Source organism: Variovorax sp. GW458-11-26-14-LB1 (assembly GCF_059423965.1).
The window spans coordinates 1-51,595 of the sequence record NZ_JBWKYW010000049.1; the positions used below are offsets into that span (position 1 = coordinate 1).

The 51,595-nt window shown below is 69.0% G+C and carries 44 protein-coding genes and 1 pseudogene; 11 read left to right on the top strand and 34 right to left on the bottom strand.

Annotated elements, in window-relative coordinates; genetic code table 11:
• The coding region (locus tag AC07YS_RS25335; protein WP_495275737.1) for an ESPR domain-containing protein at positions 1-652 on the bottom strand (652 nt) is incomplete at its 3' end.
• A 90-nt stretch (positions 653-742) separates the two neighbouring features.
• On the opposite strand from AC07YS_RS25335, the gene AC07YS_RS25340 reads away from it, so the two are divergent.
• Positions 743-1,333, top strand: coding sequence for a GbsR/MarR family transcriptional regulator (locus tag AC07YS_RS25340; RefSeq protein WP_307694085.1), 591 nt, complete (start codon positions 743-745; stop codon positions 1,331-1,333).
• 51 nt (positions 1,334-1,384) lie between these two features.
• Here AC07YS_RS25340 and cydX read toward each other — a convergent pair whose 3' ends face one another.
• The 12 genes from cydX to AC07YS_RS25400 form a co-directional block, all read right to left on the bottom strand.
• The gene (gene cydX, locus AC07YS_RS25345; protein WP_492685272.1) at positions 1,385-1,534 is read right to left on the bottom strand and encodes a cytochrome bd-I oxidase subunit CydX; all 150 of its coding nucleotides are present in this window, start codon (positions 1,532-1,534) and stop codon (positions 1,385-1,387) included.
• An 18-nt stretch (positions 1,535-1,552) separates the two neighbouring features.
• Positions 1,553-2,707 (bottom strand): cytochrome d ubiquinol oxidase subunit II, encoded by a 1,155-nt coding sequence (cydB, locus tag AC07YS_RS25350; RefSeq protein ID WP_492685271.1) that lies wholly within the window; start codon positions 2,705-2,707, stop codon positions 1,553-1,555.
• Positions 2,704-4,323, bottom strand: coding sequence for a cytochrome ubiquinol oxidase subunit I (locus AC07YS_RS25355; protein ID WP_095744809.1), 1,620 nt, complete (start codon positions 4,321-4,323; stop codon positions 2,704-2,706). The genes cydB and AC07YS_RS25355 overlap by 4 nt, the downstream gene beginning before the upstream one ends.
• A gap of 52 nt (positions 4,324-4,375) precedes the next feature.
• Entirely contained in the window at positions 4,376-6,088 is a 1,713-nt protein-coding gene (cydC, locus tag AC07YS_RS25360) for a thiol reductant ABC exporter subunit CydC (protein WP_495269441.1), read from the bottom strand.
• A complete protein-coding gene (gene cydD, locus AC07YS_RS25365) occupies positions 6,085-7,782 on the bottom strand; it encodes a thiol reductant ABC exporter subunit CydD (protein WP_495269442.1) in 1,698 nt (565 codons plus the stop codon). Before cydD ends, cydC begins: the two co-directional genes overlap by 4 nt.
• A gap of 156 nt (positions 7,783-7,938) precedes the next feature.
• Positions 7,939-9,033 carry an acyltransferase family protein gene (locus AC07YS_RS25370; protein ID WP_062482677.1) on the bottom strand — a complete coding sequence of 365 codons (1,095 nt, stop codon included), beginning with the start codon at positions 9,031-9,033 and terminating at the stop codon, positions 7,939-7,941.
• Between the two features lie 74 nt (positions 9,034-9,107).
• On the bottom strand, positions 9,108-10,070 hold the full coding sequence (locus AC07YS_RS25375; protein WP_062482679.1) for an NAD(P)H-dependent flavin oxidoreductase: 963 nt from the start codon (positions 10,068-10,070) through the stop codon (positions 9,108-9,110).
• An 80-nt stretch (positions 10,071-10,150) separates the two neighbouring features.
• Positions 10,151-11,941 carry an acyl-CoA dehydrogenase gene (locus AC07YS_RS25380; RefSeq protein ID WP_495269443.1) on the bottom strand — a complete coding sequence of 597 codons (1,791 nt, stop codon included), beginning with the start codon at positions 11,939-11,941 and terminating at the stop codon, positions 10,151-10,153.
• A gap of 86 nt (positions 11,942-12,027) precedes the next feature.
• Positions 12,028-12,960 (bottom strand): electron transfer flavoprotein subunit alpha/FixB family protein, encoded by a 933-nt coding sequence (locus AC07YS_RS25385; protein WP_495269444.1) that lies wholly within the window; start codon positions 12,958-12,960, stop codon positions 12,028-12,030.
• Between the two features lie 13 nt (positions 12,961-12,973).
• Positions 12,974-13,723, bottom strand: coding sequence for an electron transfer flavoprotein subunit beta/FixA family protein (locus AC07YS_RS25390; RefSeq protein WP_369631195.1), 750 nt, complete (start codon positions 13,721-13,723; stop codon positions 12,974-12,976).
• A gap of 137 nt (positions 13,724-13,860) precedes the next feature.
• Complete coding sequence (locus AC07YS_RS25395; RefSeq protein WP_487849147.1) at positions 13,861-15,150, bottom strand: mechanosensitive ion channel family protein; 1,290 nt, start codon at positions 15,148-15,150, stop codon at positions 13,861-13,863.
• A gap of 39 nt (positions 15,151-15,189) precedes the next feature.
• Entirely contained in the window at positions 15,190-16,143 is a 954-nt protein-coding gene (locus AC07YS_RS25400; protein WP_495269445.1) for a histone deacetylase family protein, read from the bottom strand.
• Between the two features lie 89 nt (positions 16,144-16,232).
• On the opposite strand from AC07YS_RS25400, the gene AC07YS_RS25405 reads away from it, so the two are divergent.
• The 5 genes from AC07YS_RS25405 to AC07YS_RS25425 all read left to right on the top strand — a co-directional run bounded on the left by AC07YS_RS25405 (position 16,233) and on the right by AC07YS_RS25425 (position 21,969).
• The gene (locus AC07YS_RS25405; protein WP_062482262.1) at positions 16,233-17,153 is read left to right on the top strand and encodes an AAA family ATPase; all 921 of its coding nucleotides are present in this window, start codon (positions 16,233-16,235) and stop codon (positions 17,151-17,153) included.
• Complete coding sequence (locus AC07YS_RS25410; RefSeq protein WP_495264522.1) at positions 17,150-18,130, top strand: DUF58 domain-containing protein; 981 nt, start codon at positions 17,150-17,152, stop codon at positions 18,128-18,130. Before AC07YS_RS25405 ends, AC07YS_RS25410 begins: the two co-directional genes overlap by 4 nt.
• Before the next feature lie 13 nt (positions 18,131-18,143).
• Positions 18,144-20,174: a transglutaminase TgpA family protein gene (locus tag AC07YS_RS25415; RefSeq protein WP_495269446.1), complete on the top strand. Its 2,031-nt coding sequence runs from the start codon at positions 18,144-18,146 to the stop codon at positions 20,172-20,174.
• A 65-nt stretch (positions 20,175-20,239) separates the two neighbouring features.
• Positions 20,240-21,343, top strand: a complete 1,104-nt coding sequence (gene mltB, locus AC07YS_RS25420; protein ID WP_492685263.1) for a lytic murein transglycosylase B — start codon at positions 20,240-20,242, stop codon at positions 21,341-21,343.
• 5 nt (positions 21,344-21,348) lie between these two features.
• Complete coding sequence (locus AC07YS_RS25425) at positions 21,349-21,969, top strand: HD domain-containing protein (RefSeq protein WP_495269447.1); 621 nt, start codon at positions 21,349-21,351, stop codon at positions 21,967-21,969.
• On the opposite strand, the gene AC07YS_RS25430 is transcribed toward AC07YS_RS25425, so the two are convergent.
• The 16 genes from AC07YS_RS25430 to glpD form a co-directional block, all read right to left on the bottom strand.
• A complete protein-coding gene (locus AC07YS_RS25430) occupies positions 21,948-22,469 on the bottom strand; it encodes a hypothetical protein (RefSeq protein ID WP_495269448.1) in 522 nt (173 codons plus the stop codon). The two genes, AC07YS_RS25425 and AC07YS_RS25430, sit on opposite strands and share 22 nt — an antisense overlap.
• Positions 22,466-23,539: a beta-ketoacyl synthase N-terminal-like domain-containing protein gene (locus AC07YS_RS25435; protein WP_495269449.1), complete on the bottom strand. Its 1,074-nt coding sequence runs from the start codon at positions 23,537-23,539 to the stop codon at positions 22,466-22,468. Before AC07YS_RS25435 ends, AC07YS_RS25430 begins: the two co-directional genes overlap by 4 nt.
• Entirely contained in the window at positions 23,536-23,814 is a 279-nt protein-coding gene (locus AC07YS_RS25440; RefSeq protein ID WP_495269450.1) for an acyl carrier protein, read from the bottom strand. Before AC07YS_RS25440 ends, AC07YS_RS25435 begins: the two co-directional genes overlap by 4 nt.
• Positions 23,811-24,968 (bottom strand): ABC transporter permease, encoded by a 1,158-nt coding sequence (locus AC07YS_RS25445; protein WP_495269451.1) that lies wholly within the window; start codon positions 24,966-24,968, stop codon positions 23,811-23,813. Before AC07YS_RS25445 ends, AC07YS_RS25440 begins: the two co-directional genes overlap by 4 nt.
• A gap of 9 nt (positions 24,969-24,977) precedes the next feature.
• The gene (locus AC07YS_RS25450; RefSeq protein ID WP_495269452.1) at positions 24,978-25,886 is read right to left on the bottom strand and encodes an ABC transporter ATP-binding protein; all 909 of its coding nucleotides are present in this window, start codon (positions 25,884-25,886) and stop codon (positions 24,978-24,980) included.
• On the bottom strand, positions 25,886-26,866 hold the full coding sequence (gene darH / locus AC07YS_RS25455) for a BtrH-related acyltransferase DarH (RefSeq protein ID WP_070059462.1): 981 nt from the start codon (positions 26,864-26,866) through the stop codon (positions 25,886-25,888). The genes AC07YS_RS25450 and darH overlap by 1 nt, the downstream gene beginning before the upstream one ends.
• Complete coding sequence (locus tag AC07YS_RS25460) at positions 26,863-27,258, bottom strand: DarG family dialkylresorcinol biosynthesis protein (protein ID WP_095947356.1); 396 nt, start codon at positions 27,256-27,258, stop codon at positions 26,863-26,865. Before AC07YS_RS25460 ends, darH begins: the two co-directional genes overlap by 4 nt.
• Positions 27,259-27,260: 2 nt before the next feature.
• On the bottom strand, positions 27,261-28,397 hold the full coding sequence (locus AC07YS_RS25465; RefSeq protein WP_062476726.1) for a beta-ketoacyl-ACP synthase III: 1,137 nt from the start codon (positions 28,395-28,397) through the stop codon (positions 27,261-27,263).
• Positions 28,387-29,391, bottom strand: coding sequence for a dialkylresorcinol condensing enzyme (locus AC07YS_RS25470; RefSeq protein ID WP_495269453.1), 1,005 nt, complete (start codon positions 29,389-29,391; stop codon positions 28,387-28,389). Before AC07YS_RS25470 ends, AC07YS_RS25465 begins: the two co-directional genes overlap by 11 nt.
• A gap of 168 nt (positions 29,392-29,559) precedes the next feature.
• Positions 29,560-31,290, bottom strand: a complete 1,731-nt coding sequence (locus tag AC07YS_RS25475) for an ABC transporter substrate-binding protein (RefSeq protein ID WP_495269455.1) — start codon at positions 31,288-31,290, stop codon at positions 29,560-29,562.
• Positions 31,291-31,378: 88 nt separating this feature from the next.
• On the bottom strand, positions 31,379-31,687 hold the full coding sequence (locus tag AC07YS_RS25480) for a DUF2160 domain-containing protein (protein WP_062476731.1): 309 nt from the start codon (positions 31,685-31,687) through the stop codon (positions 31,379-31,381).
• Between the two features lie 12 nt (positions 31,688-31,699).
• Positions 31,700-32,512 (bottom strand): carbohydrate ABC transporter permease, encoded by an 813-nt coding sequence (locus AC07YS_RS25485; protein ID WP_062476734.1) that lies wholly within the window; start codon positions 32,510-32,512, stop codon positions 31,700-31,702.
• Positions 32,509-33,399 carry a carbohydrate ABC transporter permease gene (locus AC07YS_RS25490; protein WP_062476737.1) on the bottom strand — a complete coding sequence of 297 codons (891 nt, stop codon included), beginning with the start codon at positions 33,397-33,399 and terminating at the stop codon, positions 32,509-32,511. The genes AC07YS_RS25485 and AC07YS_RS25490 overlap by 4 nt, the downstream gene beginning before the upstream one ends.
• Entirely contained in the window at positions 33,396-34,466 is a 1,071-nt protein-coding gene (locus AC07YS_RS25495) for an ABC transporter ATP-binding protein (protein ID WP_062476739.1), read from the bottom strand. Before AC07YS_RS25495 ends, AC07YS_RS25490 begins: the two co-directional genes overlap by 4 nt.
• A gap of 2 nt (positions 34,467-34,468) precedes the next feature.
• Positions 34,469-35,542, bottom strand: a complete 1,074-nt coding sequence (locus AC07YS_RS25500; protein ID WP_495269456.1) for an ABC transporter ATP-binding protein — start codon at positions 35,540-35,542, stop codon at positions 34,469-34,471.
• Positions 35,542-37,218: a glycerol-3-phosphate dehydrogenase gene (gene glpD, locus AC07YS_RS25505; RefSeq protein ID WP_495269457.1), complete on the bottom strand. Its 1,677-nt coding sequence runs from the start codon at positions 37,216-37,218 to the stop codon at positions 35,542-35,544. Before glpD ends, AC07YS_RS25500 begins: the two co-directional genes overlap by 1 nt.
• Before the next feature lie 122 nt (positions 37,219-37,340).
• Here glpD and AC07YS_RS25510 point away from each other — a divergent pair, with 122 nt between their 5' ends.
• Together AC07YS_RS25510 and glpK are read left to right on the top strand one after the other, a co-directional pair.
• Complete coding sequence (locus tag AC07YS_RS25510; RefSeq protein WP_062476748.1) at positions 37,341-38,111, top strand: DeoR/GlpR family DNA-binding transcription regulator; 771 nt, start codon at positions 37,341-37,343, stop codon at positions 38,109-38,111.
• A 19-nt stretch (positions 38,112-38,130) separates the two neighbouring features.
• Positions 38,131-39,627 carry a glycerol kinase GlpK gene (gene glpK, locus AC07YS_RS25515; RefSeq protein WP_495269458.1) on the top strand — a complete coding sequence of 499 codons (1,497 nt, stop codon included), beginning with the start codon at positions 38,131-38,133 and terminating at the stop codon, positions 39,625-39,627.
• A gap of 12 nt (positions 39,628-39,639) precedes the next feature.
• Here the strand turns inward: glpK and AC07YS_RS25520 are convergent, their stop codons facing one another.
• On the bottom strand, positions 39,640-40,104 hold the full coding sequence (locus AC07YS_RS25520; RefSeq protein WP_062476754.1) for an SH3 domain-containing protein: 465 nt from the start codon (positions 40,102-40,104) through the stop codon (positions 39,640-39,642).
• Positions 40,105-40,304: 200 nt separating this feature from the next.
• Here AC07YS_RS25520 and AC07YS_RS25525 point away from each other — a divergent pair, with 200 nt between their 5' ends.
• Positions 40,305-41,966 carry a phosphoethanolamine transferase gene (locus tag AC07YS_RS25525; RefSeq protein ID WP_495269459.1) on the top strand — a complete coding sequence of 554 codons (1,662 nt, stop codon included), beginning with the start codon at positions 40,305-40,307 and terminating at the stop codon, positions 41,964-41,966.
• 37 nt (positions 41,967-42,003) lie between these two features.
• Here the strand turns inward: AC07YS_RS25525 and AC07YS_RS25530 are convergent, their stop codons facing one another.
• The 4 genes from AC07YS_RS25530 to AC07YS_RS25545 form a co-directional block, all read right to left on the bottom strand.
• A complete protein-coding gene (locus AC07YS_RS25530; protein ID WP_495269460.1) occupies positions 42,004-42,549 on the bottom strand; it encodes a prolyl hydroxylase family protein in 546 nt (181 codons plus the stop codon).
• Between the two features lie 26 nt (positions 42,550-42,575).
• Positions 42,576-43,532 carry an alpha-E domain-containing protein gene (locus AC07YS_RS25535; protein ID WP_062476763.1) on the bottom strand — a complete coding sequence of 319 codons (957 nt, stop codon included), beginning with the start codon at positions 43,530-43,532 and terminating at the stop codon, positions 42,576-42,578.
• An 11-nt stretch (positions 43,533-43,543) separates the two neighbouring features.
• Positions 43,544-45,040 carry a circularly permuted type 2 ATP-grasp protein gene (locus tag AC07YS_RS25540; protein ID WP_062476766.1) on the bottom strand — a complete coding sequence of 499 codons (1,497 nt, stop codon included), beginning with the start codon at positions 45,038-45,040 and terminating at the stop codon, positions 43,544-43,546.
• Between the two features lie 98 nt (positions 45,041-45,138).
• Positions 45,139-47,604 carry a DNA internalization-related competence protein ComEC/Rec2 gene (locus tag AC07YS_RS25545; RefSeq protein ID WP_495273756.1) on the bottom strand — a complete coding sequence of 822 codons (2,466 nt, stop codon included), beginning with the start codon at positions 47,602-47,604 and terminating at the stop codon, positions 45,139-45,141.
• A 121-nt stretch (positions 47,605-47,725) separates the two neighbouring features.
• Here AC07YS_RS25545 and AC07YS_RS25550 point away from each other — a divergent pair, with 121 nt between their 5' ends.
• The gene (locus AC07YS_RS25550) at positions 47,726-51,226 is read left to right on the top strand and encodes a transglutaminase family protein (RefSeq protein ID WP_495269392.1); all 3,501 of its coding nucleotides are present in this window, start codon (positions 47,726-47,728) and stop codon (positions 51,224-51,226) included.
• Positions 51,227-51,304: 78 nt separating this feature from the next.
• Positions 51,305-51,595 (top strand): annotated as a pseudogene (locus tag AC07YS_RS25555) (circularly permuted type 2 ATP-grasp protein); the annotation flags it as partial.

The window sequence follows — 51,595 nt, forward strand, 5'->3', positions numbered from 1 at the left end:
CTCCCGCCCCGCCAACGCTATAGCCACGGAACCCGGCGCTGCCATTGCCGCCATTCCCGCCTCGAACGGCCACTGCGTTGACAACATCGGTGGATGCCACAGACCCATGGCCACCCGCGCCGCCACCGCCGCCGCCATAGCTCGCGTTCCCGCCGGCTCTTGTTCCGCCGCCACTGCCGCCATTGCCACCGATCGGTGACTGCAAGGTACCGGACGCGCCGCCGCCCCCTCCGCTGCCCGCGGTTGGTTGAGAGTTGGGCACACCGTCGGCTCCGTTGGCGCCCGGCGACGCACCGGCCGCCCCGCCTGCGACATGGTCCGTAGAAACACCGGCCTGTCCCACATCGCCGCCCGCGCCACCGCTGTCAAAGTCTCCCGCCCCACCAGCGCCCCCGGCAGCCAGTGCGGCAGCGCCGGCCACGGTCAGACCCGCGGCCAGGACAGCCGCACGCACCTTCGAGCCCGCGCCCGACTTGCCCGAGGCACGCGCGGTTTCAGGTGCGGCCACCCAGGCCCCCAACGACGAGTTCCAGAGGCTGCGATGTGCTTTGTTCATGGGGAGAAAAACCTTGAAATGAGAGGCCGGATGCACCAGAAATGGGCAAACCGTCAGTAAGTGTTTATTTTTGTAAATAATTTGTTTCTCACCCATCACCGAAACTAGTTATTCATGCACCCCGCCGCCTTGCTGGGTTTTCGGAAACTTCCGTACGTCCAGCAATCCGGCGCGACAATCCGCCGCATGGCTTCCGCACCCGACCTCCCTCCCCTCAACCGCCAGTTCGTCGCCCACTTCGGCGAGATGGGCAGCAAGTGGGGCATCAACCGCACCGTCGGCCAGATCTACGCGCTGATCTTCTTGTCGGAGCGCGCGCTCAATGCCGACGAGATCGCCGAGATGCTGGAGTTCTCGCGCTCCAACGTGAGCATGGGTTTGAAGGAGTTGCAGGCCTGGCGCCTCGTGCACCTGCGCCACCACGCGGGCGACCGGCGCGAGTACTTCGAGGCGCCGAAGGACGTGTGGGAAATCTTCCGCGTGCTGGCCGAGGAACGCCGGCGCCGCGAGATCGAGCCCACGCTCTCGATGCTGCGCAACGCGCTGCTCGAATCGCCCACGAGCGACGCCGAGCGCCACGCGCAGGCCCGCATGCGCGAGATGCACGACCTGATCGACCGGCTGATGAAGTGGTTCGACGACGTGCAGCGGCTGGCGCCCGAGACTGCGATGCAGCTCATGGGCATGGGCGCGACGGTGACGAAGGTGCTGACGCTCAAGGACCGCCTCACGGGCGGTGCGTCGAAGAAGAGCAAAGGCCCCGCGGGCGACAGCTGAGTCGCGCCGCGAGGCGAAGGAAACGGGCGAAGGGCTACGCCTTCGCAGCCCTCACAGCCGTTCCTGCCCCTGCGGGGTTTCCGGCATGCCGAGCTTTTCCTTTCGGATGGCCTCGTCGTCCATCAGCTCGTACCACATGGCGTTGAGCACGGCGAAGGCGGCGGCCAGCGGCAGGCCGAGGATCCAGGCGAAGTACCACATGTCTTTTTCCTTCCCGTTTCAGTAGGCGTGTCCGCTCTCGTCGCGGATGGCTTGTTCGTCGACCTTGCCCCACAGCACGTGGTAGACCCAGGTGGTGTAGGCCACGATGATCGGGATGAAGATCGCGGTGACCACCAGCATGATGAACAGCGTCAGGTGGCTCGACGACGAATCCCACACCGTGAGGCTGGCGCGCGGGTCGATCGACGACGGCAGGATGAACGGGAACATCGACGCGCCCACGCTCAGGATGATGCCGGCGATGCCCAGTGCCGCCGTGAGCAGCGCGAGCCCCGGCCGGCGCAGCACCAGCCCGAGCAATGCGCCCAGCGTGCCGACGAAGCCCGCCGCCGGCGCGGCGATGGTCCAGGGGTGCGCCGCGTAGTTGCCCATCCAGGCACCGGCATGCAGTTCGACGGTCTTGAGCATCGGGTTCGACGGGCCCACCGCGTCGACCACGCTGCTGATGCGAAAGCCCCCGATGCCCATGGCCAGCCACACGCCGGCCAGCGCGTAGAACACGAGCGTGAGCACGGCCGCGACCATGCCGTAGCTGCGCGCCCGCTCGGCCACCGGGCCGGCGGTCTTGAGCAGCAGCCAGGCCGCGCCGTGCATCACCAGCATCGCCACCGACACCAGCCCGCAGAGGATGGCGAAGGGGTTCAGCAGGCCGAAGAAGCTGCCGTCGTAGAAGATGTGCATGTCGGCGCCGAAGCGGAACGGCACGCCCTGCAGCACGTTGCCCACAGCCACGCCGCAGATCAGCGCGGGCACGAAGCCGCTGAAGAACAGCACGCCGTCCCAGCGCGCGCGCCACTGCGGCGACTCGCGCTTGCTGCGGAACTTGAAGGCCACCGGCCGCAAGATCAGCGCCGACAAAATCACGAACATCGCCAGGTAGAAGCCCGAGAACGACACGGCGTACAGCTGCGGCCAGGCCGCAAAGACGGCGCCGCCGCCCAGGATGAGCCACACCTGGTTGCCCTCCCACACCGGGCCCACGCTGTTGATGACCACGCGCCGTTCGATGTCGTTGCGCGCCGCAAAGGGCAGCAGCATGCCGGCGCCCAGGTCGAACCCGTCGGTCACCGCGAAGCCGACCAGCAGCACGCCGATCAGCAGCCACCAGATGAAGCGCAGGGTGTCGTAGTCGAGGAGTGTGTGGAGGATCATGCGGCGCTCCCGGTCGAGGCAGAAGAGGAAGACGTGGCGGCACGCGCCGGCGGAATGTGCGAGCGGGCATCGCCCTCGGTGGGCGCATGCTCGACCTCGGGCCCCTTGCGGATGGCCTTGAGCATCAGCTTCATCTCGATGATGAGCAGCGTGGTGTAGATCGCGATGAAGCCCGCGAGCGTGATCAGCAGCGTTGTCACGCCCAGGTTCGACACGGCCACCGCGGTCGGCAGCACGCCTTCGATCACCCAGGGCTGGCGGCCGAACTCCGCCACCAGCCAGCCGGATTCAATGGCGATCCACGGCAGCGGAATCGCCCACACCGCCACCTTCAGCAGCCAGCGGTGGCGGTCGAGCGCGCGGCGCGCCGACAGCACGAAGAAGGTGCCGGTCAGCAGGATCAGCAGCATGCCGATGCCCACCATCACGCGGAACAGCCAGAACAGCGGCGCCACCTGCGGCACGGTGTCCCACGCAGCCTTGGCGATCTGCTCGTCAGTGGCCTGGCGCGGGTCGTCCACGTAGCGCTTGAGCAGCAGCGCGTAGCCCATGTTGATGCCGTTGTCCTCGAAGTCGCCGCGCACGCCCTGCGTGACCTTGTCGGTGCCGCCGGCCTCGCGGATCTTCTGCAGCGCGTCGTAGGCCTTCAGGCCCTCGCGGATGCGGGCCTCAGCGCGCTTCACGAGCTCGTCGATGCCGGGCATCACGGTGTTGAGCGAGCGCGTGCCGATGAGGCCCATCACCGCCGGGATGTGGATCGCGTAGTGCGTCTCGCGCGCCTTCTGGTCGGGGAAGCCGATCACGGTGAAGGCGGCGGGCGCGGGCTGCGTCTCCCACATGCCTTCGATGGCGGCCAGCTTCATCTTCTGGTGTTCGCCCGAGAGGTAGCCGCTCTCGTCGCCGAGCACCGCCACCGACAGCGCGGCGGCCAGGCCGAAGGACGCGGCCACGGTCATCGAGCGCTTGGCCAGTTCGATGTGGCGGCCCTTGAGCAGGTACCACGCCGACACGCCGAGCACGAACACCGCGGCGCACACATAGCCGGCCGACACGGTGTGCACGAACTTGGCCTGCGCCACGGGGTTGGTCAGCACGGCGGCGAAGTCGGTCACCTCCATGCGCATGGTCGCGGGGTTGAAGGCCGCGCCCACGGGGTTCTGCATCCAGCCGTTGGCAATGAGGATCCACAGCGCCGAGAAGTTGGAGCCGATGGCCACGGCCCAGGTGGCCGTGAGGTGGCCCACCTTCGAGAGCTTGTCCCAGCCGAAGAAGAACAGGCCCACGAAGGTCGCTTCCATGAAGAAGGCCATGAGCCCTTCGATGGCCAGCGGCGCGCCGAAGATGTCGCCGACGTAGTGGCTGTAGTAGCTCCAGTTCATGCCGAACTGGAACTCCATCACGATGCCGGTGGCCACGCCCATCGCGAAGTTGATGCCGAACAGCACGCCCCAGAACTTGGTCATGTCGCGCCAGATGACGCGCCCGGTCATCACGTAGACCGTCTCCATGATGGCCAGGATGATCGACAGTCCGAGCGTGAGCGGCACGAACAGGAAGTGGTACAGCGCCGTCACGGCGAACTGCAGGCGCGAGAGCGCGACGATGTCAAGGTCCATGGGGCTTCCTTTATGTGTTCTCTGTTCGTTCGTTGCTCGGTCGGTCAACTCATCAATCGGGGCGCAGGCCGCGCAGTGCGGCCTCGAAGGCATCGGTGCCACGGCGCAGGTCTGCGACGATGCGGCCCTGCGCCATGCACACGAGGCGGTCGGCCAGCGCGGCTTCGCGGCGCAGGTGCGTGGCGATCAGCAGCGTGCGCGCGCCGGCCTCTTGCGCCAGGCGCTGCAGCACGTCGTGCGCGGTGGCGGCGTCGAGCGCCTCGGTCGGTTCGTCGAGCAGCCACAGAGGCACCGGGCGCAGCAGCAGCCGCGCGAGCGCGAGCCGGCGCGACTGCCCGCCCGAGAGGCCGAGGCCGCCTTCGCCCAGGCGCGTGTCGAGGCCGGTGGCCAGCGCGCGCACATCGGCATCGAGGCCGGCGGCGTGCAGCACGGACCAGAGGCGCTCGTCGCTCGCTTGCGGATCGGCCAGGCGCAGGTTGTCGCGCAGGCTGTCCTGGAAAAGTTCGGTGCGCTGGGTCAGCAGGCAGGCCGGCTGCGCCTGCACCTGGCCGGCGCGCGGCGTGAGGTCGCCGGCGATCACGGAAAGCAGCGTGGACTTGCCCGCGCCGCTGGCGCCGACCAGCGCGACGCGTTCGCCGGCGTTCAGGTGCAGCGACACGCCGCCGAGCACTTCGACGAGGCTGCCGGGGTGCATGACGGTGAGTTGGTCGACCTGCACGGCCGCCGTCTGCGCAGTGCGAGCGGGGCGCGCGCCCTCTTCCACCGACGGGTCCAGACGTGGAGCCAACCGGCGCACGGCCAGCCACGTTCGTCCCGCATCGAGCGCGCCACGTCGCAGCGCCGCGAAGGGCTCGGTGGCGGTGAGCACGATCAGCAACGCGAGCGCCGCGCCGGGGGCGCCGATGACACCTTCGCTCACCAGCGCGCCCACGGCCAGCAGCACGCCGACCAACGTCAAGGTGCCCGCGCTGCCGTAGGCGAAACCAGCAGCGGCTTCGAGCTTGTTCAGCGCGAGGTCGGCCTGCGCGAGGTGCGCGTCGGCATTCATCAGCGCGGCGCGCTGGGCGTCGAGCCGGCCCGCCATCGCGAGGTCGGCCTGGCCCGCGACCAGGTCGACAGCCCGCGCGCGCAGCGCTTCCACGGCATGGGCGCGCTGGCGCGCCGGTTGCCGCGCACGCCGCGCGATGAGGAGCGCCAGCCCCCAGCCGACGGCGCAGAGCCAGAGCGCGATCGCCACGCCCATCCCGACGTGCATGAAGCCGAGCACGATGCCCGCCAGCAGCGCCGCGCCCAGCGCCGCGGCGGCGGGCACGAACAGGCGCAGGTAGAGCGACTCGAGCGCATCGATGTCGGCCGTGAGGCGGAACAAGAGCCGCGCCGGCCGCATCAGCAGGTCACGTGCGGCCTCGGGGCGGGCCCAGCCGCGGAACAGCCGCACGCGCAGTTCGGCAAGCACGGCGAAAGTGGCGTCGTGCGTGACCAGCCGCTCGCCGTAGCGCGACCCCGTGCGCCCGAGCGCCAGCAACCGGATGCCGGCCGAGGGCATGAAGACATCGAAGGTGAAGGCCGTGGCCGCATGCAGGCCGGCGAGCGCGGTCGCGGTGATGAACCAGCCCGACAGGCCCAGAAGCGCCATGCCCGCGAGCACGGTGACAGCGGCCAGCAGGCAGCCCAGCAGCAAGGCGCGCGGCTGGGTCGCGAGGAAGGGACGCAGCACGAGGCGCAGGTCGCGCCAGCGCGGGGAATGGGTCGCGTGGCGGCTCATGCGGCCTTCTCCACCGGCGGCTCGGGGCCGAGGCTCACCGTGCGGTCCATGCGCGCGGCCAGCACCGGGTCGTGGGTCGAGACGATCAAGGTCCGGCCACGGGCGAGCGCCACCAGTGCGTCGGCCACGCGCGCGGCGGTGGCGGTGTCCAGGTGGGCCGTGGGCTCGTCGGCCAGGATCAGGTCGGCATGCGGATGCACCGCGACGCGTGCCAGCGCCAGCCGCACGGCCTCGCCGCCCGACAGGCCGCTGCCGCCCTCGCCCAGCGCGGTGCCGGGATGGGCCTGCGCCACGTCGTCGAGCGCCGCGAAACGCATCGCCTCGGCCACTTCGGGCGCGCCGATGTCGGCACGGCCCAGCGCCACGTTGGCTTCGACCGATCCGGCGAAGACGTGGGGCTTCTGTCCCATCCACGCCGTGCGCTGGCGCAATGCGGCGGCCGTGTGTTCGGTGAGCGGCACGCCGCCAATGGCGATCTCGCCGCGTGTGGCCGGCATCAGCCCGGCCAGCAGCGAGAGCAGCGCGGTCTTGCCCGATCCGCTGGGGCCGGCCAGCGCGATGTGTTCGCCGGCGCCGATGCGCAGCTCGTACCCGTCGAAGAGCGGCGTCGACTCGCCGGGCCAGGAGAAATGCAGCCCGTGGACCGTCACCGCCGGCGCGGCCCCTGCCCCAGCGACGCCGGTCGCTGCGCGCGTGACCGCGACGCCCGCGCCGGGCAACGGCAGCGCGCCGCCTTGCAGGTCGTCGAGCGCCTGCAGCGCCGCTTCGCCGGCCGCGCGGTCGTGCCAGACCGCCGACAGCTCGCGCAGCGGCTCGAAGAAGGCCGGCGCCAGCAACAGCACGAACAGGCCTTCGCCCAGGCTGAGCTGCTGGCCCCAGGCGCCGAAGCCGAGCGAGCCCAGCAGATGGAAACCGATGTAGACCGCGACCAGCGCCACGCCCAGCGCGGAGAACAGCTCCAGCACGGCCGACGACAGGAATGCGATGCGCAGCACCGCCATCGTGCGCTGGCGCAACGACTGCGCGGAGGCGCCGAGCCGGTCGGCCGTGGCGTCGACCGCGTCGAGCGCGCGCAACGTGGCCAGGCCGCGCAGGCGGTCGAGCAGGAAGGCGTTCATGCCGCCCATCTCCACCATCTGCGCCTCGCTGGCCGCCTTGGCGCGCCAACCGACGATGGCCATGAAGATCGGGATCAGCGGCGCCGCCACCAGCAGCACCAGCGCCGCGGCCCACGAGAACCAGGCCACTGCGGCGAGCAGGAAGAGCGGCACCACCGTCGCGCGCCAGCGCGCGGGCTGGTAGCGCACGAGGTACGGCACCAGCGCCTCGGCCTGTTCGGCGAGCACGCTGGCCGCGAGACCGGAGGGCGCGCGTTCGCGGTCGAGCGGCGAACCGGCCGCCAATGCGGACGCGGTCTGTGCACGCAAAGTCGTCAGCTGCGCCCGCGCGCGCCCGAAAGTGCGGCGCACGCCCCAGGCTTCGCAGCCCGCGCGCAGCAGGCCGAGCAAGAGGATGCCCACCGCCGGCCACAGCACGGCGGCCATGCCCTCGCCGCTGGCCAGGCCCTGCACCGCCATCGCCAGCAGCGCCGCCTGCGGCAGCCACGCGAGCGCCGCGACGCCTTGCACCACGCTGCCGATGTCGGGCGACGTGAAAGCCTTCAACGGCGATCGTGGCGGCGATGGTTCTGTCATTCCTTGAGTTTGTGTATTTTCAGTATTTACTGAAAGATTCACAATCATACACAACAGGGGCAGTTCGCGCAGACTGCCCGCTCTGAAGCCCGAAGGCAACAGATTTGCAAAGGAATGGGAAGAAAAAGGGCCGCACCGCAGCGGGTGCGGCGCGCTTCAGTACGACACGATGAGGCCGCTGACGAGCAATGCGGCAAAAAGTGTGCAGACGCTGCGCAGCGAGGCCGGCCGGGCTTCGACCCCGCGGTACAGCAGCACCGCCGCGCCCACCGACAGGCCGAAGGTCGCGACCATGCCCAGCAGGTCGACCCACGGCCCGTGCGGCCCCAGGCCCGCCACCAGCGCGTTCACGGCGAGCAGCACCGGGAAATGGATCAGGAACAGCGAATACGAAATGCGCCCCAGCTGCTGCAGCGGCACGGCCGCCGCGGGCCAGTGGGCGGGCGATAGCCACTGCCGGCGCTGCGCCACCGCGATCAACAGCGCAGTCACCAGCGCGATGGCGATGCGGCTGCGCCAGTCGATGGCAAGCGCGCCCGCCCCCACCAGCGCCAGCAGCGCGACGGCGCTGCACCAGGTGCTGGTGCGCGTGGCGCGGCCGACCCAGAAGGCCAGCATGCCGAGCCCGTAGGCGCCGAAGAAATAGAACGCCGTTTCGTCCAGCCGCGCCTGCCGGTTGAACAGTGCGAGCGACGCCACGGCCACGATGAACACCAGCGCCACGGGTGCCCAGCGCGCGGCCGAAGTGGGTTGTCGCAGCACGGCGGGCAGCCCGACCAGTGCGAGCGCCAGTGCGAACAGCTGGAAGTCGATGGCCACATACCAGACACCGGTCGACAACGACTCGTAGTTCAGCAGGTCCTGCAGCAGCAGCCCGTGCGCCAGCAGCTGACCGAGGCTCGGCTCGGCCGGCACCACCTCTTCACCCAGCCATGGCCTCGCCACCTCGGCCACCAGTACGCAGACCGTGAGTGCCGCAAGGTACGGCATGACCAGCCGGCCATAGCGCTGGAAGATCCGCGAGAGCGGCCGGTCCACGCGCAGCACGCCGTCGGGCGCCAGGCTCGCCGTGGCCAGAAAGCCGGCAATCACGAGAAAGACCTGCACCGCGAGCCGGCCGTCGTTCGCCAGCCAGCCGAAGAAATCGGGCGCCAGCACCTGCGCGCCAGCCGGCATCGGGCCGTAGCGCGCCAGGTGATGTCCGACGATCAGCGCACAGGCCAGGCCCTTGACCACGTCGAGCAGCGGCATGCGCCCCTGCCGCGCAGGCACGGCCCCGCCGCCACCGCTCGCAGCGGAGGTCGATGCCGGTGCGTGCGAACCGTTCAAAGTGCCAATCGCTGTCGTGCTTCCTGGTATTCGCGCTTGAGCTTCTCGATGAAGGCGCCTGCGCTCGCCACTTCGGTGATGGCGCCGATGCCCTGGCCCGAGCCCCAGATGTCTTTCCAGGCCTTGGCCTTGCTGCCTTCGCCGCCGCCGAAGTTCATGGTCGTCACGTCGCCTTCGGGCAGGTTGGCCGGGTCCATGCCGGCCTTGACGATGCTGGGTGCCAGGTAGTTGCCGTGCACGCCGGTGAACAGGCTCGAATAGACGATGTCGTCCGAGTTGCCGTCCACGATGGCCTGCTTGTACTCCTCGCTCGCGCGCGCCTCTTCGGTCGCGATGAAGGCGGTGCCGATGTAGGCGAAGTCGGCGCCCATGGCCTGCGCCGCGAGCACCGCGCCGCCCGAGGCGATGGAGCCCGACAGCGCGATCGGGCCGTCGAACCACTGGCGGATTTCCTGCACCAGCGCGAACGGGCTCTTCACGCCCGCATGGCCGCCGGCACCGGCCGCCACGGCGATGATGCCGTCGGCGCCCTTCTCGATCGCCTTCTGCGCGAACTTGTTGTTGATGATGTCATGCAAGGTCACGCCGCCGTAGCTGTGCACCGCGTCGTTCACGTCGGTGCGCGCGCCCAGCGAGGTGATCACGATCGGCACCTTGTACTTCACGACCATCTCCATGTCGTGCTCCAGGCGGTCGTTGCTCTTGTGCACGATCTGGTTGATGGCGAAGGGCGCGGCCGGCTTGTCCGGGTTGGCCTTGTTGTAGGCCGCCAGCTCCTCGGTGATCTCGATCAGCCACTCTTCGAGCTGGGCGGCCGGGCGGGCGTTGAGCGCCGGCATCGAGCCGACCACGCCGGCCTTGCATTGCGCGATCACGAGCTTGGGGTTGCTGATGATGAACAGCGGCGAGCCGATGATCGGCAGCGGGAGGTTCGCGAGAACAGAAGGCAGCTTGGACATGTCGTCTCCGGGAAGGGGTTCGGTTTTATAAGAGCAAGGGGCCGCTGCCGCCCGTCAGATCGGCGACAGCGGCGGGTGCGTCAGAACGCCTCGAGCGCCAGCGCCGTGACGCTCTCGGCGCCTTCGACGATGCTGTCGCGGATGCCCGGCACCTTGTTCAGAATGTGCTCGGCGTAGAAGCGCGCGGTGGCGATCTTGGCCTGCATGAAGGCGACGTCGACGTTGTGCGAGGCCTGGTCCTGCGCCACGATCAGCGAACGCGCCAGCTGCCAGCCGGCCACGAGGTTGCCCGCCAGCATGAGGTACGGCACGCTGCCCGAGAACACGGCGTTGGGCGAAGCCTTGGTCTGGCCGGCGACGAAGTCGACCACGTCGATGAACGCGAGGCGCGCGGCGGTCAGGCGCTTGAGGACGGCTGCTGCCGCAGCGCTGTCGCTCTTGGCAAGTTCGGCCTCGGTCTTCTCGATCTGCGCGGCAATCGCCTTGGCGGTCTGGCCGCCGTCGCGTACGGTCTTGCGGCCCACGAGGTCGTTCGCCTGGATCGCGGTGGTGCCTTCGTAGATCGTGAGGATCTTCGCGTCGCGGTAGTACTGCGCCGCACCGGTCTCCTCGATGAAGCCCATGCCGCCGTGCACCTGCACGCCCAGCGAGGTCACTTCGAGGCTCATCTCGGTGCTGTAGCCCTTCACGAGCGGCACCATGAATTCGTAGAAGGCCTGGTTCTGCTTGCGCGCATCCGCATCGGGATGGTGGTGCGCGGCGTCGTAGGCGGCGGCGGCCACCGAGGCCATCGCGCGGCAGCCTTCGGTATACGCGCGCATCGTCATCAGCATGCGCTTCACGTCCGGGTGGTGAATGATGGGCGCGCTGGCGTTGATGGAGCCATCGACCGGGCGGCTCTGCACGCGGTCCTTGGCGTAGGCCACGGCGTGCTGGTAGGCGCGCTCGGCGATCGCGATGCCCTGCATGCCCACGGCGTAGCGGGCCGAGTTCATCATGATGAACATGTACTCGAGGCCGCGGTTTTCCTGGCCCACGAGGTAGCCGACGGCGCCGCCGTGGTCGCCGTACTGCAGCACGGCGGTGGGCGAAGCCTTGATGCCCATCTTGTGCTCGATGCTCACGCAGTGCACGTCGTTGCGTGCGCCCAGCGAACCGTCGGCGTTGACCATGAACTTCGGCACCACGAACAGGCTGATGCCCTTCACGCCTTCGGGCGCGCCGCTCACGCGGGCCAGCACGAGGTGCACGATGTTCTCGGCCATGTCGTGCTCACCGTAGGTGATGAAGATCTTGGTGCCGAACACCTTGTAGGTGCCGTCGGGCTGCGGCTCGGCGCGGCTGCGCACCATGGCCAGGTCGCTGCCGGCCTGCGGCTCGGTGAGGTTCATCGTGCCGGTCCACTGGCCGCTCACGAGCTTCTCGAGGTACACGGCCTTGAGCTCGTCGGAGCCGGCAGTGAGCAGCGCCTCGATGGCGCCGTCGCTCAGCAGCGGGCACAGCGCGAAGCTCATGTTGGCCGAGTTGAGCATTTCGCCGCAGGCCGCGCCGATGGTCTTGGGCAGGCCCTGGCCGCCGAAGTCCGCCGGATGCTGCAGGCCCTGCCAGCCGCCCGACACGTACTGCGCGAAGGCATCCTTGAAGCCCTTGCTGGTGGTGACTTCGCCGTCCTTGAACGACGAGGGGTTGCGGTCGCCTTCGACGTTCAGCGGCGCCACCACGTCCTGGTTGAAGCGCGCGCACTCTTCGAGCACGGCCTGTGCGGTTTCGAGGCCGGCGTCTTCGAAGCCGGGCAGCTTGGCGATCTCGCCGATGTTGGCCAGGTGTTCGATGTCGAACAGCATGTCCTTGAGGGGGGCGGTGTAGCTCATGTCTTCTCTCCAGGGGCCGCAGTGGGGGCGGCAGATGTAAAAAAGGCATCGCGAACGATGCCTTCTGGCTCAATGCGTTGAAGCGATCAGAGCGCCTTCACGAGTTCCGGCACGGCCGTGAACAGGTCGGCCACGAGGCCGTAGTCGGCCACCGAGAAGATCGGCGCCTCTTCGTCCTTGTTGATCGCGACGATGACCTTCGAGTCCTTCATGCCGGCCAGATGCTGGATCGCGCCCGAGATGCCCGCGGCGATGTACAGCTGCGGCGCGACGATCTTGCCGGTCTGGCCCACTTGCCAGTCGTTCGGGGCGTAGCCTGCATCCACGGCGGCGCGGCTGGCGCCCAGGCCGGCGTTGAGCTTGTCGGCCAGCGGCGTCATCACTTCGTTGAACTTCTCGGCGCTGCCCAGGGCTCGGCCACCGGAGACGATGATCTTGGCGGCGGTCAGTTCGGGGCGGTCGCTCTTCGTGACTTCACGGCCGACGAAGCTGCTCTTGCCGCTGTCGGCCACGCCTTCAGCGGTTTCAACGGTGGCGCTGCCACCGGTGGCGGCTGCGGCGTCGAAGCCGGTCGTGCGCACGGTGATCACCTTGGTGGCGTCGGTGCTCTGCACGGTGGCGATGGCGTTGCCGGCGTAGATCGGGCGCTCGAAGGTGTCGGGGCTTTCGACCTTGGTGATGTCGGAGATCTGCGCCACGTCCAGCTTGGCAGCCACGCGCGGTGCAACGTTCTTGCCGTTGGCGGTCGAGGGGAAGAGGATGTGGCTGTAGTTGCCGGCGATCGCCAGCACCTGGGCTGCGACGTTCTCGGCGAGGTTCTCGGCCAGCGATGCGCTGTCGGCAGCGATCACCTTGGACACGCCGGCGATCTGCGCGGCGGCCTTGGCGGCTTCTGCGGCGTTGGCACCGGCCACGAGGATGTGGACGTCGCCACCGCAAGCCAGGGCTGCAGTCACGGTGTTGAGGGTGGCCGGCTTGATGCTGGCGTGGTCGTGTTCGGCAATGACGAGTGCGGTCATGTTCGTTTCTTCCTCAGATCACTTTGGCTTCGTTCTTGAGCTTGTCCACCAGGGTGGCAACGTCGGGCACCTTGATGCCTGCACCGCGCTTGGGCGGCTCGCTGACCTTGAGGGTCTTCAGGCGGGGCTTGACGTCCACGCCCAGGTCTTCGGGCTTGAAGGTGTCCAGCTGCTTCTTCTTGGCCTTCATGATGTTGGGCAGCGTCACGTAGCGCGGCTCGTTCAGGCGCAGGTCGGTCGTGATGACCGCGGGCAGCGTGAGCGTCAGCGTTTCCATGCCGCCGTCGACTTCGCGTGCGACGGTGACCTTATCGGCTGCGAGGTCGACCTTCGAGGCGAAGGTGGCTTGGGGCAGGTCGGCCAGTGCAGCCAGCATCTGGCCCGTTTGATTCGCGTCGTCATCGATGGCTTGCTTGCCCAGGATGATCAGCTGGGGCTGTTCCTTGTCGACCAGTGCCTTGAGCAGCTTGGCCACAGCCAAGGGTTGCAGCTCTTCGGTGGTCTCGACCAGGATGCCGCGATCCGCGCCGATGGCCATCGCGGTGCGCAGGGTTTCCTGGCACTTGGCATCGCCGCACGAGACGGCGATGACTTCGGTCACGATGCCCTTTTCCTTCAGCCGCACCGCTTCTTCGACAGCGATTTCGTCGAAGGGGTTCATGCTCATCTTGACGTTGGCAATGTCCACCCCGGTGCCGTCGCTCTTGACGCGCACCTTCACGTTGTAATCGACGACCCGTTTGACAGGCACAAGAACCTTCATTGACTTGACTCCATTGGATTGCAAAAAGGGGGGCTTCGAGAGCAGCCTGCCATTTTAGGACGCCGGCCTTGGCTGCCTCTCCATTCTTCTTGTCGGCCTCGAGGACCATAAAAAAGAACGATCGTGCTTTTCCGTGATTATAAAACAGCGGGAGGCGCTGCGGCCACTCCCGCCGGCAAAGATTCCACTCGCAGCACCCGCTGCGGATAGGGAATGTCAATGCGGGCGGCGCGCAGCCCTTCGAGGATCGCGATGTTGATGGCCGAGCGCACGTTGTCCTTGCCCTTGTCAGGGTCGGCGACCCAGAAGTTCAGGCTGAACTCCAGGCCGTCGGGCGCGAAGGTGACGAGGTAGGCGATGGGCGCCGGGTCGGTCATGACGCGCGGCTGGGCCTTGGCGGCGTCGCACAGGATGCCCTGCACCTGCGCCACGTCGCTCTCGTAGCCGACCACGATGTTGGTCGTGATGTTGAACTTGCGGTCGGCCAGCGACAGGTTTTCCACCCGGCCGGTGATGAGCGATTCGTTCGGCACGATGGCCTCGCGCCCGTTGCCCGCGCGGATGAGCGTGTAGCGGGTCTTGATGTCGGTGATGCGGCCTTCGAAGGTGTCGACCTTCACGTTGTCGCCGATGCGGATCGAGCGCTCCAGCAGGATCACGAAACCGCTCACGTAGTTGGCCGCCAGCTTCTGCAGGCCGAAGCCCAGGCCCACGCCGAGCGCGCCGCCCAACACCGACAGCGCCGTGAGGTCGACCCCCACCGCCGACAGCGCGAACAAGAGGCCGATCAGCAGCAAAAAGGCGCGCACCGCGTTCGACGCCACCTTGCGCATCGACAGGTCGCTCACGGCCTCGCGCAGGATGCGCTTCTCGATGGTGCTGGAGATCCACAGCGCGATCATCAGCACCAGCCCGGCCGACAACGCGCCCTGGATGATGGTCTGCAGGCTCACGCGGGTCTTGCCGAAGGCCAGCGTGATGTCGTCCAGCTCGGCCAGCACCGGCGGCAGCAGCCCGACGATCCACAGCACGGCGGCGATCCAGGCCAGCCAGGAAATGGTGCGCTCGATCAGCCGCACCAGGCTGGAGGTCGGGAACACGGCCCGCAGCACCCGCGCGAACAGCCGGATGACCGCCAGCGACAGGAACACCGGCACGGCGATGCGCAGCACCAGCACCACGGGCAGCACATCGAGCGCCACGCGGCGCGCGATGCCGGTGAGCACCAGCGCGAGCAGCGGGAACAGCAGGCCGTCGAAGGTGCGCTCGCCGAACCAGATCGAATCCTTGGGCTGGTCGCGCCCGAACCATTTGCACACCGCCCATGCCACGCCCACGCAGGCCACGAGCACGGCGAGTTCGATGCCCAGGCCGTGCGCGTCGACCTGTCGCAGGCGCTGGAGGAAGTCGTCGAAATTGAAATTCATCGGTGAAAGAAACAGGGCGCCCCGCGGGCGCCAACCGGGTTACAGGTCCGCCAGCACGCGGATGTGCGCTTCCACGCTGCGCGCCAGGGCGTCCAGGTGATAGCCGCCCTCGAGCAGCGAGACGATGCGCCCGCGCGCATGGCGCTTGGCGACATCGCGCACGCAGCCGGTGATCCAGGCGAAGTCGTTTTCGTTGAGGCCGAGCTGACCCAGCTCGTCCTCGCGGTGGGCGTCGAAACCGGCGCTGATGAACACCATCTGCGGCTTGAAGGCCTCGAGCCGGGGCATCCAGATCGCCTCGACCAGCTCGCGCACGTCCATGCCCTTGGTGTAGGCCGGGATCGGCAGGTTCAGCATGTTCGAGGCCGGGTGCTCGGTGCCGCTGTACGGATAGAACGGGTGCTGGAAGAACCCGACCATCAGCACGCGCGGGTCGTTCGACAGGATGTTCTCGGTGCCGTTGCCGTGGTGCACGTCGAAATCGACGATGGCCACGCGGTCCAGGCCGTGCACCTCGAGCGCGTGCCGCGCGGCGATGGCCACGTTGTTGAAGAAGCAGAAGCCCATGGCCTGCTCCCGGCAGGCATGGTGGCCCGGCGGGCGCACGGGGCAGAAGGCGTTCTCGATCTCGCCGGCCATCACGGCGTCGGTGGCCGCCACGGCAGCGCCCGCGGCGCGGCGCGCGGCCAGCAGGGTGAAGCGGGTGAGCACGGTGTCGGGGTCGACCTGCGCATGGTCGGGGCCGCCGGCGGGCGCGTCGGCCACGAGGCGCTGCTGCAGTTCCTCGAGGTGTTCGACATGCGCGTGGCTGTGGGCCCGGGTGATCTGTTCCAGCGTGGCCAGGGGCACCTCGCCCCGCGCCAGCGCGTCGCCGACGCCGGTCAACAGCAGCCGGTCTTCGATGGCATCCAGCCGCTCGGGGCATTCGGGATGCCCGTTGCCCATGTCGTGCTTCCAGAAGTCGCGATGCGTGAAGTAGCCTGTCTTGCCCATCTCTCGCCGTGTCTCGTGTCGTCGCGTCTAGACCTCACGCAGCATGGGGCCGCAAGGTCTTACGGTATCGTTTGCATATGGATACAAATATGGACGTTGCTGCGAAGCTAGCCACTTTGCTGAGTCAGCTTAACACGGTGATTGTTGGCAAAGAGGCCCAGGTGCGCGACTGCGTGGCCTGTCTGCTGGCGGGCGGGCACCTGCTGATCGAGGACGTGCCGGGGGTCGGCAAGACCACCCTGGCCCATGCGCTGTCGCACACCTTCGGCCTGCAGTTCTCGCGCGTGCAGTTCACGGCCGACCTGATGCCGGGCGACCTGTCGGGCGTGGCGATCTACGACCGGGGCCAGCAGGCCTTCGTGTTCCACCCCGGGCCGATCTTTGCGCAGGTGTTGCTGGCCGACGAGATCAACCGCGCCAGCCCCAAGACCCAGAGCGCGCTGCTCGAGGCGATGGAAGAAAAGCAGGTCACCGTCGAAGGCGAGACCCGCCCCCTGCCCTCGCCCTTCTTCGTGATCGCCACGCAGAACCCGCAGGACCAGCTCGGCACCTTCGCGCTGCCCGAGTCGCAGCTCGACCGCTTCCTGATGCGCATCTCGCTGGGCTACCCCGACCGCGCGGCCGAGCGCCAGCTGCTGGCCGGCGCCGACCGCCGCGAGATGCTCGCCGGCCTGCCCGCGATGCTGACCGCCGGCGAACTCACCGCCCTGCAGCAGCGCGTGCAGCAGGTGCATGCGGCCGAGCCGCTGCTGAACTACCTGCAGGACCTGATCGCCGCGACCCGTTCGGGCCGCTGGTTTTTGCAGGGCCTGTCGCCGCGCGCGGGCATCGCCGTGCTGCGCGCCGCCAAGGCGCAGGCGCTCCTGGCCAACCGGAACTACGTGGCGCCCGACGACGTGCAGGCCGTGCTGCCGCAGACCATCGCGCACCGCCTCACGCCCGTGGGCGATGCTGGTCGCGGCGCCGTCGAACAGGTGCGCGCCATGATCGCCGAGGTGCCGCTGCCGTGAGCCCTGTCGGCGTCCTGCGCTCGCGCATCGACGGCTGGTTCCTCTCGCGCCGGCCCCCGTCGGACACGCTCGAACTCACCCAGCGCAACGTCTACATCGTGCCCACGCGCGCCGGCTGGACGCTGGCGGCCACGCTGCTGGTGCTGCTGGTGGCGTCGATCAACTACCAGCTCAACCTGGGCTACCTGCTGACCTTCCTGCTGGCCGGCAGCGTCGCCGTGGGCATGCATGTGTGCCACGCCACGCTGCGCGGGCTGGCGCTGCGCATGGTGCCCCCCGAGGCGCAGTTCGCGGGCGCCGCGGCGGTGCTGCGCGTGGTGCTGCACAACGAACGACGCAGCGTGCGCTACGGCATCGGCATGGCCGTGCGCGGCAGCGGCCAGTGGGCCTGGACCGACGTGCCCGCCGAAGGCACGGCCACGGTGGAGATCGCCTTCCAGCCCGAGCGGCGCGGCCTGCACCCGGTGCCGCCGCTGACCGCCGAGACGCGCTTTCCGCTCGGCACCTTCCGCGTCTGGACGGTCTGGCGCCCGGCCGCGCAGCTGCTCGTGTACCCGACGCCCGAGGCCCATCCGCCGCCGCTGCCGGCGGGCGAGCCGCTCTCCGGGCCCGCCGCCGCGTCGGCCGCGGTGCGGGCGCAAAACGCCGGCGAGTACGACGGCGTGCGCGCCTACCGCCGCGGCGATCCGCTCAAGCTCGTGGTCTGGAAGAAAGCGGCCCGCGCGCAGGCCAACGGCTCCGAAGACCTGGTGAGCCGCGACACGCAACACACGCAGCGCGAAGAGCTCTGGCTCGACGCGCACGCCGCCGCGCTGCCCGACATCGAGGCCCGCCTCTCGCGCCTGTGCGCCTGGGTGCTGATGGCCGACCGGCTCGGCGTCGACTACGGCGTGCGCGTCGCCGGCCGCACGGTGAAACCGTCGCAGGGCGAGGCGCACCGCCGCGCCTGCCTCGAGGCGCTGGCGCTGTGCGCATGAACGGGGCTGCCGCATGAACCGGGTCGTACGCGAACTCACCGCGCTGCCGAGGGACGCACGGGACACGCTGTTCCTGCTCTGCGTCATCGGCCTCATCCTGCTGCCGCAGGTGGACGAGCTGCCCTGGTGGTGCTCGGCCATCACCGCCATGGTGCTGCTGTGGCGCGCCTCGCTGGCGGTGCAGGCGCGCCCGCTGCCCAGCAAGTGGTGGCGCATCGCGCTGCTGGCGCTGGCGCTGGCCGCCACCTACGCCACCCACCGCACGCTGCTGGGCCGCGACGCGGGCGTCACGCTGGTCGTATGCCTGCTGGCGCTCAAGACGCTGGAGCTGCGCGCGCGGCGCGACGCCTTCGTGGTCTTCTTCCTGGGCTTCTTCGCGATGCTCACGAACTTCTTCTATTCGCAGTCGCTGCTCACCGCCTTCACCATGCTGCTGGCGCTGCTGGGCCTGCTGACGGCGCTGGTCAACGCCCACATGCCCGTGGGCCGGCCGCCGCTGACGCAGGCCGCGCGCATGGCCGGCTGGATGGCGCTGGCGGGCGCGCCCGTGATGCTCGCCCTGTTCCTGCTGTTCCCGCGCTTCGCGCCGCTGTGGGGCACGCCCGGCGACGCCATGGCCGGGCGCAGCGGCCTGTCGAACACGATGCGGGTCGGCACCATCGCCGAGCTGGCGCTCGACGGGAGCATCGCCGCACGCATCAAGTTCGACGGCAATCGCGCGCCGCCCCAAAGCCAGCTGTACTTCCGCGGCCCCGTGCTGGCGCAGTTCGACGGCCGCGAATGGACCGCGCTGCCGACCTGGGCGCGCAGCGGGCAGGCGATGCCGAACCTGCGCACGCACGGCGAGCCGGTGCGCTACGAGGTCACGCTCGAGGCCAGCCAGCGCCCGTGGCTGCTCACGCTCGACGCCGCGCCGCGCGCGCCCGTGGTGCCCGGCTACGAGGTCACCGGCACGCCCGACCTGCAGTGGTTCGTGAACCGCCCGATCACCGACCTCGTGCGCTACCGCGCCGAGAGCCACCCGCAGTTCCAGAGCGGCCCGATCGTGCGCACGGGTGGCCGGCTCCAGCCCTACCTGGTGCTGCCGCCCGGCAGCAACCCACGCACCGCCGCACTCGCCGCCCAGATGCGCGCCGACCCCACGCTGGCCGGCGCCGATGCACAGGCCTTCGTGCAGGCCGCGCTGCAACGTCTGCGCACCGGCGGCTACACCTACACGCTGCAGCCCGGCGTGTACGGCAACGAGACTGCCGACGAGTTCTGGTTCGACCGCAAGGAAGGCTTCTGCGAGCACATCGCCTCGGCCTTCGTGGTGCTGATGCGCCACCTGCAAATCCCTGCACGCATCGTCACCGGCTACCAGGGCGGCGAGCTCAACAACGTCGACAACTACTGGGTGGTGCGCCAGAGCGACGCGCACGCCTGGGCCGAGGTGTGGCAAGAGGGCGCGGGCTGGGTGCGCGTCGACCCGACCGGCTCGGTCGCGCCGGGGCGCATCGGGCAGTTCCAGCGCCTCACGCCGCAGCCCGGACTGTTCGCAGGCGCCATCGGCGTCATGAGCCCGACGCTGGTGCAGAACCTGCGCGCCGCCTGGGAGGCCGTGAACAACGGCTGGAACCAGTGGGTGCTCAACTACACGCAAAGCCGCCAGCTCGACCTGCTCAAGACCCTCGGCTTCAACGCCCCGAGCCTGGAAGACCTGGGCTACGTGCTGCTGTACCTGCTGGTGGCCGCGAGCCTGGCCGGCGCCGGCTGGACGCTGTGGGAGCGCAGCCGGCACGACCCGTGGCTGCGCCTGCTCGGGCGAGCCCGCGCGCGCCTGGCCAAGGCCGGCCTGCCGCTGCCCGAGACCGCGCCGCCGCGTCAGATGGCCCAGGCCGCCGACGCCCGCTTCGGGCCCGCCGCGCAGGCCGTGCGCGACTGGCTGCTGAAGCTCGAAGCCCAGCGCTACGCGCCCGCCGCGTCCGGCCCATCGGCCTCGCTCGCCGCGCTGCGCGCCGAGTTCCGCCGGCTGCCCTGGCCGCCCACGCCGCCGCGCGCCTGACGCGCGGCTGCAACCACATGTGTCCCCCGAAAGTGCGCATGCGCACGGGCGGCACAATCGTGCCCATGTCACACGCCTTTCCCACGCCCTTGCGCGCCGCAGTGGCCGCCACCGCCCTCCTCGCCGCCTGCGTCGCCTGGCCCACGGGCGCCCTGGCCCAGAAGCCCCAGGCCAATGGCCGCCCCGCCGTCACGCCGGTGCGTGGCAGCACCCCCTACGCCACGCGCGACGACGCCATGGCGTTCGCCGACGACGTCGCCCAGCGCCGCAACCTCGACCGCGACTGGGTGCGCGCCACCATCGGTGCCGCGCGCTTCCTGCCCAACGTGCCACGCCTGATGCTGCCGGGCCCGGTCGGCACGGTGAAGAACTGGCAGACCTACCGCAGCCGCTTCATCGACCCGGTGCGCATCGCGGCCGGCGTGCGCTTCTGGCGCGCCAATGCCGACACGCTCGCGCGCGCCGAGGCCACCTACGGCGTGCCGCCGGAAATCATCGTCGGCATCGTCGGCGTCGAGACCATCTACGGCCGCAACATGGGCAACTTCCGCGTGATCGATGCGCTGGCCACGCTATCCTTCGACTTCCCGCAGGGCCACCCGCGCGCGGCCGAGCGCATCGCCTTCTTCCGCGGCGAGCTCGAAAGCTTCCTGAGCACCGAAAGCCGCACCGCCGACGACCCGCTCACGCCCGTGGGCAGCTACGCCGGCGCCATGGGCATGCCGCAGTTCATGCCCAGCAGCATCGCCAAGTACGCGGTCGACTTCGACGGCGACGGCCGCATCGACCTCGTGAACAACCCGGTCGACGTGATCGGCTCGGTGGCGAGCTACTTCAAGGGCTTCGGCTGGACGCCGGGCATGCCGTCGATCTATCCGGTGCATTTCGAGGAAGCGCGCCTGAAGAAGGCGCTGCTGCTGGCGCCCGACATCCTGCCGACCTTCAGCGCCGACAGCTTCGTCGCCGCGGGCGCCGTGCCCGAGGGCGAAGGCCTGAAGCACAAGGGCCTGCTGGCGCTCATCGAGCTGCAGAACGGCCTCGACGCACCGCCGACCTACGTTGCCGGCACGCGCAACTTCTACGTGATCACGCGCTACAACTGGAGCAGCTACTACGCGATGTCGGTGCTCGACCTGGGCCAGGAGGTCAAGGCCGCGATGGAGCAATAGCCGCGATGACACCGCAGGCGCTGCACGCGAACTGGACCGCCGCCTGGCACGCGCTGGGCGTGGCCGCGCCCGACGACGCATTGCGGCTCGAACTGCAACGCCGCTACGGCGAGCCGCAGCGCCACTACCACACGATGCAGCACCTGGGCGAATGCCTCGCGTGGTTCGACCAGGAACAGGCGCTGGCCGAACGCCCCGGCGAGGTGGCGCTGGCACTGTGGTTCCACGACGCGATCTACGACGTGCATGCGCATGACAACGAAGCGCGCAGCGCCGACTGGGCGCGGCAGGCGTTGCAGGTCGCCGGTGTGGACACAGCGTCGGCCGAACGCGTCCACGCACTCGTCATGGCCACGCGCCACGACGCCGTGCCCGAGGGCCGCGACGCCGAGCTGCTGATCGACATCGACCTGTCGATCCTCGGCGCCGAGCGCGCGCGCTTCGACGAGTACGAGCGCCAGGTGCATGCGGAATACGGTTTCGTTCCCGAGGAGATTCGCCTGCCGCGCCGGCGCGCGATCCTCCAGCGCTTTCTCGACCGCCCGGCGATCTACGCCACGCCGCGCCTGCACGCACTGCTCGAAGCGCGGGCGCGCGAGAACCTTCAGCGTTCGATCGCCGCCTGATCGGTCGGCACCAGCCGCCACCATTCGGAGCGCGGCGGCACGTCGCCGAACGTCTCCTCCACCACACCGAACAGCAGCCCGTCGCGCCCCGCACCCAGCTGCGACAGCGCCAGCGGACGCGCGAGATCGCGGCACAGCATGAAGCTCGCGTCGCCCTGCCAGTCGAGGCAGCGGCCGACCTCGGCCAGCATCAGCGCGGGCTGGCCCTGCATGAAGGTGAAGGGCATCGGCAAGCCCGCGTCGAGCTGCGCCAGCCCCGCGCGCGTGGCCTCCCACGCGCCGCGCCGGCTGGTCACGCGCAGGCGCACGCCCGCCGGCAGCGCGGCTTCGCCGGCCGCGTCGAGGCAACGCAGCGCGCCGTACATCGCCAGCTCGGTCCACAGGCCGACGCGGCGCGGCCGGCGGCCCAGGCGGGTCGCCAGCGCGTCGCGCCAGTCGTCGGGCGGCGGATGCGCCACGACATGCGCGACGGTGCGCCAGGGGGTTGCGACGTGGCTCATGCGGCGTTGCAATCCTTGAGCACCAGCGACGCATGCCCGCCGCCGAAGCCCACCACGTTGAGCAGGATGTGACGCAGCCGCGCCGGCGGCCCGTCGCTCAGCGCGATGCCCAGCGTCTCGTCCAGCGCGTAGCCGACCGACGGCCAGGCGCCGCCTTCGATGCAGCCGACCAGCAGGGCCAGCTCCGCTGCCCCGGCCGCGCCCAGCGTGTGGCCGATCGCCGACTTGAGCGACACCAGCGGCGGCAGCGGCGCGAACACCTCCCGCAGCGCCTCGACCTCGATCGCGTCGTTGACCGGGCTGCCGGCGGCCTGCACCTTGATGAGGTCGATGTCCGCGGGCTGCAGGCCGCTGCGCGCCAGCGTGTCGCGGCACATCGCGCGCACGGCGCTGGCCTCGGTGCCCGAGGGGTTGCGCCCGTCGACCACGTTGGCGCCGCCCAGCAGCGCCCAGCGCGCGGGTTGTGATCGGAGCCGCAGCGCCGCCACCGCTTCGCCGAGCACCAGCCCCTGGCGTCCCGCGCCGAAGGGCCGCGCGCTGTCGGGCGCCAGCAGCTGCATCGCGCCGAAGCCGGCCACGGTGAAGCGGTTGTCGAGCTCGGCGCCAATCACCAAAGCTTCGCGGGCCTCGCCCGCGCGCACCATGTCGGCCGCCGCCAGCATCGCGTTGAGCGCCGAGGTGCAGGCGGTCGAGACGGTGAAGACCGGGCCTTGCCAGTCGAGCGCAGCGGCGGCGATGTCGGCGAAATCCTGCAGGTCGCCGCTGAGCCGCGCGTCGTGCTGCGCATGCTCCATGGCCCCGATGTCGAGCGACGACGACGCCACGAACAGCGGCCCCTGCCGGTCCAGCCCGTCGCCGGTCTGTGCGACCACGCGGCGCACCGTGTGCTGCACGCGCTGCGCCCAGTCACCGGGCGGCACGGGCAGCGTGTAGACCGGCCACTGCAGGCCCTCGGCCACCGTCACCGGCGTGGGCGGCACGCCGCCGCGCCGCAGTGCCGCGAGCGCCGACGGCACATCGTCGCCAAGCACGCAGGCCAGCCCCATGCCGGCCAGGTACACAGGACTCATCCCTTGCCCGCTTGCACCAGGTGTTCCGCCAGGTGCGCGATCGAGGTCATGGCGCGGCGCGTGTCCTTGCTGTCGGGCATGCGCAGGCCGAAGTGCTGCTGGATCGCCATCGACACCTGCAGCGCGTCGAGCGAGTCGAGGTCCAGGCGCGCCTCGGGGCCGAACAGCGGCTCGTCGTCGCCGAGGCCGCCGGGCGGCGCGTCTTTTTCGACGGCCTCGAGCACGAGGGCCTTGAGGCGGGCGATGAATTCAGGAGAAGAAGCGGTGCTCGTCACGGTGCGCGCCTGCGAAACAGAAAGACAGCCACGAAGAACATGAGGGCCGCGAACGCCACCAGCCGGCCGACCTGCGGCAGCACCTCGGCCACGCCGCCGCCGCGCAGCAGCACGGTGAGCAACGCTTCGAGCCCCCAGTTCATGGGAGAGATTTCGACCATGCGCTGCATGAAGCCCGGCATGACGAACTTGGGCACCATGATGCCGCCCGCCGCCGCCATCAGCACATTCACCATCGGCCCCAGCGTGGCGGCCTGCGCATGGCTCTTGACGAGGCAGGCCACCGCCAGCGACAGGCTCACCGCCGCCAGGCTCACGGCTACCAGCGACAGCAGCAGGCCGCCCCAGTGGATGCCCGCAAGCGAGAGCGCGTCGCCGCCGATCAGCGGCATGAACCAGATGCCCGCCGCCAGCATCAGCAGCGCCTGCAGCGCGTTCACGCCGAGGTAGGGCAAGGCCTTGGAAGCGAGCAGCATCGAACGCGACACGCCCAGGCTCTGCAGCCGGCCGAGCGCGCCCGAGCCGCGCTCCTGCACGAACAGGCTGGACAGCGAGGCCACCACGAAGAACATGCCGAACACCAGCCAGGCCGGCACGTTCTGCTGCACCGACGTGGGCCGCGGGCCGGCGGTGGCAAAGCGCTCGGCCTGCACCATCGCCTGGATGGACGCATCGGGCGCGGGGCTGGCCGTGCCGGGCACCGCCAGCGCGAGCCGCGCCTTGAGTTCGCCCGAGGCCCCGATGAGTTCTGCGCGCAGCGCGTTGAACAGGTTGGCGTCGATGCCGGGTTCGGCCAGCAGGCGGATGTGGGCACGCGTGGAGAGCGCGGCCGATTCCAGTTCGTCCGACAGGCCCGGCTCCAGCACGATCACGTACTTGAGCGTGCCGCTGCGCAGCCGCGCCTGCCAGTCGTTGCCCAGCGGCTGCGGCGCGCCATGGCTGCGCTGCCAGATCTGCAGCAGCCACTTGGCGGGCGTGCCGCTGTCGCGTGCATCGACCGCGTAGCTCAGCTCGGCCAGCGGCGGGCGGTAGATGTCCTTCAGCGTGAGCGACATCAGCACGATGAACACCATCGGCATCACGAACAGCACGGCCAGCCCGTGCATGTCGCGCACGAGGGCCAGCAGTTCTTTCTTGATGAGCGCGAAGAGCATGGCGTTCGGTCAGTCGCGCAGCGAACGGTGCGTGAGCGCCATGAAGAGCTGCTCGAGGTCGTGCCGGCCGAACTCGGCCTGGCGCACCTCGATGCCTTCGGCTTCGAGCGCGGCCAGCACGGGGCCGGGCCCGGTGCCTGCGTTCAGGTGGATGCGCCAGTGCGCCGCGCCCTGCTCCACCGTGCCGAAGCGCGAGAGCCTCTGCGCGTCGAGCCCGTCGGCGGCCAGGGTCAGCAGCATCGCGCTTTGCGACAGCAGCGCATCGAGCGGGCCTTCGCGCAGCACGCGGCCCTGGTCGAGGATGGCGACGCGGTCGGCGATGGCCTCGATCTCTTCCATGTAGTGCGAGGCGTAGATCACCGCCGCGCCGGCCTGCGCCAGGCTCTTGATCGCATCGAGGATGAAGGCGCGCGACTGCGGATCGACGCCCACCGTCGGCTCGTCGAACAGCATCAGCTCGGGTTCGGGCAGCAAGGCGATCGCGAGGTTCAGGCGGCGCTTCAAGCCGCCCGAGAGCCGCTCGGCACGCACGCCCGCGAACTGCTCGAGCTGTGCGAACTGCGTGCAGGTGTCGATGCGCGACTTCTTGCGCGCACCCGAAAGTTTGCCGGCCGCGGCGAAACACGCCAGGTTCTCGGCCACGGTGAGCATCGGATAGAAGGCCTGGTCCTGCGGCGCCACGGCGATGCGCGTGGGCGCCTTGGCGCGCACCTGCTGCAACGGCTGGCCGTCGATGCGGATGTCGCCCGACTGCACCGCGAGCGCGCCCGACAGGTGCGAGATCAGCGTGGTCTTGCCGGCGCCGTTCGGGCCCAGCAAGCCCAGCACGCAACCGCGCGGCACGGCGAGCGACACGTCGGCCAGCGCGGCCTTGTCAGCGTGCGGGTAGCGGTAGCCGAGCTGGTGAAGCTCGAGCATCAGGCGACGGCGGCCTTGAGGTCGCGAAAGAAGGTTTCCTCTTGCTGCGCCTGCTCGCGCAACTTGCCGGCGAGTGCCACCGGATCGACCGGCTCTCGGCCCTTGACCATGCGCGCCGCCTTGAGCGCGAACGCGCGCCAGCCGTCGCCGATGGCGATCAGGCGTTCGGACATCTGCGTGAGCTGCGGCTTGTCGAGCAGCTGCGCCGCCTCCTGCAGGAAGCCCGCGTAGATGAAGCGAAAGCCCGCCCCGCCCGTACCGATCTCTTCCTGCATGCGCACCAGGTGGCCGATGAAGTCGACGCTGCGCGGATCGCTGGGCGACAGCTTCTGCATGCGCTTGGCCAGCGTGCGCATGCCGCGCACGCCGACGATGGGCACGGGCGCGAGCATGTTGCGCACGGTCTTGCGGATGGCCTTGGTGACCGAGGCGGCGTCGACCGCCTTGCGCTCGATGGCCTGCGGGTAGTACATGAGGCCCTTGGGCGCCAGCACGCCCTTGGCGAAGCGCGCGCGCGACAGGTCTTCGCTGGCGCAGCGCACGGGCTCCTCGAACACCGGGTCGCTGATCAGGTAGTCGTCGCCGTCCTTGCCGTAGACCAGCAGGTTGTGCGCGTTGAAGTGAAAGCGCATGTTCGGCGGAAAGTACGGCAGCCAGTAGACCGAGGTCTGCAGGCCCACGAGCTGGCCGTCGGCCAGCAGCGCGTCCAGCCGCTGCTGCCCGGCCTGCGGGCTGCGGAAGGTCTCGAAGCGAAAGCGCGCGGCCATCGGCGCCAGCAGGCCCTTGATGATGGCCTTGGGCGGCATGCGGTACGAGATGAGCGGCAGGCCCGACAGCTTGATGAACGGCAGGTAGGCGAACGACAGCGCCGACGACAACCCCAGCGCCATCGCCTCGCTCATCGGCGCGCCGTGGTGGCGCATGAGGCTGGAGATGACGCCGCTTTCGCAGTGCGCCGCCTGTTGGTGTTGGAAGTTCACGGCAGGCCTTGCAGGGTGGAAACGGGCAGCCCCAGCGCTTGGCCGTAGCGGGCGAGCTGGGCCGGCGACAGCGCGGCGAAATGGCGCGGCTGCAGGTGGCGGCGCACGCGCCACTGCCAGAAGCCGCTGGTCTGCGAGAGCAGCGCCACGTCCATGCGGCGCTCGTACATCCAGTACTCGAGCGGCGAGGCCAGCCCGGCCTTCACGCGCGCCTTGGCCTCCTGCGCCTGCTCGATGAGCACGTCGACCGCGTGGCTGGTGACGATCTCTTCCGCCTCCCAGCCCTTCGAGGTGGTGGTGACGACGCGGCCTTGCGCGTCGCGGGCGTACATCAGCTTGGAATGGCCGGCGAGGGTCGCGTTGCCCTCTTGGGGCACGGCATCGAGGTCCATGGCTACACCGCCTCCAGGTAGATGAAGCCGCTGGAGAAGCGGCCGCTTTCCGGGACAAACATCAGGAGCTTCTGGCCCGGCTTGATACGCCCCGAGCGGAACAGCTCGTCGAGCATGATGTACGGCGAGGCCGAGCCCGTGTTGCCCTTGGTCGCGAGGTTGCTGAACCAGCGCTCACGCGGAATCGGCAGGCCCAGCGCGGCCAGGCTTGCGGCCACGGGCTCGACGAAATAGTGCGACGACAGGTGCGGCAGGAACCAGTCGATGTCGTCGGTCTTGAGCCCGCGGCGCTCGATGATGGCGGCCAGTGGCTCGGCCAGCGTGGCGCGCACGATGTTGTCGTTGAGCAGGCGCACGTCCTGCTTGACGGCGAAGGTCGAGTCGCGCTGCCAGTCGGCCGGCGAGGTGCGGGCCCAGCCGTCGAGGCCGCCCTGTTCGTTCTTGTCGGCGCCGGCGTACATGCACACCGGCAGCTCGTGCGCCGCCGACGACAGCTCGATCCATTCGACGCGCAGCGACAGCGGCCCGCGCGGCTCGCGCTCCAGCAGCACCGCGCCGGCGCCGTCGGACAGCATCCAGCGCAGGAAGTCTTTCTCGAAGGCGATCTCCGGGCGGGCTTCGAGCGCTTCGAGCTTGTGCTCGAGCTCGGCCTCGAAGTTGATGCCGCGCATCACGGCCGAGGCCAGCTCGGAGCCCGTGGCGACCGCGCGCCGCGCGTCGCCCGCGCGCACCGACAGCCACGCATGCTTGAGCGCCGCCGCGCCGGCCAGGCAGATGCCGGCGCAGGCCACCACCTCGAGCCGGGGCCAGCCCAGTTCGCCGTGCACCATCACCGCGTGGTTGGGCATGAGCTGGTCGGGCAGCGAGGTGCCGGTGGCCAGGCAGTCGACCGGGCCGATGTCGTCGCCCAGCGCGCGGATGGCCGCAGCGGTGAGCTGTGCGTTGGTCATGGCCAGCTGGCCGGTGGCGCGGTCGATGGCGTAGTGGCGCGACTGGATGCCGTTGCTGCGCAGGATGAGGCGTCGCGCACGCGACACCTTGCCGCCGATGCGGCCCAACACTTCTTCGATGTCTTCGTTGCTGACCGGAGAAAAAGGCAGGAAGGCAGCGGTGCGGGTCAGGAAAACATCAGTCGTCATAGAGAGGGAGCCGGTCCGTGGCAGAGCCCGACGGGCGCTCGAATTGAGCCGTCATTTTAGTCAGCCACCCTCGGAACAACGGCCGCAGCAGGGCCTGCAGCGTCAGGCTCACCGGCACGACGGTGACGATCAGTGCCAGCAGAAACAGCACGTACAGCAAGAGCAGCGGTTTGCGCACCGCCGCGCCCGGCCCGCCGGCCGCCATGATCAGCTTGCCCCAGAGGTAGAAGCTGCGCGTGCCGGCCTTCTCGCTGATGAGCAGCCGCGCCTGGGCGCGCACCGCGCCCAGCCCGGCCAGCAGGGGCGCATCGCCCTGCTCGCGGCCTTCGTGCAATGCGTCGCGCAGGGCCCGGCCGAAGCGGCCGCAGCCGCGGATCTGTTCCTCGCTCAGGCCCGCGTCGGGCATGCCCCAGAAGCCGCGCTTGCGGCCCCAGATGAGCCAGGCCGGCGTGGTGAAGAAGGTGGCGAGCGTGGGGCCGGGGTCGGTGAGCACCACGTTGTCGATCAGGCGCGCGCCGGTGGCGGCGAGCAGGCCCTTGAGCTTTTCATGGGCCAGCAGCCACATGTTGCGGCAGGCAATGACCGTGACCACGGGTTTTCCCTTGAGCAGCCGCGCCGCCACGGGGTGCTGCAGGAAGGCCACGACCGGCTGCGCGGGGGCCAGGAACCAGACCTGGTACGGCAGGATGACGAGGTCGAAGTCTTCGTCGCCCGTGAGCGTCAAGGGCGCCAGCGGGCCCGGCTTCAGGTGGGCCGACTCGGGGAACGCGTCGAAGAAGGTCAGGAAGGGCCAGGGAAAGGGAAAGCGCTGCAGCGGACGCAGCGTCTCCACGCGCAGTTCGATGCCCGGGTCGGCGCGCAGCGGCGCGGCGATCTGCCCGGCCACGCGGTCGAGTTGCCCGGTCTGCGAGTACTGGATCAGCAGGACGCGTTTGACACGCGCGCTCGGGATGGCAGGAGGGCTGGCGGTGGGGCTGGAAGAACTTGGATTCACTGGCGGGCCGTGGCGGGGGCCGTCGAATGTAAGCGAACCTTTTCAAAGGTGCATCTGCCATAGGTCATGGCGTCGCGTGAATCCGACGAACCAGGGCGCCAGAAAGCGAAAAAGGGCCGCACCTCGCGGCGCGGCCCTTGTTTGCAATTGCTGCTGGCGACGCGCCGATCAGCGCACCTTGCCGGCCTTCCAGGCGCTCAGCAGCTTGTTGTAGTCGATGGTCTCGCCCTTGGGCTTCTCGTTGGCCAGCTTCTTCCACGGGGCGTGCTGGTCGCTGAGCCACTTGTTCGGGTCGCCCTTCGGGTTGAGCTTGGGCGCGCAATGAGCCATGCCGGCGCGTTGCAGGCGGCCCATCACGTTGTCCATCTCGTCGGCCAGGTTGTCCATGGCCTTCTGCGGGGTCTTCTCGCCCGTGACGGCCTCGGCCACGTTCTTCCACCACAGCTGCGCCAGCTTGGGGTAGTCGGGCACGTTGGTGCCGGTGGGCGTCCATGCCACGCGGGCCGGGCTGCGGTAGAACTCGACCAGGCCGCCCAGCTTGGGCGCCATGTCGGTCATGGCCTTGCTCTGGATGTCCGATTCGCGGATCGGGGTCAGGCCCACGATGGTCTTCTTGAGCGAGACGCTCTTGGAGGTCACGAACTGGGCGTAGAGCCAGGCGGCGGCCGTCTTGTTGGCGTCATGGCCGTTGAAGAAGGACCACGAACCCACGTCCTGGTAGCCGTTCTGCATGCCCTGCTTCCAGTACGGGCCGTTCGGGCCGGGCGCCATGCGCCACTTGGGCGTGCCGTCCTCGTTCACCACGGGCAGGCCCTTCTTGGTCATGTCGGCCGTGAAGGCCGTGTACCAGAAGATCTGCTGGGCGATCTGGCCCTGCGCGGGCACCGGGCCGGCTTCGCCGAAGGTCATGCCCATGGCTTCCTTGGGCGCGTACTTCTTCATCCAGTCGATGTACTTGGTGAGCGCGTACACGGCGGCCGGCGAGTTGGTCGCACCGCCGCGCGACACGGCCGCGCCCACGGGCGTGCACTTGTCGTCGGCCACGCGGATGCCCCACTCGTCGATCGGCATGCCGTTGGGGGTGCCGATGTCGGCGGTGCCGGCCATCGAGAGCCACGCATCGGTGAAGCGCCAGCCCAGCGACGGGTCCTTCTTGCCGTAGTCCATGTGGCCGTAGATCGGCTTGCCGTCGATGGTCTTCACGTCGACGCTGAAGAACTCGGCGATGTCCTCGTAGGCGCTCCAGTTCAGCGGCACGCCCAGGTCATAGCCGTACTTGGCCTTGAACTTGTCCTTCAGGTCCTTGCGATCGAACAGGTCGGCGCGGAACCAGTACAGGTTGGCGAACTGCTGGTCGGGCAGCTGGTAGAGCTTGCCGTCGGGCGCGGTGGTGAACTTGGTACCGATGAAGTCCTTGAGGTCGAGCCCGGGGTTGGTGTACTCCTTGCCCGCACCGGCCATGTAGTCGGTGAGGTTCATCATCTTGCCGTAGCGGTAGTGCGTGCCGATCAGGTCGGAGTCGGAAATCCAACCGTCGTAGATCGACTTGCCCGACTGCATCGAGGTCTGCAGCTTCTCGACCACGTCGCCTTCCTGGATCAGGTCGTGCTTCACCTTGATGCCAGTGATTTCCTCGAAGGCCTTGGCCAGCGTCTTCGATTCGTATTCATGCGTGGTGATGGTCTCCGACACCACCGAGATTTCCTTGACGCCCTTGGCCTGCAGCTTCTTGGCCGCGTCGATGAACCACTTCATCTCGGCCGCCTGCTGGTCCTTGCTCAGGGTCGACGGCTGGAACTCGCTGTCGATCCATTTCTTGGCTTCGGGCTCTGCGGCCCATGCGCCGTGCGCGGCGACCATCGCCGCCGCCATTGCCAATGCCGTGTAGCGCATCTTCATGAATGTGTCTCCTCGGTTGTGCTTCCCCGGTTTTTTCATCGCGGCTCCGGGGAGGCGGAGAGCCGGACGCGTTGACGAAATCGGTGGGCTAACCTTTGCGCATCACGAGCGCGAGCACGAACATCGACAGCACGAAGCCGATCCAGATCGAGGGCTCGGCCTCCAGGCTCAGCCACTCCTGCACCTTGCCGGCCAGGCCGACGAAGATCAGGTTGACGTAGGCCGCGGACAAGAGGCCGATGAAGAGCCGGTCGCCGCGCGTGGTGGCAATGGGCAGCCAGCCGCGGCGCATCGTGGTGGGCGACTTGAATTCCCACACCGTCATGCCGACCAGCATGAGCGCGATGCAGCTGAAGAAAACGGCCACCGGGGTGGTCCAGACCATCCAGTCGAACATGTCTCGACCTCCTTAGACGCGCCCCATCGCAAAGCCTTTTGCGATGTAGTGGCGGACAAACCAGATCACGATCGCGCCCGGCACGATGGTGAGCACACCGGCCGCGGCCAGCGTCGCCCAGTCCATGCCCGAGGCGCTCACCGTGCGCGTCATCGTCGCCACGATGGGCTTGGCGTTCACGCTCGTGAGCGTGCGCGCCAGCAGCAGCTCGACCCAGCTGAACATGAAGCAGAAGAACGCCGCCACGCCCACGCCGGCCTTGATGAGCGGCAGGAAGATGGTGAGGAAGAAGCGCGGGAACGAGTAGCCGTCGATGTACGCCGTCTCGTCGATCTCGCGCGGGATGCCGCTCATGAAGCCTTCGAGAATCCACACCGCCAGCGGCACGTTGAACAGCAGGTGCGCCAGCGCCACGCCCAGGTGCGTGTCCATGAGGCCCACGGTGCTGTACAGCTGGAAGAACGGCAGCAGGAACACCGCGGGCGGCGTCATGCGGTTGGTCAGCAGCCAGAAGAACACGTGCTTGTCGCCCAGGAACGAATAGCGCGAGAACGCATACGCTGCCGGCAGCGCCACGGTGAGCGAGATCACCGTGTTGATCGCCACGTAGATCAGGCTGTTGATGTAGCCCGAGTACCACGACTCGTCGGTGAAGATGCGCGCGTAGTTGGCCCAGGTGAGCTGCTGCGGGAAGAACGAGAAGCTCGACAGGATCTCCTCGTTCGTCTTGAAGCTCATGTTGACCATCCAGTAGATGGGCAGCAGCGCGAACAGGATGTACAGCAGCAAGAAGATGCTGCGCTTGTGGAATCTCTTTTCGTTCATTGTTCTTTCTCCACTTCCTGTGTACCGACCCGCTGCATCCAGTTGTAGAGCACGAAGCAGAACAGCAGGATGATCAGGAAATAGATCAGCGAGAACGCCGCCGCCGGCCCGAGGTCGAACTGTCCCACGGCCTTCTGCGTGAGGTACTGGCTCAGGAAGGTGGTCGCGTTGCCCGGCCCGCCGCCCGTCAGCACGAAGGGCTCGGTGTAGATCATGAAGCTGTCCATGAAGCGCAGCAGCACCGCGATCATCAGCACGCCACGCATCTTGGGCAGCTGGATGTAGCGGAACACCGCGAACTTGCTGGCGCCGTCGATGCGCGCGGCCTGGTAGTAGGCGTCGGGAATGGAGCGCAGGCCGGCGTAGCAGAGCAAGGCCACCAGCGGCGTCCAGTGCCACACGTCCATCACCAGCACCGTGAGCCAGGCGTCGGTCGCGCTGCCGGTGTAGTTGTATTCGATGCCCATGACCTGCAGCGCGTGGCCCAACAGGCCGATGTCGGCGCGGCCGTAGATCTGCCAGATGGTGCCCACCACGTTCCATGGAATGAGCAGCGACAACGCCACCACCACCAGCACCGCCGACGACTTCCAACCCGTGGCCGGCATCGACAGCGCGAGCGCGATGCCCAGCGGAATCTCCACCAGCAGCACCGACAGCGAGAAGCCCAGCTGGCGCCACAGCGCCTGGTGCAGCTCATCGTCGCGCATCACGGCGGCGAACCATTCGGTGCCGACGAACACGCGCCGGTCGGGCGAGATGATGTCCTGCACCGAGTAGTTGACCACCGTCATCAACGGCACGATGGCCGAGAAGGCCACGCAGATCAGCACGGGCAGCACGAGCCACCACGCCTTCTGGTTGATCGGCTTGTTCGTCGGGTTCATGCGACCAGTTCCTCGTCCTTGTAGTAGCAGGTGTGGGTGTCGAGCACCCGCAGCCACACCGTGTCGCCCACCGAGGGCGGCTGTTCGTCCGAATGCATGCGCACCTTGACCACGCCACCGTCGACTTCGGCGCTGAGCATCGCGTGCGTGCCGACGTCCTGCACCTGCTTCACCACCGCAGGCACGGCGCCGGCGGCACCCGCGTTCGACAGGCGCAGGTACTCGGGCCGGATGCCGATCTTGAGCGCGCCGGGCGGCAGCTCGCGCGTGGGCACCAGCGGCGTGCCCGCCACTTCGAGTGCGCCGTTGGCGCTGTGGGCCGACAAAAAGTTCATGCCCGGCGAGCCGATGAAATGGCCGACGAAGGTGTGGGCCGGCCGCTCGAACAGCGCCTCGGCGCTGCCCACCTGCACGGCCTTGCCGCGCGTCATGACCACCACCTCTTCGGCGAAGGTCAGCGCCTCGACCTGGTCGTGCGTCACGTAGATCAGCGTGAGCTTGAGCTCGCGGTGGATCTGCTTGAGCTTGCGGCGCAGCTGCCACTTCAGGTGCGGGTCGATCACGGTGAGCGGTTCGTCGAACAGCACCGCCGACACGTCGCTGCGCACCAGGCCACGGCCCAGCGAGATCTTCTGCTTGGCGTCGGCCGCCAGACCCGCCGCGCGCTGGTTGAGCTGGCCGCTCATGTCGAGCATTTCGGCAATCTCGCCGACGCGCTTCTTGATCTGGTCTTCGGGCACCTTGCGGTTGCGCAGCGGGAACGCCAGGTTCTCGGCCACGGTCATGGTGTCGTAGATCACCGGGAACTGGAACACCTGCGCGATGTTGCGTTCCTGCGGCGTGGCGCGCGTCATGTCGCGGCCGTCGAAGCTCACGCTGCCTTGCGAAGGCACGAGCAGGCCCGAGATGATGTTGAGCATGGTCGTCTTGCCGCAGCCCGAGGGGCCGAGCAAGGCATACGCGCCGCCGTCGCGAAAGCTCATCTTCAGCGGGAGCAGCGCGTAGTCGCTGTCCTGCGTGGGGTTGGCGCGGTAGGCGTGGGCCAGGTCGAGATCGATGCGTGCCATGACTAGCTTCCTTTGCGCCAAGCCGGCGCCAGTGCCAGCTTTTCGCCGGCATCGAACACATAGGCTTGCGATGCGCTGAAGTACAGCGTGATCGAAGCGCCCAGCTCGAAGCGGTGCACACCGGTGAGCTGCGCCACCAGTTCGCCCACCGCCGTGTCGACGTGCACGAAGGTGTCGGAGCCCGAAATTTCGGCCAGCTCCACCTTGCCGGGCAAGGCGGTGTCGCCCTCCCCCGCGTTCACGTTCAAGGCACTCGCGCGCAGGCCGACGGTGACCGCGCCCGACACGCTTTCAGGCAGGGCCAGCGTGAGCGCGGGCCCGCCCGCGAGTTGCACGCGGCCGGCCGCAGCCGTGCCCGCCAGCAGGTTCATCGGCGGATCGCTGAAGGCGCGCGCCACGCGCAGCGACTGCGGCGCGTGGAACACCTCGGCGGTCGGGCCGTACTGCAGCAGCTCGCCGGCGTCCATCACGGCCGTGTAGCCGCCCAGCAGCAGTGCTTCGCCGGGCTCGGTGGTGGCGTAGATGACGGTCGAGTCGCCGGTGGCGAAGAGCTGCGTGAGTTCTTCGCGCAGGCCTTCGCGCAATTTGTAGTCGAGGTTGACCAGCGGCTCGTCGAGCAGCATGAGCGGTGCGTTCTTGGCGAGCGCACGCGCCAGCGCCACGCGCTGCTGCTGGCCGCCCGACAGCTCCTGCGGATAGCGGTCGAGGAACATGCCGATGTGCAGCTTGTCGGCCAGCGCCTTCACCCGCGCGTCGATGTTCGACTCGCCGCGCAGCTTCAGCGGCGAGGCGATGTTGTCGGCCACCTTGAGCGAGGGGTAGTTGATGAACTGCTGGTAGACCATCGCGACGTTGCGCTCGCGCACCGGCGTGCCGGTGACGTCCTTGCCGTCCACCAGCACACGCCCGGTGCTCGGCGTGTCGAGCCCGGCCATGAGGCGCATCAGGCTGGTCTTGCCGGCCTGCGTGGCGCCGAGCAGCACGGTCACCGCGCCGCTTTGGGGCGCGATGCTCTGCTCGTAGAGCCAGGTTTGCGCGCCGACCTTCTTGGTGACGCGCTCCAGAGTCAGCTGCATCAGCTCACCTCCACTTCCACGGTGTCGTTGTTGTTCTTTGCGTTGGCCTGCAGCCAGATCGCCACCTGCTCGCGCTCGGCGGGCGTGTAGTGCAGGCCGAGCTTGGTGCGGCGCCAGAGCACGTCGTCCGAGCTCACGGCCCATTCGCGCGCCTGCAGGAAGCGCAGCTCGCGCTCGTACAGGCCGGGTGCCACCTCGGCGCCCATGTCGGCCAGCGACTGGGCCTCGCCGATCAGTTCGGCCACGCGCGCGCCGTAGCCCCGCGCCAGCCGCAGCGCGACCTGGGCGTCGAGCCAGGGGTATTTCGCCTGCACGGCGGCCACGAAGCGGGCGAAGTCGTCATCGGGGCGCTTGGGCGCGCCGATCCAGGCCGACAGGTCGCCGCCGGCCAAGAAGGCGCCGTCGGTCCAGGCCGGGCGTTGCGCGCCCGACTGGCCGAGCATCTTGCCGACCTCGTCGGCCGCATCCTCGGCCAGCTTGCGGAAGGTCGTGATCTTGCCGCCCCACACCGACAGCAGCGGCGCGGCGGTGGTGTTCGATTCGAGCAGGTAGTCGCGCGTGACGGCCGAGGGGTCGCCCGAGGCGTCGTCCAGCAGCGGGCGCACGCCCGAGTAGGTCCAGACCACGTCGGCCGGCACGATGGCCTTGTCGAAGTAGCGGCTGGCCTGGGTGCACAGGTAGTCGATTTCTTCCTGCGCGATGCGCGCGGCGCCGGGGTCGTCGCCGCTGATCTCGATGTCGGTGGTGCCGATCAGCGTGAACGCGCCCTGGTAGGGAATGGCGAAGATGATCCGCTTGTCGGGGTTCTGGAAGATGTAGGCGTGGTCGTGGTCGAACAGGCGCGGCACGATGATGTGGCTGCCCTTCACGAGCCGCAGGCTCTTGGTGGCCAGCGCCTCGCCGCGCGCCGACTGGGCCACGCCGCGCAGGAAGGATTCGGCCCAGGGGCCGGCCGCATTCACCACGGCGCGCGCACGCACGGTGCGGTGCGCGCCGTCGGGGCCTTCGAGCGTGGCGACCCAGCCGTCGGCGCCGCGTTGCGCATGGATGCAGCGCGTGCGCGTGAGCACTTCGGCGCCCTTCGAGCGCGCATCGATGGCGTTGAGCACCACCAGCCGCGCGTCGTCGACCCAGCCGTCGGAGTACACGAAGCCGCGCTTGTACTGTGCCTTGAGCGGCGCGCCGGCCGGGTGCTGGCGCAGGTCGATGCCGCGCGACGGCGGCAGCACCTCGCGTTTGGCGAGGTGGTCGTACATGAACAGGCCGATGCGGATCATCCAGGCCGGGCGCATCGAGGGGTCGTGCGGCATCACGAAGCGCAGCGGCCACATGATGTGCGGCGCGCTCTTGAGCAGCACCTCGCGCTCCTGCAGCGCCTTGCGCACCAGCGAGAACTCGTAGTACTCCAGGTAGCGCAGCCCGCCGTGGATCAGCTTGGTGGAAGACGACGACGTGTGCGAGGCCAGGTCGTCCTTCTCGCACAGGACCACGCGCCAGCCCCGGCCGGCCAGGTCGCGCGCAATGCCGCAGCCGTTGATGCCACCGCCGACGATCAGCACATCGCAATCGGTGGCGGGTTCGGCCGCTGGAGAGGAGAAATCGGTCACAGGCTGGAGGTCCGTAGGTTCGTGACTTTTGTCAGCAAAGGCCGAGATTGTATTTTCGCGTTTTTTCATTTGGATTCCTTTTGGCGCGATTTTCCTCCGAGTTTTCCCTTACTCGGCTTCGTTTTCTTTCGTTTTAAAGTGACGCGGCCTGTACCCTCGACCCCAGTCTTTCCGCTTTCCACGACGCCTCTGTGAACTCCAACCCGCGCCAGATCAACCTCCTCGACACCGTGCGCGCGCGCGGTTCGGTCACCGTCGAACAGCTCGCCGACATGCTGGGCGTCACGCTGCAGACCGTGCGGCGCGACGTGCAGCGGCTGGCCGATGCGGGCTTGCTCACGCGCTTCCACGGCGGCGTGCGGGTGCCCAGCTCGACCACCGAGAACATCGGCTACCAGCAGCGCGAAACGCTCAACGCCGACGGCAAAGCGCGCATTGCGCGCCGCGTGGCCGAGCTGGTGCCCAACGACTGTTCGCTGATCCTGAACATCGGCACCACCACCGAGGCCATCGCCAAGGCGCTGATGCGCCACACGGGCCTGCGCGTGATCACCAACAACCTGAACGTGGCGACCATCCTGAGCGGCAACACGGCCTGCGAGGTGATCGTGGCCGGCGGCTCGGTGCGCCCGCGCGACCGCGCCGTGGTGGGCGAGGCCACCATCGACTTCATCCGCCAGTTCAAGGTCGACATCGCGCTCATCGGCGTGTCGAGCATCGAGGCTGACGGCTCGCTGCGCGACTTCGACCTGCGCGAGGTGAAGGTCGCACAGACCATCATTGCCCAGGCGCGCGAGGTGTGGCTGGCGGCCGACGCGAGCAAGTTCAACCGGCCGGCCATGATCCAGCTGGGCACGCTCTCGCAGATCGACCGCCTGTTCACCGACGCCGCGCCGCCGCCGCCCTTCCCCGACCTGCTGCACGCCGCGCAGGTGCGGCTCGAGATCGCGCGCGACAACTGAACCCCATCAGACTCATCGAATGACCACCTACCTGCTTGCCCTGGACCAGGGCACCTCCAGCTCGCGCAGCATCGTGTTCGACCGCGAAGGCCGCATCGTCGCCATCGCGCAGAAAGAGCTCACGCAGATCTACCCGCAGCCGGGCTGGGTCGAGCACGACCCGATGGAAATCTGGCGCAGCCAGCTGGCCACCGCGCGCGAGGTGCTGGCCAAGGCGAAGCTGCAGCCCGCCGACATCCACGCCATCGGCATCACCAACCAGCGCGAGACCACCGTGCTGTGGAACCGCGCCACCGGCCAGCCCGTGCACCACGCCATCGTCTGGCAGGACCGCCGCGCCGAGCCCCTGTGCGCGCAGCTGCGCGAGCAGGGCCTGAGCGACACCATCCGCGAAAAGACCGGCCTGGTGATCGACGCGTATTTCTCGGGCACCAAGCTGCGCTGGCTGCTCGACCACGTGCCCGGCGCGCGCGCCCAGGCCGAACGCGGCGAACTCGCCTTCGGCACGGTCGACAGCTGGCTCATGTGGCAGCTCACCGGCGGCAAGGTGCACGTGACCGACGTGAGCAACGCCTCGCGCACCATGCTCTTCAACGTGCACACGAACGACTGGGACGCCGACCTGCTGAAGGCGCTGGACATCCCCGCCGCGCTGATGCCGAAGGTGCAGCCCTCGAGTTCGCACTTTGCCGACACCGACGCCGCGCTGCTGGGCCACGCGCTGCCCATCGGCGGCGTGGCCGGCGACCAGCAAAGCGCCCTCTTCGGCCAGGCCTGCTTCGAGGCCGGCATGGCCAAGAATACCTACGGCACCGGCTGCTTCCTGCTGATGCACACGGGCGGCGCGTTCCAGCCCTCGCACAACGGCCTGCTCGTGACCAGCGCCGCGCAGACCGACGCCACCCCGCAGTACGCGATGGAAGGCAGCGTGTTCGTCGGCGGCGCCGTGGTGCAGTGGCTGCGCGACGGCCTCAAGGCCATCAAGGGCAGCGCCGAAGTGCAGTCGCTGGCCGAGAGCGTGCCCGACGCGGGCGGCGTGATGATGGTGCCGGCCTTCACCGGCCTGGGCGCGCCCTACTGGGACGCGGACGCGCGCGGCACGATCACCGGCCTCACGCGCGGCACCACGGTCGCACACATCGCGCGCGCCGCGCTGGAAAGCATCGCCTATCAAAGTGCCGCGCTGCTGCAGGCCATGAGCCGCGACGCGGTGGCCGCGGGCGGCAAGCCCGTGGCCGAGCTGCGCGTGGATGGCGGCGCGAGCGTGAACGACCTGCTGATGCAGTTCCAGGCCGACCTGCTGGGCATTCCGGTGGTGCGGCCCGAGGTGGTCGAGACCACCGCACTGGGCGCAGCCTACCTGGCGGGACTGTCGACCGGCGTCTACACCGACGCGCGCCAGCTCTCCAAGCTGTGGAAGGTGGAGCGCCGCTTCATGCCGACCATGGGCCGCGCGCAGGCCGAGGAATCGATGGCGCGCTGGGAGCGCGCCGTGCGCCAGGCCACCGCGACCTGAGCGCCCTCGGGTTCACCAGCCCCAGAGGGAGCGCTTCAGCACCCAGCCGGTGGTGCCGCCTTCGTGGCGCACCTTCACCCAGTCGCCGCGGCGCTCGAGGGTGCGCAACACGTCGCCGTACACGGCCTTCTTCACGACCGGGCTGCGCGCGCCGGGTGCGCGGCGCAACTGCGCGGTCTTTGCCTTCACGACGTGGTGCGGCGTCTTGCTCGTCATCGAACGGAAGACCCAGGCCTTGTCGTTCTCGAAGTCGGTGACACGCAGCCAGTCGCCCTTGCGGCCGATCACGCGCAGCGGATAGCCCCGGCTCACTGTCCAGTGCGCCTCGGCGCGCTGGCTGGGGGCCGTGCGCATGTTCAGGGTCTTGACCGCGACACTGACCATCTGCGGCTGCGCGGCAAAGGCGGACGGCAGCAGCATCCACGAGAAGAAGAATGCGAGCAGGAGCGCGGGCAGTCGGCGGCTGAATCGGGCCATGGGGCGAGGGTTCCTTTCGAGAAGACACGGGAGGTCCGGCAAATGCCGGTCGAAGCCCCCTCTGGGACGCTGAGCGCCGATAAGTTCCGCGGGGATATCCCTGAGGCGCCGCACAAAGACCCCGCAAGGGTCGGGACACTGGACGCGTGGGCGCAGGGTGCGGGGCAGAATTCGCCCGCCCTCGACTCCCCGCGCCGCGCTTGACACATCCCGCCATCGACGCCCCGCGTCCTCCCTCCAGCGCCCTGCTGGCCTGCGGCGTGGTCGGCGCGACGCTGCTGGCGCTGATCGCCCTGGGCCACGACGGCCGCCGCATCGCCCAGCTCGCGGTGCTCGCCGCGCCGCCCGTGCTCTGGCTGCTGTGGCCGCTGCACAGCGCGCGCCTGCGGCGCTGGCGCACGGCGCTCGTGTGGCTCTGGGTCATGGGCTTCGGCCTGGACGCCGTGGTCCGCGCCTACCTGCTCGACACCTATCAGGCCGCGCCCGACAGCGCCATGGTGCTGGGCGCCGCGGCCAACACCAACGCACGCGAAAGCGCCGAGTACCTGCGCATGCACTGGCGCTCCGCCGTCGTCTGGTCGGCCGCGCTGGTGGCGGCCGGCCTGCTCGCAACCCTGTTCGCGCGACGCGGTGCCACGGCGCCGCGTGCGCGGCGACCGTTCTGGGCGCGCTCGCTGCTGCTCCTCATCCTGCTCGCCGCTTGCGTCGCCTACGTGAGCAAGCCCTGGCGCCGGCTGCACCCGGTCGTCTTCTGGACCCAGTGGTCGCAGTCGCTGCACGACCAGCGCGCCGCCTGGGCCGACCAGGAAAAAACCCGCGATGCGCAGATGGCCCAGGCCCGGCAGATCGCACCGGTGATCACGCGCGAGGGGCCGTCCACCGTCGTGCTCGTCATCACCGACAGCATCAACCGCGACAACATGGGCCTGTACGGCTACGGCCGCCCGACCACGCCGCGCCTGCAGGCGCACAAGGCGCAGGAAGGCGACCGCATGGCCGTGCTGCGCAACGCGTGGTCGGTGGACGCGAGCACCCTGCCCGCGCTGCGCAACATGTTCCATTTCGGCCAACCCGCGAATGGAAACGGCGGAAACAACGGGAACGGCGACACCCCGCCCCACCTGCTGGCCCTGGCGCGCGCCGCCGGCTACAAGGTCTGGTGGATCAGCAACCACGACGACCTCGCCATCGAGCAGCAGCACGCGCGCTACGCCGACGTGGTCGACATGGTGAACCGCACGCCGGGCCGCGCCAGCGCCTCGCTCGACGGCGAGATCCTCGACTGCGTGCAGGAAGCCTTTGCCGACACCAGCACCGAGCGCAAGCTCATCGTGGTCCACCTGATGGGCGCGCACCCGCACTACAGCCTGCGCTTTCCGGAGAACGCCAACCCCTTCGACGACAGCGTCGACGCGGTCGAAAACGGCCTCGTGAAGGACGGCCGCTCGGCCTGGGTGCGCCACTTCCGCCAGGAGTACGACGCGGCCCTGCTGTACCACGACTTCGTGGTGTCGGAACTGCTGCAGCAGACCCGCAGCACCGGCAAGCCGGACGACTACCGCGCCTGGATGTACCTGTCGGACCACGGCCAGGAAGTCGGCCACGGCAGCAACCGCGCAGGCCACAGCCCCGCGACCGCCTCGGGCTACCGCATCCCGGCCGTCGTCTGGCGCAACCGCGAGCCGCTGCCCACCGGCGCCGCCACGCAGCAGCCCTTTCGCGCGGACTGGGCCGGCTGGAGCCTGATGGACCTGCTGGGCATCCGCTGGAGCGGGCAGAAGGCCGAGCGCAATGTGCTGGGCGATGCCTACCAGTGGCAGGCGCCGGAGATTCCGGTGGTGGTGGAGTCGTTTTCGCGCTGAAGCGCCAAAGCTGCCGACGGCCTGCGATGCAGCGCGCTCAAACGGCGTTGCCGTACATCACATCGGAGCGCAACACGTACTTGGTTCCGGATTCGATGGCGGCGCCTTCATGCCACGTGTCGTGGATGAACAGCAGGGCCGCTCCGGCTTCCGGCTTGACGCGGAACTCGCGGAAGTCGGTGTCGCCCCCCGTGAAGCCGTCGTTCAGGTAGACGAGCAGCGTGAGCTGGCTCGTCAGCCCGTCTTCATGCCACGGCCCGTCCTTGTGCATCTTGAAGCGCTGGCCGGGCGAGTATTTGTAGAAGCGAAGCTCCTTCGGGAGGCCCTTGGGCACCTGTCCGGCGACCTCGGGCAACACGACCTGCCCCAACCGAGCCCACAGCAGCTCGACCCATTCCGGCGATGGCAGCATCGCGCGTTCGTTGTTGCGGATGGTCGGCATGGCCTTCGGTCCGTCGGCAGTGCGAACGCCGGCCGAGGCGAAACCTTCGCGCTCGGCCAGGGAGATCAGTTGCTCGCATTCTTCGGGCTCAAGAAAGCCCTCGATGGAAAAGGCTCGTGGCGAATGGACCGTCACCCGCATAGGCACAGGCGCAGCGATCCGTTCACTCAGTGCGCCGGCACCAGGAAGTCCTGGCTGATCCGCCCGCCCAGCTCGTTCACCCGATCGAGGAACTGCGTGAGGTAGGCGTGCAGGCCCGTCGCCAGGATCTCGTCGACGCGCGCGTACTGCAGGTCGGCCAGCAGCTTGCCGGCGCGGCGCTGGGTTTCGGCGCTCTGCTCGTTCTGCACCTTCGCGAGGTTGTTGACCACCTCGACCAGGCTGGCGTGCAGCGAGCGCGGCATGTCGGCGCGAAGAATGAGCAGCTCGGCCACGCGCTCGGGCTTGATCACGTCGCGGTACACCTTGCGGTAGACCTCGAAGGCCGAGACGCTGCGCAGGATCGCGCTCCAGTGATAGAAGTCGTACTCCTGGTCTTCCTCGGTGGCGGCGCCGAAGAACTCGCTGTTGAGCGCGTGGAACTTCACGTCGACCAGGCGCGCCGTGTTGTCGGCACGCTCCAAAAAGGTGCCCAGGCGCGAGAAGTAGAACGCCTCATCCTGGAGCATGGTGCCCAGCGTGACGCCGCGCGACAGGTGCGAGCGGAACTTGACCCACTCGAAGAACTGGCCCGGGTCGCGCTCGAAATCGCCGGCGCGCAGCATGCGGTTCACTTCGAGCCAGGTGGTGTTCTGCGTTTCCCAGGCCTCGGTGGTGAGCGCGCCGCGCACGGCACGCGCATTCTCGCGGGCGGCCTTCAGGCAGGAGACGATCGACGACGGATTGCTCTCGTCCTTGACCATGAACTCCATGACTTCGTTGGGCGTGATCTGGTCGTACTTCTTGCTGTACCAGGGCAGCAATTCGCTGATCGAGAGCACGCCCTGCCAGCCGTACTTGGCAACCTCGGCCGACTGCGGCAGCAGCGAGGTCTGGTAGTTGACGTCGAGCATGCGCGCCGTGTTCTCGGCACGCTCGGTGTAGCGCGACATCCAGTAGAGGTGGTCTGCGGTGCGGGACAGCATCGTTTGTGCTCCTACTGCGATTGGCTTTGCGACTGCGTGGCCGCCTTCGGCTTGGCCGTGCGGTCCGCTTCGAGAATCCAGGTGTCCTTGGTGCCGCCGCCCTGCGACGAGTTGACCACCAGCGACCCTTCTTTCAGTGCCACGCGCGTGAGGCCGCCGGGCACCATCTGCACCTCGCTGCCCGAGAGCACGAAGGGGCGCAGGTCGATGTGGCGCGGCGCAATGCCGGCGTCGACGAAGGTCGGCGAGGTCGACAGGCTCAGCGTGGGCTGGGCGATGTAGCCGTCGGGCTTGGCGATGACGGCCTTCTTGAAGTCTTCGATCTCGGCCTGCGTCGCGGCCGGGCCGATGAGCATGCCGTAGCCGCCGGCGCCGTGCACCTCCTTGACGACCAGGTCCTTCATGTTGTCGAGCGTGTACTGCAGCTCGTCCTTGTTGCGGCACATGTAGGTGGGCACGTTCTTCAGGATCGGCTTCTCGCCGAGGTAGAACTCGACCATCTTCGGCACGTAGGGGTAGATCGACTTGTCGTCGGCCACGCCGGTGCCCACGGCATTGCAGATCACGACGTTGCCCTGGCGGTAGGCACGCATGAGGCCCGCGCAGCCGAGGGTGGAGGTCGGGCGGAACACCTCGGGGTCGAGGAAGTCGTCGTCGACGCGGCGGTAGATCACGTCGACCCGCACCGGGCCGCGCGTGGTGCGCATGTAGACGAAGTCGTCCTTGACGAACAGGTCTTGTCCCTCGACCAGCTCTACGCCCATCTGCTGGGCCAGGAAGGCGTGCTCGAAGTAGGCGCTGTTGTACATGCCGGGCGTGAGCACCACCACCGTGGGCTCGGCCGTGGCCGGCGGCGCGCTGGCGCGCAGGGTTTCGAGCAGCAGGTCGGGGTAATGGGCGACCGGCGCGATGCGGTTCTGGTTGAAGAGCTCCGGGAAGAGCCGCATCATCATCTTGCGGTTCTCGAGCATGTAGCTCACGCCGCTGGGCACGCGCAGGTTGTCTTCGAGCACGTAGTACTCGCCGTTGCCCTGGGCATCGGGGGCGCGCACGATGTCGATGCCCGAGATGTTCGAGTAGACGTTGTGCGGCACGTTCACGCCCATCATCTCGGGACGGAACTGGGCGTTGTTCAGGATCTGCTCGGCCGGGATGATGCCGGCCTTGATGATTTCCTGGTCGTGGTACACGTCGTACAGGAAGCGGTTGAGCGCCGTGACGCGTTGCACCAGCCCCTTTTCCATGCTCTCCCACTCGTGGGAGGGAATGATCCGGGGCAGCAGGTCGAACGGGATCAGCCGCTCGGTGCCGGAGCCGTCCTCGTCCTTGGCGCCGTACACCGCGAAGGTGATGCCGACCCGGCGGAAAATCATTTCCGCCTCTTCACGCCGCGATCGCATCACCTCACCGGGTTGCTTCGCAAGCCATTGGTCGTAGCGCTTGTAGTGCTGTCGGATTGCAGCGCCCGCATAGGGGAGCTGCTCATACATCTCGTCGAATTTGTGCATGGAACGACCAATCTCCTTGAGCCATAGCTTAGCAAGTTCGAGGCCAGTAGAAGCCCTAGGTTTGGGCCCGATGCGAGGGCATTTCGCGTTTCGGACCGTCATGGCATGCGGTGGCGCCAGTAGCGCAGGTCGTGCGCGCGTTCACACTTCAGCTCGGCCGGCGCCGGGCTCGCCCAGTGGGCGGCGCCGCAGCGCGGGCTGTCGATCACCTGCACGCCGCGTTCCACATAGCGCGCCACCACCTCGGGCGCGGGGTGGCCGAAGCGGCTGCGGTAGCCGGCCTGCACGAGCGCGATGCGCGGGCGCACGGCGTCCAGAAAAACCTCGCTCGACGAAGTCTTGCTGCCGTGGTGTGGCACCAGCAACACGTCGGCCGACAGCCCGGGCGTGCGCGACACCAGCGCGGCCTCCTGCAGGCGCTCGATGTCGCCGGCCAGCAGCGCCGTGGCGCGGCCGTTGCCGATGCGCAGCACGCACGACACGGCATTGGGCCGCGTGAAGCCGAGGTAGTCGCTGTCGAAGGGAAACAGCACCTCGAAGTCGACACCGTCCCAGGTCCAGCGCTGCCCGGCCTCGCAGCGGCGCGCGGGGCGCAGGGCCTGCAGCGGGTGCCCGGCCTCGATGGAACTCAGCAGCGCCGCCTGCGGCTGCATGGCGAGCACGGCGGGGGCGCCGCCGGTGTGGTCGATGTCGCGGTGGCTCAGCAACAGCAGGTCGAGCCGTTCGCCCCGCGCGCGCAGCAGGGGCACGAGCACGCGGTGGCCCGCGTCGCTGTCGAGCCCGTAGCGCGGCCCGGCGTCGTACAGCAGGCTGTGCGTGGCGGTGCGCACGAGCACCGCGTTGCCCTGCCCGATGTCGGCGGCGAGCAGGTCGAACTCGCCCACCGCAGGTCGCGCTGGCTGCCACAGCAGCACCGGCAACAGCAGCGGCAGGCCGAGCGCGCGCATCGACCACGGCAGGCGCATCGCCAGCAGCACGCCACCCGCCACGCCGCTTGCAGCCAGCCATGGCGGCGGCGCGGCCATCGACAGCGTGGCAAACGGCAGCCCGGCAAGCGCCTGCAGCAACAGCGCGAACAGCTTCACCGCCCCGGCCGCCACGTCCCACAGCGGCGGCACCGCCACGCCGAGCATCGCCAGCGGCGTGATCACCAGCGTCACCCACGGGATCGCGAGCGCATTGGCCACGAGCCCGACCGCCGACACCTGCTGGAACAGCAGCAGGCTCAGCGGCGTGAGCGCCAGCGTGATGGTCCATTGCTCGCGAAAGAAGCGGCCCAGCCGCGTGAGCGCGCCCACCCGCCCTTCGCCCGGCACCGCCGTCGCGGAGGCGAACAGCACCGCCACCGCCACGAAGCTGAGCCAGAAGCCGGCCTGCAGCAGCGCCCACGGGTCGGCGGCCACCACGACCGCCGCCGTCAGCAGCCAGACATGCGGCCACGGCCAGCGCCGACCGGTCAGGCGCAGCAGCGCCACGGCCGCGAGCATCCAGACCGTGCGCTGCGAAGGCACGCCCCAGCCGCTGAAGAGCGCATAGAGCGCGGCCAGCAGCACGCCGCCCGCGAGCGCGGCCTGTTGCGCGGGCAGCCGCAGCATGAGCCGGCTGCTGCGCCGCCAGAGCGCGCCCACGACATGCGCCGCGAACCATGCGAACAAGGTGATGTGCAGGCCCGAGATCGACATCAGGTGGGCGACGCCGGTGGCGCGGAACACGTCCCAGTCGGCACGGTCGATGGCGCCCTGGTCGCCGGTGACCAGCGCGGCGATCACGCCGGCCTGACGCCGGTCGTCCACGCGCGCGAAGACCGCATCGCGCACGGCCTCGCGCGCCCGCTCGACCGGGTGCCGCCACGTCGTGCCCAGCAGGCGCGGCGCGGGGTCGCGCGCCCCGGCCCGCACATGGCCCTGCGCATGCACGCCCTGCTCCCACGCCCACAGCTCGCTGTCGAAGCCATGCGGATTGAGGTTGCCGTGCGGCGCGCGCAGGCGCACGGTCAGTTGCCAGCGCTGGCCGGCATGCACCTCGCCCACGGTGCGTGCGACGGAGGCACGCCGCTCGGCGGGCTGCTCCCACATCCCGCTGTACTCGCCGTACCAGGCGAGTGCGATGCGCGGCGGCACCGTCGGTGGCGCCTCATCGGAGGCCTCGGCCCACTGCGCCGTCTCCACATCGAAACGGAAGCGCGTTCCGATCTCGCCGGGCTGCGGCATCTGAGAAACCACGCCTGTGAGCCGCAGGTCACGCCCTTCGAGTTGCGGCTCCAGCGCCCCTTGCGCGTAGGCCGTGGCGCGCCATCCGGCGAGGCCCGCGCCGGTCATCGCACCGCAGGCCAGCGACAGCATCAGCACGAGCAGCCGAGGCCCACGCCACCGCCACAGCAGCCATCCGCCGCCGAGCCCCACGACCAGCAGCGCGACGTAAACACCCGCCGCCCACAACAGCGGCTGGCGCAGCTGCACCGCCGCGCCGAGCAGCGTACCGCCCAGCGCAACGAAGGCCCCCGACCCACCCGCGACAGCCTCGGACGCACGCCGCGACTGCCCTCCCGACACCCCGGAATCCATGATGCAAACCCTCCCCCAACCCACGCTCGATGGCGCGTTAATTGCTTGGCAACTGGGCTAGTATGCGTCTCACCAGAGACATCTTTTCGATGCAACCTCGCTGCACTGCACGCCCCTACGCATGTCCATCCACGCCGCACTCCACCACGTCACCCACTACACATACGACCGCCTGGTGCAGTTGGGCCCGCAAGTCGTGCGACTGCGCCCCGCGCCCCATTGCCGCAGCAATGTGATCTCGTACTCGCTGCGGGTCGAGCCGGCCGAGCACTTCGTCAACTGGATGCAGGACCCGTTCGCCAACTACCAGGCGCGGCTCGTGTTCCCCGAGAAGACGCGCGAGTTCAAGGTCACGGTCGACCTCGTGGTCGAGATGGCGGTCTACAACCCCTTCGACTTCTTCCTGGAGCCGCAGGCCGAGAACTTCCCCTTCAAGTACACGGCCTCGCAGGCCGAAGAGCTGGCGCCCTACCTCGTCACCGAGAAGCCCACGCCGCTGCTGCAGGCCTACCTCGACAAGATCGAGCGCAAGGAACAGCGCACCATCGACTTCCTGGTCGGCATCAACCAGCAGGTGCAAAAGGACGTCAGCTACCTCATCCGCATGGAGCCCGGCGTGCAGACGCCGGAAGAAACGCTGAGCAACGGCAGCGGCTCCTGCCGCGACTCGGGCTGGCTGCTGGTGCAGCTGCTGCGCCATTGCGGCCTGGCCGCGCGCTTCGTGTCGGGCTACCTGATCCAGCTCACGCCCGACGTGAAGGCGCTCGATGGCCCCAGCGGCACCACGGTCGACTTCACCGACCTGCACGCCTGGTGCGAGGTGTTCCTGCCGGGCGCCGGCTGGATCGGCCTGGACGCCACCTCGGGCCTGCTGGCCGGCGAAGGCCACATCCCGCTGGCCTGCACGCCCACGCCGTCGAGCGCCGCGCCCATCGAGGGCGGCGTCGACGAGTCCGAGGTCGAATTCAGCCACGAGATGAAGGTCACGCGCATCTACGAATCGCCGCGCGTCACCAAGCCCTACACCGAAGAACAATGGGCCGAGGTGCTCGCGCTCGGCGACGCGGTCGATGCGCGCCTCGTGGCCGGCGACGTGCGCCTCACGATGGGCGGCGAGCCCACCTACGTGGCCACCAGCGACCGCGATGCGCCCGAATGGAACACCGACGCGCTCGGCCCCACCAAGCGCGGCTACGCCACCGAGCTCGTGCACAAGCTGCGCGCCGAGTACGGCCAGGGCGGCTTCCTGCATTTCGGCCAGGGCAAGTGGTACCCGGGCGAGCAGTTGCCGCGCTGGGCGCTGTCGATCTTCTGGCGCGCCGACGGCCAGACGCTGTGGCACGACCCCGAGCTGTTCGCCGACGAGCGCTTTCCCACGCACTACACGAGCGAGGACGCGCGCCGCTTCACCACCGTGCTGGCGCACAAGCTGGGCCTCACCGAGCGCTACATCCAGCCCGGCTACGAGGACACCTACTACTACCTGTGGCGCGAACGCCGCTTGCCGGTGAACGTCGACCCCTTCGACTCCAAGCTCGACGACGAACTCGAACGCGTGCGCCTGCGCCGCGTGTTCACGCAGAAGCTCGACGCGGTGATCGGCTACATGCTGCCCATCGAGCCCGGCAACGCCAACAGCGACACGCCCGCGCTCGCCGGCCCCGGCTGGAAGACCGGCCCCTGGTTCCTGCGCGACGACCGCCTGTTCCTGATCCCGGGCGACTCGCCCATGGGCTACCGCCTGCCGCTCGACTCGCAGCCGTGGGCCAGCAAGGGCGACTACCCCTACCTCATCGAGCGCGACCCGACCGCACCGCGCGCCGCGTTGCCCAGCGCGTCCGACTACCGCGCGCGCTATGCCACCGCCACCCCGGTGGCCGGCGCCGACCTGGGCGAGGTGCCCTACACCTTCGGCGCGCCGCCCGTGGTGGCCGCGTCGCTGCGCATGCAAAGCCCCGGCGATGCGGCGAAAGGCGATGCAGCTGCTCCTGCTGATGCGGCTACACCGGCCACGCGCCAACCGCTGCGCGGCGAATCGGCCCACTGGGTCACGCGCACCGCGCTGTGCGTCGAGGTGCGCGACCCGCGCCGCGCCAACGGCCCCGCGGCCGAGAAAAAGGGCAGCGCCTCGGGCGTGCTCTACGTCTTCATGCCGCCGCTCGCGCGCCTGGAGGACTACCTCGACCTCGTCGCCGCCGTCGAAGCCACCGCGCAACAGCTCGGCGTGCGCATCGTGATGGAAGGCTACCCGCCGCCGCGCGATCCGCGCCTGAAGATGCTGGCCGTGACGCCCGACCCGGGCGTGATCGAGGTCAACATCCACCCGGCCCACAACTGGAAGGAACTGGTCGACCACACCGAGTTCCTCTACAACGCCGCGTTCGAGACGCGCCTGTCGGCCGAGAAGTTCATGACCGACGGCCGTCACACCGGCACCGGTGGCGGCAACCACTTCGTGATGGGCGGCGCCACGCCCGCCGACAGCCCCTTCCTGCGCCGGCCCGAGCTGCTGGCCAGCCTGCTGCTGTATTGGCACAACCACCCGTCGCTGAGCTACCTGTTCTCGGGCATGTTCATCGGCCCGACCAGCCAGGCGCCGCGTGTGGACGAGGCGCGCAACGACCAGGTCTACGAACTTGAAATTGCCCTGAAAGAGATCGCGAAGAACCGCGAGATCTACGGCCAGAACATGCCCGCGTGGCTGGTCGACCGCACGCTGCGCAACATCCTGATCGACGTGTCGGGCAACACGCACCGCAGCGAGTTCTGCATCGACAAGCTCTACTCGCCCGATTCCAGCACCGGCCGCCTCGGCCTGCTGGAACTGCGCGCCTTCGAGATGCCGCCGCATGCGCGCATGAGCATCGCGCAGCAGCTGCTGATCCGCGCGCTGGTCGCCCGCTTCTGGGACGCGCCCTACCAGGCACCCGTGACCCGCTGGGGCACCGAGCTGCACGACCGTTTCCTTCTGCCGACCTTCGTCAAGATGGACTTCGACGATGTCATCAGCGAGATGCGCCAGGCCGGTTTTGCCTTCGATACCGACTGGTTCGCGCCGCACTTCGAGTTCCGCTTCCCGCTCGTGGGCCAGATGCAGTCGATGGGCGTGGAGCTGTCGCTGCGCAACGCGCTCGAACCGTGGCACGTGATGGGCGAGGAAGGCTCGGCCGGCGGCACGGTGCGCTATGTCGATTCGTCGCTGGAGCGCATCGAGGTGCGCGTGACCGGCCTGAACGAAAGCCGCCACGTCGTCACCGTCAACGGCAAGGTGCTGCCGCTGCAGCCCACCGGCGTCACCGGTGAGTTCGTGGCCGGCGTGCGCTACAAGGCCTGGAACCCGCCCTCGGCGCTGCACCCGAGCATCCCGGCCCACGCGCCGCTGACCTTCGACCTCGTCGACACCTGGATGAAGCGCTCGCTGGGCGGCTGCCAGTACTTCGTCGCCCACCCGGGCGGCCGCAACTACGACACCTTCCCGGTCAACGCCTACGAGGCCGAGAGCCGTCGCCACTCGCGCTTCACACGCACCGGCCACACCCCGGGCCTGCTGCGCACGCCGCCGGCCACCATCGAGCTGCCGGGCAGCCGGGAGTTTCCGTTCACGCTGGACCTGCGGCGCTGACCGGCCCGAGGACTCAGGGGGAACCCTGTCGCACCGCCGGATCGGCCCCGGTGACGGTGATGTGACAATCTCCCCCCTGTGGAACCCCTGAACGAATCCCTGTTCGACGCCCAGGCCCCGGAGCATCCGGCGGCGCTGGCGTCTTCGCTCGCGCCGGCGGCCCTGCCTGGGCATTTCGACGAATTGCGGGGTCAGGCGACGCCCGCGGCGCCCTCGCGGCCGGTGGCGGGCGCGGCCCCGGCGCCCGCCGCGGCCCCGCTGCTGTACGACGCCGCCGAGGAGCGACCGACCCCGTCGCAATCGCAGTCCCAGTCCCAGTCACAGTCCTCCTCGCAATCGCAGGCACAGGACCCCTCCCCGTCCAGCGAC

Excerpts from the sequence above, each read along its gene's own strand:
- AC07YS_RS25340 (WP_307694085.1), top strand. The coding sequence starts at position 743 with ATGGCTTCCGCACCCGACCTCCCTCCCCTCAACCGCCAGTTCGTCGCC.
- cydX (WP_492685272.1), bottom strand. The coding sequence starts at position 1,534 with ATGTGGTACTTCGCCTGGATCCTCGGCCTGCCGCTGGCCGCCGCCTTC.
- cydB (WP_492685271.1), bottom strand. The coding sequence starts at position 2,707 with ATGATCCTCCACACACTCCTCGACTACGACACCCTGCGCTTCATCTGG.
- AC07YS_RS25355 (WP_095744809.1), bottom strand. The coding sequence starts at position 4,323 with ATGGACCTTGACATCGTCGCGCTCTCGCGCCTGCAGTTCGCCGTGACG.
- cydC (WP_495269441.1), bottom strand. The coding sequence starts at position 6,088 with ATGAGCCGCCACGCGACCCATTCCCCGCGCTGGCGCGACCTGCGCCTC.
- cydD (WP_495269442.1), bottom strand. The coding sequence starts at position 7,782 with ATGACAGAACCATCGCCGCCACGATCGCCGTTGAAGGCTTTCACGTCG.
- AC07YS_RS25370 (WP_062482677.1), bottom strand. The coding sequence starts at position 9,033 with ATGCCGCTGCTCGACGTGGTCAAGGGCCTGGCCTGTGCGCTGATCGTC.
- AC07YS_RS25375 (WP_062482679.1), bottom strand. The coding sequence starts at position 10,070 with ATGTCCAAGCTGCCTTCTGTTCTCGCGAACCTCCCGCTGCCGATCATC.
- AC07YS_RS25380 (WP_495269443.1), bottom strand. The coding sequence starts at position 11,941 with ATGAGCTACACCGCCCCCCTCAAGGACATGCTGTTCGACATCGAACAC.
- AC07YS_RS25385 (WP_495269444.1), bottom strand. The coding sequence starts at position 12,960 with ATGACCGCACTCGTCATTGCCGAACACGACCACGCCAGCATCAAGCCG.
- AC07YS_RS25390 (WP_369631195.1), bottom strand. The coding sequence starts at position 13,723 with ATGAAGGTTCTTGTGCCTGTCAAACGGGTCGTCGATTACAACGTGAAG.
- AC07YS_RS25395 (WP_487849147.1), bottom strand. The coding sequence starts at position 15,150 with ATGAATTTCAATTTCGACGACTTCCTCCAGCGCCTGCGACAGGTCGAC.
- AC07YS_RS25400 (WP_495269445.1), bottom strand. The coding sequence starts at position 16,143 with ATGGGCAAGACAGGCTACTTCACGCATCGCGACTTCTGGAAGCACGAC.
- AC07YS_RS25405 (WP_062482262.1), top strand. The coding sequence starts at position 16,233 with ATGGACGTTGCTGCGAAGCTAGCCACTTTGCTGAGTCAGCTTAACACG.
- AC07YS_RS25415 (WP_495269446.1), top strand. The coding sequence starts at position 18,144 with ATGAACCGGGTCGTACGCGAACTCACCGCGCTGCCGAGGGACGCACGG.
- mltB (WP_492685263.1), top strand. The coding sequence starts at position 20,240 with ATGTCACACGCCTTTCCCACGCCCTTGCGCGCCGCAGTGGCCGCCACC.
- AC07YS_RS25425 (WP_495269447.1), top strand. The coding sequence starts at position 21,349 with ATGACACCGCAGGCGCTGCACGCGAACTGGACCGCCGCCTGGCACGCG.
- AC07YS_RS25430 (WP_495269448.1), bottom strand. The coding sequence starts at position 22,469 with ATGAGCCACGTCGCAACCCCCTGGCGCACCGTCGCGCATGTCGTGGCG.
- AC07YS_RS25435 (WP_495269449.1), bottom strand. The coding sequence starts at position 23,539 with ATGAGTCCTGTGTACCTGGCCGGCATGGGGCTGGCCTGCGTGCTTGGC.
- AC07YS_RS25445 (WP_495269451.1), bottom strand. The coding sequence starts at position 24,968 with ATGCTCTTCGCGCTCATCAAGAAAGAACTGCTGGCCCTCGTGCGCGAC.
- AC07YS_RS25450 (WP_495269452.1), bottom strand. The coding sequence starts at position 25,886 with ATGCTCGAGCTTCACCAGCTCGGCTACCGCTACCCGCACGCTGACAAG.
- AC07YS_RS25460 (WP_095947356.1), bottom strand. The coding sequence starts at position 27,258 with ATGGACCTCGATGCCGTGCCCCAAGAGGGCAACGCGACCCTCGCCGGC.
- AC07YS_RS25465 (WP_062476726.1), bottom strand. The coding sequence starts at position 28,397 with ATGACGACTGATGTTTTCCTGACCCGCACCGCTGCCTTCCTGCCTTTT.
- AC07YS_RS25475 (WP_495269455.1), bottom strand. The coding sequence starts at position 31,290 with ATGAAGATGCGCTACACGGCATTGGCAATGGCGGCGGCGATGGTCGCC.
- AC07YS_RS25480 (WP_062476731.1), bottom strand. The coding sequence starts at position 31,687 with ATGTTCGACTGGATGGTCTGGACCACCCCGGTGGCCGTTTTCTTCAGC.
- AC07YS_RS25485 (WP_062476734.1), bottom strand. The coding sequence starts at position 32,512 with ATGAACGAAAAGAGATTCCACAAGCGCAGCATCTTCTTGCTGCTGTAC.
- AC07YS_RS25490 (WP_062476737.1), bottom strand. The coding sequence starts at position 33,399 with ATGAACCCGACGAACAAGCCGATCAACCAGAAGGCGTGGTGGCTCGTG.
- AC07YS_RS25495 (WP_062476739.1), bottom strand. The coding sequence starts at position 34,466 with ATGGCACGCATCGATCTCGACCTGGCCCACGCCTACCGCGCCAACCCC.
- AC07YS_RS25500 (WP_495269456.1), bottom strand. The coding sequence starts at position 35,542 with ATGCAGCTGACTCTGGAGCGCGTCACCAAGAAGGTCGGCGCGCAAACC.
- glpD (WP_495269457.1), bottom strand. The coding sequence starts at position 37,218 with ATGAAAAAACGCGAAAATACAATCTCGGCCTTTGCTGACAAAAGTCAC.
- glpK (WP_495269458.1), top strand. The coding sequence starts at position 38,131 with ATGACCACCTACCTGCTTGCCCTGGACCAGGGCACCTCCAGCTCGCGC.
- AC07YS_RS25520 (WP_062476754.1), bottom strand. The coding sequence starts at position 40,104 with ATGGCCCGATTCAGCCGCCGACTGCCCGCGCTCCTGCTCGCATTCTTC.
- AC07YS_RS25530 (WP_495269460.1), bottom strand. The coding sequence starts at position 42,549 with ATGCGGGTGACGGTCCATTCGCCACGAGCCTTTTCCATCGAGGGCTTT.
- AC07YS_RS25535 (WP_062476763.1), bottom strand. The coding sequence starts at position 43,532 with ATGCTGTCCCGCACCGCAGACCACCTCTACTGGATGTCGCGCTACACC.
- AC07YS_RS25540 (WP_062476766.1), bottom strand. The coding sequence starts at position 45,040 with ATGCACAAATTCGACGAGATGTATGAGCAGCTCCCCTATGCGGGCGCT.
- AC07YS_RS25545 (WP_495273756.1), bottom strand. The coding sequence starts at position 47,604 with ATGGATTCCGGGGTGTCGGGAGGGCAGTCGCGGCGTGCGTCCGAGGCT.
- AC07YS_RS25550 (WP_495269392.1), top strand. The coding sequence starts at position 47,726 with ATGTCCATCCACGCCGCACTCCACCACGTCACCCACTACACATACGAC.